This is a genomic window from Rhizobium sp. CB2179, assembly GCF_057653455.1.
In genome coordinates this window covers 1,908,976-1,966,204 of the sequence record NZ_CM172781.1, presented here as the reverse complement: position 1 = coordinate 1,966,204, position 57,229 = coordinate 1,908,976, and the positions used below count along the sequence as shown (strand labels likewise).

Below are 57,229 nucleotides of genomic sequence, written 5' to 3'. Positions count from 1 at the left end.
GGGCAGGGCGGCATCTTCCTCGATCTCGACCGTGACCTTCGTCAGCATCAGCGGATGGCAGAGCGGGATGAGATCGGCGGTGCGTTTTGCCGCCATGATGCCGGCAAGGCGCGCCGTGCCGATCACATCACCCTTCTTGGCATTTCCTTGGACGATGAGAGCAAGCGTTTCCGACGCCATCTTCACATGGCCCTCGGCAGTGGCGATGCGCACCGTCTCGGCCTTATCGGAGACATCGACCATATGTGCCTCGCCGGAGGCACCGATATGGGTCAGACCGGGCTTTGCGCCGCTCATATCATTCGGCCGCGATGGCGGCTTCGCCGAAGAGCAGTGCGCGGGTGGCGGCGGCGACGTCCTCCTTGCGCATCAGGCTCTCCCCGACAAGGAAGGTATTGATGTCGACGGCCTGCAGGCGCTGGCAATCGGCATGGGTGAAGATGCCGCTTTCGCCAACCAGGAGCCGGTCATCAGGCACCATGGGGGCAAGCGCCTCGCTGACGGTGAGGCTGACCTCGAAAGTACGCAGATTGCGGTTGTTGATGCCGATGAGCGGCGAGGAGAGTTTCAGCGCCCGCTCCATCTCCTCTGCGTCGTGGACTTCGACCAGCACGTCCATGCCGAGGGCGAAGGCCTCGTCCTGCAGGCGTTCGGCTTCATCGTCGGACAGCGAGGCCATGATCAAGAGGATGCAATCGGCGCCCCAGGCGCGGGCCTCGTGCACCTGATAGGTCTCGAACATGAAATCTTTGCGCAGCGCCGGCAGCGCGCAGGCAGCACGGGCGGCTGTCAGAAATTCCGGCGCGCCCTGGAAACTCGGACTGTCGGTCAGCACCGAAAGGCAGGCGGCACCGCCGGCCTCATAGGCGCTGGCCAGCGACGGTGGATCGAAATCCGGGCGAATGAGGCCCTTCGAGGGGCTTGCCTTCTTGATTTCGGCGATCAGGCCGAAGCGGCCGGCATCACGCTTGGCAATGAGCGCCTTGTGGAAGCCGCGCGGGGCGGACTGGCCGGTCTGCATCGCCTTCAGATCGGCAAGCGACACTGTCGCCTTGGCAACGGCGATCTCTTCGCGCTTGTAGAGTTCGATCTTCTTTAGGATATCGGTCATCGGGCAATCCTAGTCGATATCGTTGGAAACGGCGATGAGTTTGTCGAGGGCGAGCGCGGTGGAGCCACTATCCAGCGACTGCGTGGCCAGCGTCATGCCGTCGCGGATCGTCTCGACCTTGCCGGCGATGACGAGCGAGGCGGCGGCATTGGCGAGCGAGACATCGCGATAGGCATTCTTGGCGCCGCCGAGCACCTCGCGAAGGGCCGCGGCGTTGGCGACACCGTCACCGCCCTTGATATCCGCAAGCACGCAAGGGCTGACGCCGAAATCGGCGGGCGAAAGCTCGAAGGTGCGGATCTTGCCGTCTTCGAGTGCCGCCACTTGTGTGACGCCGGTGGTAGTGATCTCGTCGAGGCCGTCGCCATGGACGACCCAGACGCATTCGGAGCCGAGATCGCGCATGACTTCGGCAAGCGGCACCAGCCATTGCGGCGAGAAGACGCCGAGCAACTGGCGGCGAACGCCGGCCGGATTGGAGAGCGGCCCGAGCAGGTTGAAGATCGTCCGCGTGCCGAGCTCGACCCTTGAGGGGCCGACATGGCGCATGGCGGAATGATGCATCTGCGCGAACATGAATCCGACGCCGGCCTCGGCAATGCAGCGGGAGATGATCTCGGGGCCGACGTCGAGCTTGACGCCGAGTGCGGCCAGATTGTCGGCCGCGCCCGATTTCGAACTCAGCGCCCGATTGCCGTGTTTGGCGACGGGAACACCAGCGCCGGCGACGATTAGCGCCGCCAGCGTCGAGATATTGTAGGTGCCGCTGGCATCGCCGCCGGTGCCGACAATGTCGATCGCATCGGCCGGCGCCTCGACGGTCAGCATTTTCGAGCGCATTGCGGTGACGGCGCCGACGATCTCGTCGACGGTTTCGCCGCGCACGCGCAGCGCCATCAGGAAGCCACCGATCTGCGAGGGTGTCGCCTGGCCCGACATCAGGATGTCGAAGGCAGCGCGGGCCTCGTCACGCGTCAGCGGCTCGCGGCTTGCGGCCTTGGCCAGGAACGGCTTCAGATCGGTCATAAAGCCTCCTAGCGGGTCGTCGCCTGTTCAGCGAGCGTCTGGTTGATCTCGGCGCCGTACTGCGTCTGCAGCAGGTTGACCATCTGATCGAGAATATCATCGCCGGCGGCATTAGCCATGGCGGTGATCTGGGCATCGCGGTTGTTCAGCACGTCGCCGGTCGGCTGGGTGTTGACCTCGGTGACCTTCAGCAGGATCTGCGTCGAGGGATCGGCGCCGACAGCGCTCGCGACCGTGTCGAGCGGGCCGGAGAAGGCGGCGGTGACGCCGGCCCGGCCGAGGACCGCATCATCGGTGGAACGGGTGACGCCGCTCTTGCTTTCGACGGCAATGCCGAGCGGCGTTGCGATATCGGCAAGGGCAGTGCCCTTTTTCGCCTCGGCCTTCAATGCATCGGCCTTCTTTGCGAGCTCGGCCTTCTGCTGTTCCGCCGTCCAGTCCTCGACGGCCTTTTCGCGCACTTCGGCGACCGGGCGGTCGCGGTCCGGCGTGATTTCGCGGACGTTGAACCAGACATAGCCGTCATTGCCGATCGGCAGCGGCGGCGCATCGACGCCAACCTCGGTCTTGAAGGCTTCGCCGAGCAGCTGCTGCTTGACGGGAATATCCTTGACCTCTTGGCCGTCCTTGTCGGCGCCGGTCATATCGACGGCATCGACGGTGACGGCTTTGAGCTTCAGCTGGCCGGCGATATCCTCGAGCGTCGAACCGCCGGCGCGCAGGTCCTCGATGCGGTCATGAACGTTGATCACTTCCTGGGAGGCGTTGGAGAGCGACAGCTGCTTGCGGATATCCTCCTTCACCTCATCGAAATTCTTCGCCGTTTCCGACTTGATGTTGGTGACGCGCAGGATGACCGAGCCGAAGGAGCCATCGACGACAGGCGTCGTGCCGCCATCGCGCGAAACTGCGAAGGCCGCATCGGCAACCGCCTGGTCGGGAACCTTGTCCTTGGTGAATTCGCCGAGCAACACGTCACTTGCCGTCTTGCCCTGGTCGGAGACCAGCTGGTCGAAGCTGGTGCCGCTCTTCAGCGCCGTTTCGGCGGCGGTGGCGAGATCCTTGCTGGCGAAGGTCAGCTGTTCGATGGTGCGGCTTTCCGGCGTGCGATAGGTATCCTTGCTCTTGTCGAAGGCTTCGTGGATCTGGTCGTCGGTGACGGTCGCGGCATCGGCGATATCGGCAGGCTGCAGCTTGAGATAGGCGACCTTACGGTATTCGGGCGCCCGGTAGCGCTGCTTGACACCTTCGAACCAGGTTGCCAGCACGTCGTCGGCAGGTGCCTTGATCGGCTCGATATTGGCATTGGTGAGCAGCAGGTAATCGATGCTGCGGCTTTCATCACCATAGAGCTTAAGGGCGTCGACCAGGGTCTTCGGTGCGGTGAAACCATTCGAGATGGCATCGACCACCTGGCTGCGGACAGCGACCTTGCTGCGCTCCTTGATGTAATCGTCCTGGCGGATGTTGGCATTGCGCAGACGCGAGATGAAGAGCTCGCGGTCGAACCGGCCGTTGACGGCCTTGAAAGCCGGATCGTCAGCGATCAGCTGGGCGAGGCGATCTTCGGAAAGGCCGAGGTTCATGTCTTCGGCGAGCTGGTCGAGCGAGGCGCCGGCGACGAGCTGGGCGAGCACCTGCTGCTCGACGCCGAAGGCGCGGGCCTGCTCGGGGGTGAGGCGCGTGCCGAACTGCTGGCTGAGGTTTGCCACCTGGCGCTGATAGGCGAGGTGGAATTCGTTGACGTCCACATGCTGATCGCCAACGGTCACGACCGTGGTGCTGTTACCGCCTGTCAGCAGCTGATGCGACACGCCCCAGGCGCCGAAAGACACGACGAGCAGAAGCAGGAGCAGCTTGGCAACCCAGGTCTGAGCAGCTCTTCTCAGGATATGGAACATAGAAACGCAAACCTCGCAGTATCATTGACCCGCGCGCGGGCGGACATTCGACGTTCCTTAAAACAAACCCGACAGGAAATGAAGGGTTTGTCACGCGAAAAGCTGCACAAGTCGACCGCTCCGCCGCGGCGGCTTTGCGGAGAACAAAAGATCGGTTGCGACGGAACCTTTCGGGCCGCCATTTCGTTGAAGCGGCATCCCATGAAACAGGAGCAGACCATGGCAGAATTGAAAACCGCTTCCGCCGAATCCACCGCTGCGCGCGTCAAGGCTGATATAGCAGCAGACGATCTGTCGGCGCAGGTCGCAGCCCTTCGCAACGATCTCTCCCGGCTAACGGAAAGCGTGGTCGCGCTGGGGCAGGGGGCGAAGTCGGCGGTGACCGACGAGGCTTCGGTGATGACGGAACGGCTGCGCGACAAGGTACGCGAAGAACCGCTCGTGGCACTCGCCGTGACGGCAGGCATTGCCTACGTGTTCGGCCTGCTCAGCCGCCGCTGAACGGCAATTCAGAGTGAAGAAAAGCCGGGCGCCATGAACGCCCGGCTTTTAGTATTTGCATCCGTCCAAAAGTAGCCGGGCCAGCTGACGCGACCGGGCTCAGTTGGCGCGACCAAGTCAGCGGCGGATGACGCGCCCGATCGCGATCAAGATGCAGGCACCGACGAAACCGGTGATCAGATAACCCAGCCAACCGGCGAGCGGCTGGATGTGCAAAAGACCCAGGATCCAGTTGGCGACAATAGCGCCGATGATGCCGAGCAATATGTTCATGAGCAGGCTCATGCTGCTGCGCATTGCCTTTTCCGCCAGCCATCCGGCGACACCGCCGATAATGATGGCTGCAATCCAACCCACGCCTGCGCTTTCCATGGTTATCTCCCTCCTGGCAAAACGAGTCACAGAATGCACGAAACGAAACGAAGTTCCACTCCTAGTTACTGAGATTGCTTTGCGGGTTCAGCAACTTATGTGACTCACGGCTGCAGCAGGGTGACCGGGGAGTGCACCGCGTATGCGACGATCTGAAACAGGAGGCCAGCAATGGCCAGCAATGCGAAGCCAAAAGGCATAATCAAGCTTTTGCTAAACATCTTTCCTCTCCCGTTTGCGTAAAGCATAAGCGGAAGCGGAAGGAGCGCAAGAATATTGTTAATAGATAGTTAAGCATGGCAATTAGTTAAAATTTAATACATCCGCTGACGTCGTAATACTTTCGGATGTCAAAACGTTTATTTTTGCAGCCCTGCCGTGTCTGCTGGCGGATCATGCTACTTTCGCTCCAGACCTTCCACACTCTGCCGGCTCGTCGCCTTTGGCGCGAGATGCTTTAGATGCAGCTGGAGATGCAGTCTCTCTGGCTCGCAGACACGCGGCCGCAGAACGGGCCGGCGCTGTCGCGCGCCGTCGGGCAATCCGCGTCGCGGGCGATCAGGTCCGGTGTACGATCAGCATAAAGACGAGGAAAGACGCTGTTGCGACCGTCGCGGCGAAGGCAAGCTCATAATCCATGTCATTAACCCGGTTGGATGGCACCCCTAAACGCCGATCCGCGTCAGGGAGTTCCATACCGCCACTCGCGCTTATCGCCTGCCGATTGATTTTGTCGAGGAGTGTATCATTTTCCCTAGAACAGGATGATTTTAGGCCCAGTCGACCTAAAATCTGAATCCTGTTGCAAATTAAGAGTTAGAGCATGATGTCAAAACCGCTCACACTTTTCGCGATCATGCTCTGAATCGCCATTCAGCCAAGGGGACCACTTGATGCCAAAAGCTGCAATCGCCATCGCCTGCATCGGCTTGCTGACACTTTCCGGCTGCGGCAATACCGCATACGGGCTGAAGAAGGATGGACAGGAAGCAAGCCACGCAATGGACAATGCAACACATCGGGTGCTTTCGGCCGGCGCCAAGAAGTGATGCAGGCGATGGAATAAAAAAGCCCGCCTGGGGTGAGGCGGGCTTAGGATTAACAGGGAGAATGGGCGGATAGGCTTCCGCCTCGACTAATAAAGCATTTTCTTAAGCGCATGACTTTACGTCATTCGACGTAATGGCGATCGGCAACGACCAATGCGGCCAGGATTCGGAATCGAATCAGAGATGTCCGGATCGAATCAGAAGTTGCCCCAGTTCTGAGCGCGGGCACGAGCGCGAATAATCCGGTATTCGCGACCGCCATAGAGGGAGCCGATTGTCAGCAGAAGCGTCAGAACGTCCCAGATGATATGCATGTTATCCTCTTAGGTTGGACGGCCCCGCCGCCGATCGGTGAAGATACAATAGCAATCTTTCGAACGTGCTTATATGACAAGAAATCGGGATGAGCGGGAAAGCCGGCAGGGCGCTTCCGCAGAGGAGAGGCGGCGTTGCCGCCTTGGAGCAGCAAAGTGAACAGATTCGACGGCGGCTTATGACGATTTTCTCTGTCCGCCACATCACGTCCTATCGTTACGTCAGGGACGTCGATTTCGGCGAGCATCGCTTGATGTTCCGGCCGCGCGACAGTTTCGACCAGCGGCTGATCGAAGCGTCGTTGACGATCTATCCTGAGGAAAGCCATGTGCGCTGGATCCACGATGTTTTCGGCAATTGCGTGGCGCTCGTCGATTTTTCGAGGCCGGCGTCCGAACTTCGTTTCGAAACCTGGATCACGCTCGATCATACGCCGCAGGTCGCCCTGGATCTCAAGGTCGACGATGCGGCCCTGACCTATCCATTCTCCTACGACAAGGACGAAATTGCCGATCTGACGCCGGCGATGCAGCGCCATTATCCCGACCCGAACGACGAGGTCGGGCGCTGGGCACGCCAGTTCGTGCGCCAGGGGCGTCCAACGGAGACCGGGCATCTGCTGATGACGCTCTGTTACGCCATCCGCGAGAGCTTCGTCTACGCGCGGCGCCAGGAACATGGAACCCAGACGCCGTTGCAGACCTTGCAGCTTCGCTCCGGCACCTGCCGGGATTTTGCGCTTCTGATGATGGAGGCGGCACGGGTGCTTGGCCTCGCGGCGCGGTTCGTCACGGGCTATGTCTATGTTCCCGACCGGGACGGTTCCACCGTGCTCGGCGGCGGTTCCACGCATGCTTGGTGCCAGGTCTATCTTCCAGGCGCCGGCTGGACGGAGTTCGATCCGACCAACGGCATCGTCGGCAACCGCGATCTCATTCGTGTCGCGGTTGCCCGAGATCCGCGCCAGGCCGTCCCGTTGAGCGGCAGCTATGATGGGGACGGGAAGGATTTCGACAGCATGACGGTGCAGGTCAACGTCACCACGAGGTGATCTCGACTACGTCTGAGGTAATCTTGGATTACTCCGGCCTGGCCGCCCGCAGCCATGGGAACCGGGTCGCGCGATCAACGTTCCCTACTCACCTCCACCGATGCGGAGACGCGAGAAGGAAGCCACAATGAAGATACGCGCCGGGTTTCATCTGGGCTACGAATGCACGCAGCCGACGCCGATGCTGCTCGTCCTCAACATCCATCCCTCCCGTCGCGCTGATCTTCTCAGCGATCAGATCCTGACATTCGACCGGCCGATCGAGGCCTGGGGCTATACAGATGGGTTCGGCAATGCCTGCAGCCGGATCGTCGCTCCGCCCGGGCTGACGACGATCTCCACGGAGTTCGAGATCTATGACAGCGGCCAACCCGACATCGTTCCCGACGATGCCGTCCAGCACGGGATCAATGATCTGCCGGACGATGTGCTGGTCTTCCTGCTCGGCAGCCGTTATTGCGACACCGACAGGCTTGCGGATTTCGCCTGGGCAAGGTTCTCGTCGACGCCGCTCGGCTGGGCGCGTGTCCAGGCGATCTGCGATTTCGTCCATGACCACATCACTTTCGATTACCTGAAGGCCGACGTGCTCAGGACCGCGCATGGCGGCTTCACCGACAAGGCGGGCGTTTGCCGCGACTTTGCCCATCTCGCCATCGCGCTTTGCCGATGCATGAATATTCCCGCACGATATTGCACCGGCTATCTCGGCGATATCGGCGTTCCGATCGATCCCAATCCGATGGATTTCAGTGCCTGGTTCGAGGTCTTTCTCGGCGGTCATTGGCATACGGTCGATGCCCGCCACAACACGCCTCGCATCGGCCGGATCCTGATGGGGACCGGCCGCGACGCCACCGACGTCGCGATGTCGACAGCCTTCGGCCCGGCTACACTCTCCCGTTTCGAGGTGATCACCGAGGAAGTGCCGCAGGAGGCGATGAAAGCCGATTGATCGTCGGAGTCGGACTTACGAAGCGTCGACCGAGCATCGCAGGCGAGGCAGATCCTATGCCTTCTTCAAAAACTCGGTTTTCAGCACCAGGCCTTTGACCTGCTTGGTGCTGCACTCGATCGCGCCCGGATTGTCGGTCAGGCGAATGCCCTTGACCAGCGTTCCACGCTTCAACGTCTCCGAGGTTCCCTTGACCTTGAGGTCCTTGATCAGCGTCACGGAATCGCCGTCGTGCAGCTGGCTTCCGTTGCTGTCTTTTACAATGATGTCGGTCATAACGTCCCCGTTTGGTGATCCCGACGGGAAATCATGGCGACGCGGGATAGTCAACCACACGAACGGATCAATCGGCCCGACCTCAGATCCTACGCACTCCTTCAATCAGCGCGCGCGCAGGCGTCCCGAACGCAGCCGCGCAGCCAGCGATGCGCGGGATCGGCATCCATCCTGGGGTGCCAGAGCAATGACACCGTGATCTCGGGCGTCGGGACGGGGAGGGGGAAACTATGCATTCCCGCGCGCAAGGCTCCGGTGTGCCGTTCGGGCACGCTGGCGATCAGATCGGAGGTTCGGGCGAGCGCCAGTGCCGTGGAAAAGCCGCTGACGATGGTGGCGATCTGCCGCTCCAGCCCGAGCGCGGTCAAGGCTTCATCGATCGGTCCCTTGTCGAACCCGCGCCGCGAGACGTAGATGTGCTGGCCGGCGGCATAAAGGGAGGGCGTCAACTCGCGCTCGCAAAGCGGATGCCCCAAGCGCACGACGCCGATGAAACGATCGCGGAACAAGGCCTGCGCCCGCACCTCCGGCCCGGTCGTCCCGCCGACGACGCCGGTTTCCAGATCGACGGTCCCGTCGCGAAGCGGGGCGCTGTCCTTGTCCGGCTTCTGCACGAAGCGTAGCCGCACGCCGGGCGCTTGCCGGCCGAGGCGTGCGATAAGATCAGGTCCGAAGCTCTCGGCAAAGCCTTCGCTGGTGCGCAAGGTGAACGTCCGGACCAAGCGTTGAAGATCAAGCGCCTCGGCAGGACGCAGGACCGCCTGCGCGTCCTCGACAATCCGGCCGACCCGCTCGCGCAGTTCGAGCGCGCGCGGCGTGGGGACGAGGCCGCGGCCGGCGCGCACCAGCAGCGGATCGCCCGTCGTTTCGCGCAATCGCGCTAAGGTCCGGCTCATCGCCGACGGGCTGAGCCGCAGCCTTTGTGCCGCACGCGCAACGCTGCCCTCGGCAAGCAGCACATCGAGAGTGACCAGCAAGTTGAGATCGGGTGTCGACATGCATCAGCTATAACACGCTTTCATCGTGATGTGGCGCCAAACGCATGAATGAAGTGAAAATCATGCGCCTTCCGCCATATCAAACATAGGACTAGGTTTTCACCAGTTCCATTTGGGGAACTAAGAGAAAACGGAGTTCACGTGGTGAAATCGATCATTGCAGAGCGAAGCGAGGCCATCGCCGAACAGTCACCCTCCGTACGATGGGCGCTTGCCAGTCTTTCCCTCTCGATGTTGTTGCCGTCACTCGGCACCAGCATCGCCAATGTCGGCCTGCCGAGCTTGGCGCAAGCGTTCAATGCGTCCTTCCAGGATGTGCAGTGGATCGTTCTCGCCTATCTCCTTGCCATCACCACCCTGGTCGTCAGCGTCGGACGGCTCGGCGACATCACCGGCCGACGCCGGCTGCTGCTCATCGGCCTCCTGCTCTTCACGCTGGCCTCGATCCTCTGCGGCGTCGCGCCGACGTTATGGCTGATGATTGCCGCGCGCGCCGTGCAGGGGCTGGGTGCGGCCATCATGATGGCGCTCACCATGGCCTTTGTCGGCGAAACGGTGCCGAAGGAAAAAACCGGGAGCGTCATGGGGCTGCTCGGAACGATGTCGGCGATCGGCACCGCTCTTGGGCCTTCGCTCGGCGGCCTGCTGATCGCCGGGCTCGGCTGGCCGGCAATCTTTCTCGTCAACGTGCCGCTCGGCGTTCTGACCTTCGTTCTCGCCTATCGCCATTTGCCCGCCGATATCAGCAAGGGGAAGACGGATCGGAAGGGCTTCGACTTGGCGGGCACACTGCTGCTTGCGCTGACGCTTTCGGCCTATGCGCTGGCGATGACGATCGGGCACGGCCGCTTTGGGCCGCTGAACGTCGCTCTGCTCTCGGCCGCCGTCTTCGGCACCGGTTTGTTCGTCTTAGCCGAGGCGAGAGCGGCATCGCCGCTGATCCAGTTGACGGTATTTCGCAATCGCGTCCTCAGCGCCAGCCTGGCGATGAACGCGCTGGTTTCGACTGTGATGATGGCGACGCTGGTGGTGGCGCCATTCTACCTTTCCCATGCGCTCGGGCTCAATCAAGCTCTCGTTGGCATCGTCATGTCGATCGGGCCCGTCATCTCCATCTTGAGCGGGGTCCCGGCTGGCCGGCTGGTCGACCGTCTGGACACGTCCTTCGTGGTTGTCGCAGGGCTCGTTGCCATGGCGGCAGCCTCCGTCGCCATGGCCGTGCTGCCCGGGATATCAGGCTACATCGCCGCCATCGCCATGCTGACACCCGGTTATCAGCTGTTCCAGGCGGCCAACAACACTGCCGTCATGGCGGATGTCCGTCCCGAGCAGCGAGGCGTCATCTCCGGCATGCTCAACCTGTCGCGCAATCTCGGGCTGATTACCGGCGCATCCGTGATGGGCGCCGTCTTCGCGCTCTCTTCGGGAGCACCCGATATCACAGCGGCGCATCCCGAGGCCGTCGCCTCAGGTATGCGGGTCACCTTCGCCGTTGCGGCAGCACTGATTATCGTCGCGCTCGCCATTGCGGTCGGGACTTACCGCCGCCGCCGAGCGCTCGGGGAGAGTTGAGCCCGGCAGGCCGCGCGAGCGAAGCTCAGACCAAGGTCCGATCCATCCCGGACTTCGTGCCCATAGCAACTTTCGGTCAACGCGATAGGTCCTTGCGGCATACGTGGAGGTTTCGGAGTGTTGCTGTGACTAAAATGTTCGTTGCGGGGATGATACTGACACCGCTTATCTTCTGGGGTTCTATTGGCGTCCTGATATACGCGTACTTTTCGTGATGGCTGTCCGGCAATCATCGACTGAGGTCGGCCGCGTCCCGCTTATCTGCCGATATGAGCGACGGTCAAGATTTCGACCAGGGCATCCCGCTTCACGAGGCCGCATTGGTATCATGGAATGAGAATGTACCGTGCGTTCCGCGCACTCCATATCTTCGCGCACTTGGCCGCATCGCCGAGCCAATATTTCGAAACATTCTGCGCCTTGACGATGCCGGCTGATGGCGCCGAAGAGATTCCGAACTGCCGCCTGGCCGCCGACATCTAGGCATCAGTTCGATTGGCCACGGAAGATCGCAACGGCCGCAGTGACCAGCACGACATTGTCGTTCGCAATCGTCCCATCCGGAAGGTGCTTGCCATCTTCCAGGCCGATACGGGTGGAGTAGCGCCGCTCGCGCGCCAACCTGACGAAGGGCCAGACGGTGTCGTCGAAACCGTGCAGAAGAATGGGCCGATTGACCCCGCTATCCCTGAGCACCTTGATAATGCCGCCCGCGATATCGCATGCGCGCTGCAAATCCTGTTCGTCATCGAGCTCGATGAGCACGCGAAAGACCCGGTCATGATCATCGAGGCCGATGTAGCGCTCCGCATCGGCGACCGATGCCAGCCCGACTTCAATGCCGACACCCTTCTGCCGCAGCAGCTGCATGACGCCGGGGCCATCGTCTTCCGAGAGGTTCACCGAGGCATAATCCGGCAGGACATCCCATCGGCGGATGGCTTCCCGCGTTGTCTCCCGATCGCCTTCGATCCAGGCGCCGGTGGACACACCGATCAGCGTTCCCGGGCAGGCCCGGCGGATTGCACCAACCGTCTCGTCGACGGCGGCAAGGCTCTCCTTGCCATCGGCTCCGCGCGGATGGACGTGAAGCTCCGCAGCGCCGGCAGCAACCGAAGCCGTGGCATCACGCACCATGGCATCGATCGTCAGCGGAAGGAGGGGATGGAAATCGCTCGGCCGCGCGCCGTTGATGCAAGCTTGGACGATCATAAAAGGAGCCTCGCGCTTGTTGGGCCGCTTGAGACACCGGGTATACCAGATTGGAAACCTGAAGACCTAGGGTGCTGCTGACAAAGTCATTTCCCTTGCCGTTGCAGCCCCAACAATATCAAATCAGTCGAGTAGGCGACTGCTGCTCGTGCAGGGTCAAGGTGCGCGCACGCCGACCACAGGACGGCCACGTGATCTCGTGGCAGCGACGTGACGTCAATCTGCCGCCCGACCCCATTCTTAAGTTAATGGCGGTCGCGTCCTGTTGCTGCCTGTACATCATCTCATCGTCGACGCAAAGGAGGAGGGTGAAACTCATCTGTTGCCCTTAGGGAAGGCCAACCTTCCTGAGGTACAAAACCGCAATTTTCGGAAAACGACGGATGGCGGAAGGCTCGTGAACTCTACGACATCAAAATTCTTAGCTCAGCTCACGGCAGGCAGCGGCGAACAGTCGTTGACCCGGCCATCGAACCCATCACCGGCTGATCATGACCCGCCACATTTAGAACAGCATCAAGATACGCGAGAAACAGGGCGGCCGCTGCGGCTACTGCCTCCGGCCTATGGTTTTGCGTGACAAACCGCCTCATAAGCAGCCGCGGAATGCCGAAACCCTTGAGCACCTGCGGCGCCGCTCTAATGGCGGCCGCAACAATCGAGACAACATCGCTTTGGCGTGCAAGCGTAGCAACGAAGAGCGCGGCGCTGCCGAGCCGCATCGGCGGCGGGACCAACACCATAGGCCGGCGCGATCACCACCCGCGACCACACCAGCGGCGCGCCGGCCGGTGTTTTCTGGGATGTTCGCAGCTGTTCATCGGAGGTTAATGCTTATTAACCCAGAATCGCAGCCTGAAAGGATGCGCCGATGAAGATGCTTTTTTCCTCACTTGCAGCCATGATCTTGTCTGCATCTTTCGCCCTGCCGCTGAACGCCGCGCCGATCGTTGTGCCGAACGCAGTACATATGCATACCCCCGACGTCGAGCAGGTCAAACACCGGAGCCACGGTAATGGACATGCGTATGGCCACCGGAAGAAACACCGGTACGCTTACCGCGACTGTCGGTATTACGGCTCGTGCTATCGTCCGCGGTATTACGGCAGTCGCGACTATTACGGCTATCGCGACCGTTACCCCGATCGTCGTCGGTCAGGTGTGACCGTGTATTTCGATTTTTAGCCGGCAGTGCCACGGAAACCAACCTTGGTGCTCAACAAATGCGCCGCCGGCCTCACCTGCCGGCGGTTTTCATACCAGAAGCGGGGTTATGACAAGCGTGCAATTCTCAGGCGGAAAGTAGAAATTATACAACAAAATCAATACAATATGGCGGAAGAGGTGGGATTCGAACCCACGGTACGGTTTCCCGCACGCCGGTTTTCAAGACCGGTTCCTTAAACCACTCGGACACTCTTCCATCTGATTGAAAAGGTTGAGACATCAACATGCTGTCGATGTCTACGAACCGGCCATTGCTACCGATTTGCGACCCAATCACTCGATGGCTGGCTTTTTAGCAGCTTTGTTAGCAGCGTCAACGTGCTCTGCAGCATTTGCCAGCATCTTCGCCATGACGTGCAACTAGCTCGAGAGAGCCGCGCTTCCGCTGTTCTTCAGCCCGCGCGAGCCGGTAGCGGGTCGGGCGCAAGGACGCTGGAGGTCAACCCGACGCTGCTGAACAACTCAACCCTGTTGCGACCCTTGTTTTTGGCAATGTAGAGCGCCTGATCTGCACGCTTCTGAATGTCTTGTTCGGTCAGGCCCGCTTCCCAAAGAGCCACACCTGCACTGACGGAAGGGGTGACCTGATTTCCTTCCAAGACAAGGCTCACGGCGTTGACAGCCTCGCGTATCCGCTCAGCGAGCGCAAAAGCAGAGGCTGCCGTTTGGCCGCGAAAAAAGAGGCTGAACTCCTCGCCGCCCAGCCGGCCGAACACACAGGAAGGGGGGACACTCAGAGCAATCGTCCGAGCAACATTTATGAGAACGACATCGCCTTTGTCGTGTCCATACATATCGTTAACACGTTTGAAAAAGTCGATATCGATGAGGATGAAGGCGTCTCCGGAGCCGAGGCTTTTCGGAAGGGAATTGAAGAAATGCTGCCGGTTGGGAATGCCGGTCAGCATATCGGTATTTGCAAGCCTGATAAGCTTTTCTTCGGCTCTTTCCTGCACGAGGACGAGCACGAACAGAGCCACTGCGAAATGACAGATGATCAGCAGAAAGAAAGCGTAGCGCGGGGGAAGAGGCGCATCGTCTGGAAAGATGAAACCAACGACGACCAAAGCCGAGAGAGACGTCGCCACCCAAATTGAAGCGGAGAGGCCGAGCCGCGCGGTAAGACGCTCGTGGAAGAAGTCGCGGGCGATCACGAAACCTGACAAGGCAAGCAGGATGGTGGCGTTGCCATTGAACACGGATGCTCTCGATCCATTGTTCAAATACCATGGCGTGATCGCCGCACTCAGCATCAGGACGACGGGCAGGAGCAACGGCCACCAGTCTCGTAGAGAATTCTGACGCCGGCTGAGGCCGAAAAGACCAACCGCCATCAGCCCGTAACCATTGGCGCCCAGTGAAAAACTCCAGAACGTCCTGGCATTATCGGACATGTGAAGGCTCTCGTCCCACCCTGCCAGCGTTGAGGCGATCGCGAGCAAAGTAAAACCCACGGCAAGTACGCCGAGCCCCGGCGTCGCTCCGGAACGCCATCTCACATAGAAGAAGCAGATCGCTCCGACGATGAAGGAAGACTTGTGTAGAAGAAGGACTGTCGCAAGATCCATTGCCGGAACCCGATGTGAGATGAGAAGCGGGGTCCGAATAACTGCTAAAATCTACTTTTCGATGAACGCCGCGCGACCTTCTGACGGCGGAACTCGCTGCTCTTCTGGAGACTGCCGACCGAGACCGTTGGGAGCCCGTTCCATATATTGGAAATGACTCGCGTTCTCCCCGACTTGAGCGTTAACTGTGCTGTTCTGGCGGAGGAAACAAACCATGGCCATGTATCTCACGCGCTTCAGCTACACGCCCGAGACCTGGGCACGGATGATCGAAAACCCCGAGGATCGCCGAGAGGCGGCACGCAGTTACATTGAATCCGTGGGCGGAAAGCTCCATGGCTTCTGGTACGCGTTCGGCGAGCATGATGGTTGGAATCTGTGGGAAGCGCCTGATAACGTATCGATGGCGGCTGTCGCGCTGGCGATCGGCGCAGGAGGCGCGCTCAGTTCCATGGAGACCACTGTCCTCCTCAGCGTCGAGGATACGATCGAAGCCTTGGAAAAGGCGAAGTCGATTCGCTATCGCCCACCGGCAGCATAGGCGGCGACCACGGCTTCCCATCCACGTCGAAGATGAGCGCGTCGCGCGTATCGTTCCCGGCACAGGCTTTGTGTGATTTGCTGCGGACATAACAGACTTAGCTTCCGTCAGATCCAAGGCCCTTTGGACCGTTGAGCTGGTTCATATCCCCGCCGAGAGATCGAACCGCCTCCATCGTCACGGCGAGGGCCGACATCAGGATTGCGATGTCGTTATCTTTATCCGGCTGGGAAAGCTGGCGAGATCGGGCATGCAACTGATGGCTGATCGTGTCGAGCTGCGTCAGGGTTTCATCGTTCATGGTGATCCTCCAAAGGTCTAAACCTTCAAAGCCCGTGGCGGACAATTCGTTCCCATGCAGAACGAAGCGTCGCCGCTGCGGCGCATCAAATACGCGCAGAGCGCGTTTCAGTATGGAGCATTTGGGCCGTCCGGAACCGCCCGGATGTTCACCATATGCTCCGCATCGGCACGATGATTTCGGGCTTCATTGCGGCGGCGAAAGGGCAGGGCGGCGGGGCTTTTGTTAGTGATTTATAAACCATAATCATTAGAATTGTCGCTATCGCTGCGAAATCGTTCGTAAATTTGCCACGAAGTTAGCAAGATTAAAGCCTCGTTAGGCGGGTGGGAATAAGGCGTTGTTGGCCCAAGATGGGGCAAGGTTCTTTAACCATAACGATCTTTGAGCGGCGTGGGGCATATGAAACTGGATTACGGGGCGGCGTCTTTCGCAACGACAGCACGGTGGCTGGCGATCTCGGCGATGTGTGCGACGGTTGCAGCGTGCGGCACGACACAGGCGGTGCCGAAGAAAAAATCCCACGGCAAAGAGTACTTCTCCGAATCCGAATACGGCGTGAAGGCGAGCCCGCGGGTCGCCACCGGCAACAATATCCCGAAGGGCGGCGGCCGCTACATCGTCGGCAACCCTTACGAGGTCAAGGGCAAGTGGTATTATCCGAAGGAAGATTTCGCCTATAACAAGGTCGGCGTCGCCTCCTGGTATGGTTCGGCCTTTCATGGGCGCCTGACGGCGAATGGCGAAGTCTACGACCAGATGCATCTTTCCGCCGCACATCCGACCTTCCCGCTGCCGAGCTATGCGCGCGTCACCAATCTCGAAAGTGGTTCCTCCGTCATCGTGCGCGTCAACGATCGCGGCCCCTATCACGAAGGTCGCATCATCGACCTTTCGAACAAGACGGCCGACATGCTGGATCTGCAGCACAGCGGCACCGGCAAAGTGCGCGTGCAATATGTCGGCCGCGCCCGCATGGACGGCCACGACATGCCCTATCTGATGGCCTCCTACGCGCCGAAGGGCAGCCGCCTTCCCGGCGTCAATCCGGAAGGCCAGATCGCAACCGGCGTCATGGTCGCCTCCAACAGCCGCAAGATCACCCGCGACCAGCTGCAGAGTTCGGAAGACTACGAGACGCCGGCCAACGTGCCGGTGCCTAGGTCGGCGACTTCTTATGCCGGCTCGACGCCGAGCGCCCGCAACAATGCGGCAGCCGCCGCGGCACCGGCGGCCCATGTTCTGGTGGCGCCATCAGCGCCGTCCTTCAACAATGGCGCGCAGGTCATGGACCAGATGGTCGTGCTGCCGGAAATCGGTCCGATGCCCTATGAGCGGCCCCAGAATTCGCTGGCCCTCGGCTACCAGAACGAAGAGGTGAAGACGGTGACCGTCGATCTCGCCTTCGACGCGGTGATGGTGCGCAATGACGGGCTGACGCAAGAGTCCATCCTTGCCTCGGCCAAGCGCCAGCACGCAAAGTCCGCCGCCCGCTGAGCATGGCATTGCATCGAATACCCCCTCGCTCTAACCTCCCGACATACGCCGCTCCATAAATGGAAATTGCGATGCTGAAGCCCGCGCTTCGCCTGCTTGCATGCCTGATGCCGTTCGCCACCGGCGCCTTTGCAGCCGATGGCGGTGCCGCCGGTTTCGCCACCAAGGCGGCGCAGGCCTATATGATCGAGGCCGCCACCGGCACGGTGCTTCTCGCCAAAAACGAGGATCAGGGCTTTTCGCCGGCCTCGCTCGCCAAACTGATGACGATGGATCTCGCCTTCGAGGCGCTGACCAAGGGCCAGATCACGCTCGACACCGAATATCCCGTTTCCGAATATGCCTGGCGGACGGGCGGCGCGCCGTCGCGGACGGCAACAATGTTTGCCAGCCTCAAATCGCGCGTGCGCGTCGAGGACCTGATCAAGGGCGTCGCCATCCAGGGCGCCAACGACAGCTGCATCATCCTCGCCGAAGGCATGGCCGGAAGCGAGCAGCAATTTGCCGTGTCGATGACGCGGCGCGCCCGCGAGCTCGGCATGGAGAAGGCCGAGTTCGGAAATTCCACCGGCCTTCCCGACGGCAAGAGCAAGGTGACGGCACGCGAGATGGTGACGCTCGCCGCCGCCCTCCAGCAGACCTATCCAAACCTCTATCCCTATTTCGCGCAGCCGGATTTCGAGTGGAACAAGATCTTCCAGCGCAACCGCAATCCGCTGCTCGGGCTCGATCTCGGCGCCGATGGGCTGGCGACGGGCTTTACCGAGGGCGAGGGCTATTCGATCGTCGCTTCGGTTGAGCGTGACGGCCGGCGGCTTTTTGTGGCGCTTGCCGGCATCGCCTCCGACAAGGAGCGGACGGAGGAAGCGAAACGCGTACTCGAATGGGGGCTGACGGCCTTCGAGAACCGGCAGATCTTCGGCGAGAAGGAAGTGATTGGTGCTGCCAGCGTCTATGGCGGCACGGCGCGTACCGTCGACCTCGTCGCCAAGGCGCCGGTCAGCGTCTATATCCCGATCAGCAATCCCGACCGGCTGTCGGCGCGCATCATCTATCGCTGGCCGCTGACGGCGCCGGTCAAGCCGGATACCCAGGCAGGAACGCTGAGGATTTTCGCAGGCAGCCGGCTGCTCAGGGAAGTGCCGCTTTATACCGTGCAGGCAGTCGGCGAGGGATCGCTCAGCAGCCGGGCGGTCGATGCCATGCTGGAACTCGGCGAATCGCTGTTCTTCTCCTGGCTCTGGGACAAGCCCGCGCCCGTCTGACGAGCTGTATCCAACGCAATTAGCCGGGAAAGGTGAATATGTCGCCGCGGCGAAAGGTTTTCCTCCGTGATATCTTCGGATAGATAGAAGGAACGAGGCGCTTGCGGCGCCTGGAATGCGGGAAGTTGTCATTGTCATCCGGTACGGGATTGTTCGTTACGTTTGAAGGCGGGGAAGGCGCGGGGAAATCCACGCAGATCCGCCGCCTCGCCGAGGCGCTGAAGGGCGAAGGTCACGACGTGCTGATGACGCGCGAACCAGGCGGATCGCCGGGCGCGGAGGCCGTGCGCCACGTGCTGCTGTCGGGAGCTGCCGAAGCCTTCGGCACGCGGATGGAAGCGATCCTCTTTGCCGCGGCGCGCAACGACCATGTCGAAGAGGTGATCCGGCCGGCCCTCGCATCGGGCAAGGTCGTGCTCTGCGACCGCTTCATGGATTCCTCCCGCGTCTACCAGGGCATCACCGGCAATCTCGAGCCTGATTTCATCGAGACGCTGCAGCGCATCGCCATCAACGGCGTCATGCCGGATTGCACCGTGATCCTCGACATCCCCGCCAAAGTCGGGCTGGAGAGGGCGCAGAAGCGCGCCGCGGCCGATGCTCCCGATCGCTTCGAGAAGGAGCGGCTGGAAACGCACGAAAAACGGCGCGAGGCCTTTCTCGATATCGCCGCCCGCGAACCGGAGCGCTGCCACGTGGTCAACGCCATGCAGAGCGAGGAGGCGATCGCCGCCGAGATCCTGGCGATCGTCCAACAGCTGCTGTCGCCGTCAGGCCGTTTGCGAATGCCGGAAGCCGCCCATCATGAGTGAGGAAAGGCCCGGACTGCTCGACGGCGCCATCTGGCCGGGGGAAAATACCAGGATGTTCGGCCATGCGGAGGCAGAAGCCTTCCTTGCGCAGTCCTACCGGTCCGGCAAGGGCCACCACGCCATCCTGATCGAGGGGCCGGCGGGCATCGGCAAGGCGACGCTCGCCTTCCGCTTTGCCAATCACGTGCTCTCGCATCCCGATCCCCAGACAGCGCCGGAGACGATCGGCGATCCCGATCCTGCCTCTCCCGTCAGCCGGCAGATCGCGTCGGGCGCCTCACATAATCTGCTGCACCTTGCCCGGCCGGTGGACGAAAAGACCGGCAAGGTGAAATCGGCGATCACAGTCGACGAGGTGCGCCGCGCCGGCAAGTTCTTCTCGCAGACCTCAGGCACCGGCAACTGGCGGATCGTCATCATCGATCCGGCCGACGACATGAACCGCAATGCGGCCAACGCCATCCTGAAGATCCTGGAAGAACCACCGAAGAGGGCGCTGTTCCTGGTGCTGTCGCATGCGCCGGGACGGCTGCTGCCGACGATCCGCTCGCGTTGCCTGCCGCTGAAGCTGGCGCCGCTTGCCGACGATGAACTCGTCGCGGCCCTTACCCATCTCGGCATATCAGGCGAGGGCGGGGCGGTGCTTTCGGCCGCCAAGGGCAGCGTCGGCGAGGCGCTGAAACTCCTGAACTACGGCGGCGGCGAGATCATTGCCGCTTATGACGAGATGCTTGCCGCCGAGGGGCCGACAGCCCGCAAGGCGATGCATCGGCTGGCCGACGCGCTTTCGGGCCGGGAAAGCGACACGATTTTCGATTTCTTCGTCAGCCATGTCGGCGACGACATCATGAACCGCGCGTGCGCGGCGGCCGGCGAGGGGCAGATCGCGGCGGCGGAGCGGCTGGCGCGGCTCTATTCCGAGATCACCGAGCGGCTGACCATTTCCGATGGCTACAACCTCGACCGCAAGCAGACGATCATCAGCATTCTCGCCGATATCAAGCAGCCGGGCCTCTAAAGCGCGTCACCGCTGACACTTTTCGGCATCGCGCTTTGATCAGCCGGTCAGCAGCTTCAATGCAACGACGGCAAGCGTGGCGGCAAGGACGATGCGGATGGTGCGTTCGTGCAGTTTCGGCGCCAGAAGGCTTCCGATGATGATGCCGGGGATAGAGCCGATCAACAGGGCAAGCAGCATCGGCCAGTCGATCTCGCCGATCAGCCAATAACCGGTGCCGCCGATCAAGGTCAGCGGTACTGCATGGACGATGTCGGAACCGACGATTTCGCGCACATCGAGCCTGGGATAAAGGACCAGCAGGATCGTCACCCCCAGCGCGCCAGCGCCGACCGAGGTCAAGGTGACGAGGACGCCGAGAACGAATCCGAGAATGACGGTGAGGGCGAGGATGGTTGTCGGCTTTGGCGGTGTGCGATCGCCGACGGCGCGGCGCGCCAATTCGAGGATCGGGCCTCGGAAGACCAGCATGATCGCGGTCATGACGAGAAGCCAGCCGAGTGCCGTGGTGATCGTATTGGTCACGCCGATGCTTTTGCGATCGACGCCGGCTAGCAGCCAGAGCATCAGCAGGGCGGCCGGCAGGCTGCCGGCTGCGAGGCTGCCGACGATCTTCCAGTTTACCCGCCCATGCATGCCGTGAACAGCGGTACCGGCTGTCTTGGTGATCGCCGCATAAAGAAGATCGGTGCCGACGGCGGTGGCGGGATGGACGCCGAAGAGCAGCACCAGCAGGGGCGTCATCAGCGAACCGCCGCCAACGCCGGTAATACCGACGAGGGCGCCGACGAACAGGCCGGAAAGCGAATAGAGCGGCTCGAATGTCAAGCAAGCGCCCCTGACGGCGCGCGGGCACGACCATTCCGATAGATGAAAACTGGCACTTCGTTCTTGTCCCGCCCTCTTTCCCAAGACGGGTAGATTGGGCGAGAAGCTGAGTCAAGTTCACGCCCCCATCGTCCGGAAATCATTGGCGGCGGCGAAACTTGAGGTTTCGCTTGACGGTGACATGCGCTAAGAGCGGCTGACCATTTTTATAGAGTTAGCCGGACATTGGCCGCCATGACAGACAAGACACCCTTCTACATCACCACCGCGATTTCCTACCCTAACGGCAAGCCGCATATCGGCCATGCCTATGAGCTGATCGCGACCGATGCGATGGCGCGCTACCAGCGCCTGGATGGCAAGGATGTGTTCTTCCTGACGGGCACCGACGAACACGGCCAGAAGATGCAGCAGACGGCGCGCGCCGAGGGCATCACCGCGCAGGCGCTCGCCGACCGCAACTCCGGCGAATTCCAGGCGATGGCGACGCTGCTCAACGCTTCCAACGATGATTTCATGCGCACCACGCAGGAGCGCCATCACGAGACGTCGCGCAACATCTGGAAGCTGATGGCCGACAATGGCGACATCTACAAGGACAGCTATGCCGGCTGGTATTCGGTGCGCGACGAGGCCTACTACCAGGAAAACGAGACCGAGCTGCGCGCCGACGGCGTGCGTTACGGGCCGCAGAGCACGCCCGTCGAATGGGTGGAAGAGGCAAGCTATTTCTTCAAGCTCTCCGAATACCAGGAGAAGCTGCTTGCGCATTACGAGGCAAACCCTGATTTCATCGGTCCGGCCGAGCGTCGCAACGAGGTGATCTCCTTCGTCAAGTCGGGCCTCAAGGACCTCTCGGTCTCGCGCACGACCTTCGACTGGGGCATCAAGGTGCCGGACGATCCCGCCCACGTGATGTATGTCTGGGTCGACGCACTGACCAACTACATCACCGCGACCGGCTATATCGAGGACAAGAACGGCCCGCGGGCGAAATACTGGCCGGCCGATGTGCACATCATCGGCAAGGACATCATCCGCTTCCACGCCGTCTACTGGCCGGCCTTCCTGATGTCGGCGAAGCTGCCGCTGCCGAAGCGGGTCTTTGCCCACGGCTTCCTGCTCAACAAGGGCGAGAAGATGTCGAAGTCGCTCGGCAACGTCGTCGATCCGGTCAATCTGGTGAACCATTTCGGCCTCGACCAGGTGCGCTATTTCTTCCTGCGCGAAGTCTCCTTCGGCCAGGACGGCAGCTACAGCGAAGAGGCGATCGGCACGCGCATCAATTCCGATCTCGCCAACGGTATCGGCAATCTCGCCAGCCGCTCGCTGTCGATGATCGTCAAGAACTGCGATGGCAAGATCCCTGAATGCGGGGCGCTCAGCGATGAGGACAAGGCCATGCTGGCTGAGGTCGACGCGCTGCATGCATCGACCCGCGAGGAAATGGGTAAGCAGCAGATCCACCGGGCTCTCGCCTCGATCATTTCGGTCGTCTCCGAGACCGACCGTTATTTCGCCGGCCAGGCGCCGTGGGCGCTGAAGAAGACCGATCCGGAGCGTATGGGCACGGTGCTCTATGTGACCGCCGAAGTCGTGCGCCAGATTGCCATCCTGCTGCAACCCTTCATGCCGGATTCATCAGGCAAGCTGCTCGATCTGGTCGCGGCACCTGCAGACAAGCGCGATTTTGCTGCCCTCGGCGAAGCCGGCCGTCTCACTGCCGGAACGACCCTCGAAGCGCCGACGCCGGTCTTCCCGCGCTACGTGGCTCCGGAGGCTTGAGGCCGTGCTAATCGACACGCACTGCCATCTTGATTTCGCCGACTTCGAGGCGGAGCGGGACGAGATTGTCGCGCGCGCCTATCAGGCCGGTGTTGCGCAGATGGTGACGATCTCGACGCGGGTGCGTAAGCTCGAGACGCTGCTTGCCATCACAGAGAAATATCCTTCGGTGTTCTGCTCGGTCGGCACGCATCCGAACAATGCCGACGAAGAGCTGGATATTGAGACGGAAGACCTGGTGCGTCTCGCCAATGCCCATAAGAAGGTGGTGGCGATCGGCGAGGCCGGCCTTGACTATTTCTACGACACGCAGAAGCCCGAGGATCAGCAGACCGGCTTTCGCCGGCATATTGCGGCGGCGCGCGAGACCCAGCTGCCGCTCGTCATCCACAGCCGCAGCGCCGACGAGGACATGGCTGCCATATTGACCGCGGAAAGCGGGAAGGGGGCCTTCCCCTTCATTCTCCACTGCTTTTCCGCAGGACCGGAGCTGGCCAAGACCGGCGTCGCGCTCGGCGGCTACATCTCCTTCTCGGGCATCCTGACCTTCCCGAAGTCGGAAGAGCTGCGCGAGATCGCCAGGACGATCCCGCATGAGCGGCTGCTTGTGGAAACGGACGCGCCCTATCTGGCGCCGAAGCGCTGGCGCGGCAAGCGCAACGAGCCGTCCTATGTCGTCAACACGGCCGAGGTGCTCGCCGATACGATCGGCCTTTCCACCGAAGAGGTCGCGCGGATCACGACGGAGAACGCTTTCCGCCTGTTCTCGAAGATGCCGAGGATCTAGCGGCGTGCTCTACCGGCGGCGTTTCACCATTCTCGGCTGTTCGTCGTCACCGGGCGTGCCCCGCATCACCGGCGACTGGGGCGCCTGCAATCCCGACAATCCGAAGAACCGGCGCACGCGCGCCGCCTTCATGGTGCAGCAATTCGCACCCGATGGCGGTGTCACCACCGTCGTCATCGACACCGGGCCGGATTTTCGCGAGCAGATGATCAGGTCAGGGGCCGACCATGTCGATGCCGTGCTCTACAGCCATCCGCATGCCGATCATATTCATGGCATCGACGATCTGCGCGGCTATTTTCACAATACCCGCCGCCGGGTGCCGATCTTTGCCGACCAATTTACCATGGACAGGCTGCGGGAAGCCTTCGGCTACTGCCTGGCAACGCCGCCGGGCAGCAATTACCCGCCGATCGTGCTGCCGATCGTCATCGAAAACCTCGACGCGCCCTTGGAAATTCACGGCCCCGGAGGCACGATCGCTTTCCATCCCCATATCCAGCAGCATGGCGACATCCACTCGCTCGGCTTCCGGATCGGCGATGTGGCTTATTGCAGCGATATCAGCGATTTCCCGCCGCAGACCGTCGAGAAGCTTCAGAACCTCGACGTGCTGATCATCGACGCGCTGCAATATACCTACCATCCGAGCCATCTGTCGCTGGAACAGTCGCTCGACTGGATCGGCCGGCTGAAGCCGAAACAGGCGATCCTCACCCATATGCACACGCCGCTCGACTACGACGTAGTGATGGCCGAGACGCCGGACCATGTGGTGCCGGCGTATGACCAGATGAGCTTCGAGACCGAGGTCAGGCTTAAAGCTTGAACCCGCTCGCTTGCACGTAAGGCAGCACTTCGACGCTGCCGCGGTGGATCATGTCGAGCGAGACATAGAGGATGATCAGCAGACCGACATAGGCGATCCAACGATGGTTGGTGAGCAGGCGGGCGATCAGGTTTGCGGCGATACCCATCAGCGCGATCGACAAGGCAAGACCGATGACCAGTACGCTCGGGTGTTCGCGCGCTGCACCGGCAACGGCGAGCACGTTGTCGAGCGACATCGAGACGTCGGCGATGACGATCTGGGTCGCCGCCTGAAAGAAGGTCTTTTTCGGCGCGCCTTCAGCACCTGCCGCCTCGTGGTTCTCGCCATGGCCGGCGCGAAGCTCGCGCCACATCTTCCAGCAGACCCAGAGCAGCAGCAGGCCGCCTGCCAGCAGCAGGCCGACGATCGCCAGCAGATAGACCGCGACGCTGGCAAAGAGAATACGCAGAACGGTCGCGGCCACGATGCCGACGATGATCGCCTTGCGGCGTTGCGTGGCCTCGAGGCCGGCAGCGGCAAGACCGATAACCACGGCATTGTCGCCGGCGAGAACGAGGTCGATAGCGATGACCTGCAGCAAAGCCGTCAGACCGGCCGCGGTAAAGATGTCCATGTGAATTATCCCCAATGCATCAAAGCCGTGCTAGCGTCTCGAAGGTTTTCCGTCAACCGCTGAGGGATTTCGCGAGCGGCGCAATTTGCGACTCTGCGCGCCGAAATGGCAGGCGGCAATGAAACAGCGGGCGATACGGCGGAGCATCGCCATTCCCTTGGAACATTCAACTCAGCCACCGGTTCTTCAAGTCAGGAAGCCAGACGCCCGGCCGAATTTCGTATTGGCTGCTGGATCTGCACATCGAGAGGAGAGTCCCATGGGCAGCATTTACAACGATACCAACCCGGCCTTTTCAGGCCCGACAGGCGGCAGCAGCCTTGCCGCATTTTTCGATAACCAATCGGAGGCCGAATCCGCCGTCTCCCGTCTCGAGGATGCAGGCGTGCCGGTTGCGAGAATAAGGCTGATGCCCGGATATGAGGCGGATGGAAAAAATGCCGGCGCAATGAGCGAAGACCGCAGCGGCGTCTTCGACGCGCTGGCGGACTTCTTCTTCCCCGACGAGGATCGCGCGGTCTTTGCAGAAGGCCTGCGACGAGGCGGCTTCCTCGTCCAGGTCAATGATATCGATGACGCGCTCTACGAGACCGTCCACGATATTCTGGACGACGAGGGGAGCATCGACATGGATGAACGCGCTGATCTCTGGTCGTTGGAGGGCAGACAGCAAGGAGCATCCAATACCGGGTTTGTCGGATCGGCGCAGGGCGGCAAAGCCTCGGAAAACCTCGCCGTGTCCGAGCGCGCATTTGACGATGCGCGCCCGGTGGCAATGCGGGACACCGCGCATGGAAGCGCCAAGGTGCGTGCCTATACCTTCCCCGAGCCGGGCACCGCGTCATCGGACGAAACCAATCGCCAATCTCAAGACCAGTCCCAAACCCAATCGCAAGGTGGATCTCATCAGAGCCAGGGTTTCCGGCGCGACCATTGAAATCATGAGGCCCGGCCGCAACGCCGGGCCTCATCTCTCGCTCACCTATTCGAGGATACGTCGATGCAATCATCCATCAACCGCCACGGCCTTGCGCCTGACCCCGACGAACTGATCGCGGAAGGCGATCCACCCTTCGCCGACGCCGCTGAGCAAACTGCGCGTGAAAAGGCCGACGAGAGCCTGAACGCCCTGCAACATGAGGTCAGGCTGCTGAATGCCCGCATCGGCGCGCTGCGCGAGGATGCCGAAGCGGCGCTCAAAGCCAAAGCCACATCGGTCGATGCAAGTGCCCATGTCCAGCTCGGCGAATATCCTTGGCTGAAACTTACCGCGGCGATCGGCGCAACCTTCATTGCAGCCAGGCTGGTTCGGCGTCTTCCGCTCGGGGCCATGCTTGCGGGATTTGCCGGTCGTTTCTCCGAGGCGAGACCGCGGTGACGATCGTTGATGGTGACTGCCTGATGCGGACGAATATCGTTCCAGACACCGATGCGCTCATGCCAAAACCAAGCCGGCAACTCCGGCCAAGGTCGCGACACTACCTGCGATCGCAAAACGAACCGCATAAGCGATGCTCCCCGTACTCGCTGCAAGAACGGTTTTCGCGAGAAGATTGGCGAAAGCGGCGACCGCTATGGCTCGAGCGGCCGCGTCTGCAGGCAGCTGGACGGATGACAGTTTCGCAACAGCAAGCGTTATCGCATCGAGATCGCCCAGTCCTGTGATAAATGCAAGGGCGATCAGCGACTGAGTTCCAAAGCCGATCAAGGTCATTCGCGTCAGGACTGTCACGACGGCGAGAACGAGTGCGAAGCGCAGCACGACCATCACCTCGAGCGGGTTTCGGGGTGAAAAATCGGTGCTGTCATCCGGGCGTTGCAGCAATGCGGCAAAGCCGCCTGCTATGGCGAGGGTGGCAGCAGCCGGAGCGAGTGATGGAGCAAGCTCCCTGAAAACTGCCGGTGCTATGACGCCGCAAATCAAAAGCACGCGGGCGAGAGAAACGGCTCCCGCCAGCATTGCTCCCGCTGAGAGGAGTGGCGAGAGGCCAGGCATCTGCTTCGACTGACGGGCGAAGGAAAGCGTCAAGGCCGTCGAGGAAACGATGCCGCCGCTGGCCCCCGTCAGCAGTATTCCGGCGCGGGCGCCGCTCAGCCTGATGAGGATATAACCGGCAAAGGAAACGGCTCCCACCAGGATTGTCATCATCCAAAGCTCGAAAGGATTGATTATCTGCCAAGGATCAATCGGCCTATTGGGAAGGATAGGGAGGATGACGATGGTCATCGTCAAAAGGATCAGAGCGGCCCTGAGTTCAAGCCAGGTCAAACGGCGAAGAAATCCATGCAACGGCTCCCGCGCTGCAAGAAGGGCCGTTATGGCCACAGCGCTTGCGGCCGTTACCGTCATATCCGCCACGACCGCGCCAAAGCCCAACGCAAAAACCGCCAGGGCCGCAATGGTGCCGGTGGCGCTGTAATCCTCTTCTTGTGCCGCCTGCATGAGGCTGAAGAGGAGAACGGTGATGCAAAAGAATATAAAGATGGCTGTCGGCAGAATCGGCCCTGTCAGAGGCTGCAGAAAACCGCAGAAGCCGCCGAGGAAACTTGACAGGCCATAGGTGCGGATACCGGCTACTCTTTTGCCCGGAGCAGCCTCACGATCCTGCCAGCCGCGCTCAATACCGACAAGAATGCCGATTGCAAGCGCCAGACTGAGGCGCTGGAATGCTTCTGTCGTCACCAATGATGTCATCATCCGATGGGTCCAGGCGCGCCGGCCGTTTCATCGAAGGCAGCTGCGCCGTATATGCCATTGCTGTTCATCCGCAAGCTGCTGCCCGGCGGCGTCCGGACGGGTCTGCTCCGCGAAGTGCTGATATTCAATCGCTGATCGCACTTCATCGCTTAGCATAGATCTTTGCCGCTTCGCCCTATGAATTCCGCTTCCTTCCTCATGAGGACGTTCAATATCACGCTCGCGCTTTCGCGGTGGAACGACCTTGATCTTCATCAAAGCGCGGGAGACACCTTTACGCTATGATACCTCCAACCATTGGGAGGACTTCAGCCATGAAAGCGCAATTCCATTTACCGCTGGCCACCTATCCAGACGCAAGCTCCTTCTCGCTCCTTCAGAATGCTGTCGATGTTTCCCTTCACCAACAGGCCGGTTTAACGGCAAGTATACCGCAGATCAGGATCGAACCCGTTCAGCCGCGATTTCCATCACTCCTTGACATAGACAAAATGCGTGCGGAGGCGGAGCGCTTGAGTAAAGACAATGGAACCGTTCTCGGGCAGACGCTCCGTGATTATGCGAAAAAAGCCGAGGTCGAGGTCGAGATCCAGCCATTCGATGTCAGGCAGCCGTTTGTCGCACAAACTCTTGCCGTGCTGTCGCGCGCATACGATCTTTCCATTTTGGAAGCATCTGAACTGATGAGACCGCTGATCGAGAGCGTACTGTTTGAAAGCGGACGACCGCTCCTGCTTTTTCCCGCAGACAATTTCTGCAACCGGATCGATGCTGTTGCCGTCGCCTGGGATGGAGGAGCCACTGTCGCGCGGGCACTGGCGGGTGCCAGGTTCTTGCTTGAACGGGTTTCGCGTGTCGTCCTGATTTCCGTCACCGATGACAAGCAGATTGACGAGCGCAGTCGAGATCACCTTGCGGCTGCGCTTCGGAAGGCTGGTCTTGCCGTCGAAATCGCAGCCGTGCAAGCGAAGGGAGACTCACCGGCCAGCGTCATTCAAGGCGCAGCCCTGGAACGCAAGGCAGATTTGCTCGTCGCCGGCGCATACGGCCATTCGAGGCTGCGCGAATTCATCTTGGGAGGGATCACACGATCGCTGTTGACACGCCTCGAAATGCCCACTGTCCTTTGCCACTAACTGCGGTGCGCGCGGCGCGTTGCCGATAGTAGCAATATCGCCATCATCGAAAGTCTGATGCCACAATCAACGCTTTGGAAGGAATCAATGAACCTGCGCGACGTCTGAAGGCATCGGCTTGGCAAGCTCTTTGAGAATCGCTTCAAGCGCATCGGCCGTCGTCTGCAGACCGGATGACCGCGCAATTTTCAGTGCCGCATTGCAGTGAGCGGACAATTCGTCTTTCTCCCCGTGATCATTCGTCGGAAATACGATGCCCGCATATTGCGACGGGTTTCCGGCTTCATCCCTGAAGCAGCGGCCCAAGGCCGCGACGGCGACTATTTGCCCGCTTCGATCAAATACCCGATAATCACAGCGATACGGATTTCCGGTGATCACCGATTCTGAAATCGCCTTGGCGACAGATGGCTTGTCGTCCGGATGAATCCGGTCGAGGTATCTTATGACCGGCAGCCCCGTGAGAGTCTCTTCGGGATCAAGCCCAAAGAGGTTTGCCAGCGCCGAATCCGCATAAACCTTGTCGGTCGCCAGCTCCCAGGTGAAAATGCCCGGCTCGTCGGTAAAGGAAAATTCGGACGTTCCCAAAGCTCTGTTGACAAGACTCATTTCGTATCCCCGGTCTGCACGCCAATGCCGCCGGGTGGCTAGGTCCCCCGGTTCTTGAGAGAAACCGACGCGCTCGATCTATGACAGGGCGGTCGACCATTCATTCCCGATCTTAGCCGCGTTTCCATCGGACGCAACTGCAAGGACATTTGGAGCCCAGACCGCCAAACACGCTCGTGGCGCGCGGCCAGCAGCGTCGTTTTCTTGACGCGCACGGCGAAGGTGTGCTCCACCTCGGCTTCGACGTTCCAGCATGCGACGAAGCTGACAAGACCAGCGCGAACGGTTGACGGAAATTATGACGAAAATCGATCTCAATTCTGATCTGGGGGAGGCGTTTGGACCTTGGCGCATGGGCGATGACAAGGCGATCCTTGACGTCGTCACCAGTGCGAACATCGCATGTGGCGGGCATGCCGGGGATCCAGCGACCATGGTGGAGACGCTTGCCCTCGCAAGCGAGCGGGGTGTCGTCGCCGGAGCCCATCCGGGCTTTGCAGATCGCGAGGGTTTCGGACGACGGCTGATCCCCTTGAGCATCCGGGAAGTGGAGCAGCTTGTCGCAACGCAGACAGGGGCGCTGATGGGAGCTGCAGCCCTGGCGGGCGCCCGCGTCCGTTACATCAAACCGCACGGCGCACTCGCCAATTGGGCGGCCGACGAACGGCCGGTCGCCGACGCCATCATCCGCGCAACCCGAGCGGTCTCGCCGGAACTTGCCATACTGGCGATCTCCGGGACAGAGCTGCAGCATGCGGCCCGCGATGCCGGGATGACCGTCTTTAGCGAGATTTTTGCCGACCGCGGCTACCTATCCACGGGTCGGCTCGTTCCGCGCAACTTGCCGGGAGCGATGATCGATGATCCCGCAAAGGCGGCAGCGAGATTGATCGGATACCTGTCCAGCGGCCTCATGCCGACGGTCGACGGCGTTCCGATCCCTCTTAATGCGCACTCGATTTGCGTTCATGGGGACAGCCCAGGAGCACTTGCCATGGCTGTCCACGTACGCCGGGAATTGCAGAAGGCAGGCATCGAGGTGGCACCATTCCTCCAACCGACACAGGAAAACAGGTGATGGCCAAAGGCTATCTTATCGCCCAGGTTACCGTCACCGATCCGGACGCCTACGGGACCTGCGCGCGGGCCGCGGATGCGGATTTCATTCTGATCGAAGGCGCCGACTGAGGTGTCACAGGACCCCTCCGCATCGTCCGGCAGCGTTCCGAACTACCGCCCGGTGGGCGGGCACGCGTTGCTCGTCGAATTTGGCGCGACCATCGATAAGCGGATCCACGATCAGGTCGTCAAGTTGGATGCCGCCTTGAAGGCGGCACCCTTTGAAGGATTCGTCGAAGCTGTCCCGGCCTATGCCAGCATTCTCGTATGCTTCGATCCGCTTATGGCCGATCACCGGACGACGGAGGTGGCCATTGCCGAGCTTCTGGGGGCCGAGGTTCCAGAGACGATTGGAGCGATGCGCGAAGTCGAAGTTTGCTACGATCCTGATCTTGCGCCCGATCTTGCCTCCATCGCCGAGGCAAGCGGATTATCGCCGGAAGACGTTATATCCGCCCATCTCTCCGGCGACTACAGCGTCTTCATGTACGGCTTCGCTCCGGGATACGCTTACCTTGCAGGCGTGCCCAAAGCCATTCAGCAGCCGAGGAAGCCGGCGCCTATTCGCGGCATCGCCGCCGGAAGCGTGCTAATCGCCGGTCCGCAGTGCCTGGTCAGCACGCTCACCATGCCGACCGGCTGGTGGATCATCGGCCGCTCGCCGACGAAGATCCTCGATGCCGCGTCCAACGACCGTCCGTTCCTTTTCGACGTCGGCGACACGGTGCGTTTCCGCCGCATATCGAGGACCGAATTCGACGCGAGGTGCCTTGCATGAGCCAAGCCGTCCTTGCAATCAACTTCGCGGGTCCTCACGTCGCGGTCCAGGACGGAGGACGCCACGGATTGATGCGTTACGGCGTTCCGCCCTCTGGTCCGATGGACAGGATCTCGTTTGCCGCCGCTAACGTCGCCGTCGGCAATCCTGCCGGTCAGCCCGCAATCGAAGTCTCCATGGGCGGCCTGGTTCTCGACTGCCTGTCGGGAGACGTTACGTTTGCCGTCGCCGGAGGAGGCTTCATCGTAGAGCATGCCGGCGACAAGCGCGGCGCATGGATGGTCGCCACGCTGAGGGCCGGGGAGCGGCTGGCAATCCGCCCGGGACATTGGGGAAGCTGGACGTATCTGGCCTTCGCCGGTCATATCGAGGCGAAGACCTGGCTGGGCAGCATGTCGACTCACAGTCTTTCCGGCCTCGGCGGAGGGCGCCTTGCAGCCGGTCAGACGGTCACTCTCGCCGATCCGGACGTGCGGGATGATCGAAATGGTCCGATCACATGTCCGGTCATCGCAAGACCGCGATCCGAGCTGCGTGTGGTGGTCGGTCCACAGGATCGGTTCTTCTCGAAAGAAACCTTGTCGAATTTCCTTTCATCGCCTTTCCGCCTGAGCGACGCCTATGACCGCATGGGCGTACGCCTCCAAGGTCCGTCGCTTGCACCAAGTGCTGCGCTGGACATGCCGTCGGAAGCGATCGTGCGGGGTTCGGTGCAGGTGGCCGGAGACGGCGTCGCCACCATTCTGCTGGCCGATCACCAGACGACCGGAGGCTATCCCAAGATCGCCACGGTGGTGGATTCGGATCTGGACGCTTTCGTCCAACTGCGCCCACGCGACCACGTCGGTTTCCTGGCCGTGACGCCACAACAGGCGATCGAGCACATTCGGCTTCGTGCTGCGACGATGTCCCGTTACCTCGCGGCAGTCCGCGATGGACCATGACGCGCGAACATAGACGTGTCGATCTGAAGGGTAAAGCGGCGATAGACGCTTGGAGCTGCCGTTAGCTCGAAGTACTGTTCAGAAAAAATCCACATTCGGTTCGGGGGCACCATGGATTTTCTGAACATCGCGGCGATCGTTTTCTTCCTTCTCGTCTGGGTGGCGGTCGAGCCTTTGATGGCAGCGGGGTGGCCGAGGAAGAACGACAGCCTTTCCGTTGACATGGTGCGCATTCGCGCCGCCTGGATGCGGGAGGTTCTGACGCGCGACAACAACTTCATCGGTGATGCCGCGATCCTTGGGCACACGATCAATTCGGCGTCCTTCTTCGGCTCCGCCAATCTCATCGTCATCGTCGGGCTCAGCGGCGCGCTGTTCATGGAGCCGAACTACGGATCGGGTGGTGGCTTGATCGCGATGTTTGCGGCCCAGGACCCGGCGTGGTTTTTCCAATGCAAGGTCCTCCTGATCATAGCGACGCTGCTGCGGGGCTTATCCGATTTCATCTGGGCGGTCCGGCAGATCAACTACTGCCTGGCGGCGATCGGGGCCAGCCCATCCCGCGATGAAGAGAGGGACATCGCCGGCTGGACGAACGCCCTGACCCTGGTTTTGAACCCGGCGCTTCGATCGTTCAGTGTCGGCGTCCGGTCTTATTACTTCACCTTCGCAGCCGCCTTCTGGTTTCTCGGGCCAATCCCCTTCGCTGTTGCGACCATCCTGAGCGTCGGCATTTTGATCTGGCGTCAATCCTGGTCGGATGCCGCAAAGGGGATCATGGCCATACGCAAGCTGCTTGACTAGAACAGGATGATTTTGGGCCGGTCGACCTAAAATTTGAATCCTGTTCTAAATCTGAGAGTTAGAGCATGATGCCGTTCGAAAACGCGCACACTTTTTGGCATCATGTTCTAAAGCCTAGCCTTAGGCTGGGTTGCACATAAGCGGTATTGGCGGTGTCCGATGGATCGTCTCGAAGCGATGCGCATGTTGCTGGCCGTCGTCGACGCCGGAAGCATCTCGGCCGGCAGCAGGAAGCTCAACGCGCCTTTACCCAGCGTCAGTCGCAAGGTGGCCGAACTTGAACGCCATCTTGGGGCGAACCTCATCGTTCGCACCAGCCGTAATCTTCAGCTTACCGATGCGGGGCGCGACTATGTCGACGCCGCCCGAAAGATCATGGCGGATCTGGAGGAGGCCGAGCGAAGGGCGTCCGGGGAATACCAGACACCCAGAGGCGTGCTGACGATCACGATGCCGGTCGAATACGGGAGCCGCTACGTCCTGCCCGTTGCTCTGAGCTTCATGGACAAATATCCCGAGGTATCGCTGAACCTACTGTCGCTCGACCGCACGGTCGATCTCGTGGCCGAGCAGGTGGATATCGCGATCCGTCTCGGCAACCTCGCCGACAGCTCGCTCCATGCCGCCAAGGTCGGGGAATTCCGTCTGATGACCTGCGCGAGCCCTGCCTATCTCGAGCGGCATGGCATGCCGGAGCGTCCCGGCGATCTCATCGATCGCGACGGGATCATCTTCAACAAGCGGACATTCTTCTGGACCTTCGACGTCGACGGCACGCCGATTGAGGCGGTGCCCCGCAACCGGCTCGAGGTGAATACGGCGGCGAACTGTGTTGCGGCGGCCATCGGCGGGGCGGGGATCGCGCGGCTATTCGACTATCAGGTTCCCGACGAGCTGGCGTCCGGCACGCTTGTTCCCATCCTCCGCGATTTCGACGGTGCGCCGCAGCCTATTCATATCGTCTACGCCCGCCAGGGGATTCTCGCCTTGAAGGTACGGGCTTTCGTCGACTGGGCATTGCCGCGGCTGCGCACGTCATCACAAACATAACAAACATTATCTGAATGATGTACGGATTTCTTCAACCGTTTGTTTCGAAGCCTGAAGATGCGGAAAGTGGCCGATGCCTGGCAGGACGTCGAGTTGTGCACCGATTTTGCCAGCGAACTCGATGCCCATCTCGCTGCTGATATAGATGTCCTTCTCGCCCCAGATCACCTTCACGGGCGTCTTCAGCCGGGTGAGGTTGGCCTCGAGATAGTGCTGATCGCGGGTGAAATTCGCGTAGTAATGAGCGAAGGCATCCGCTGAAGTCATCCCGTCAAGGCTCCACGAACGGGTCATGTCCTGCTGGACGTCGATCGGCAGATCGAATTGTTCAGCGGGTGAGAGGCCGCGCCTGTGCACGTTCTCGAGGATCTCGTCGCTGGTCCTATTCATGTAGGCACGGGTCGGCGAAGCGGTCGGCTCGGCTTTGAGGTTCTGCAGGTTCTCCCACATGTATTGCGGCCGATCGAACGGCGCGAAGTCTCCGACGATGATCTGCCTGGCGATCGTCGGCTCGTCGAGAGCAAGCAGCAGGACGGGCAGGGCACCGATGTCAGTCGCGTAGATCACGAGGTTCGACCGATCGATGCCTGCCCGTTCGATATAGGCCTTCAACACCTGGGCGTACGCCCTCGGCGCATAGGAAAACCGTCCCGAAGCCGGGCGCGACGACTGCCCGTAGCCCGGCCAATCGAAGGCATGGACGTCGTAGTCGAGAGCAAGCGTTGTCGCGATGTCCTTCCACACCGTCAGTGTTTCCGGAAATCCATGCAGGAAAAGCACGGTACCTTTTGGAGAGGCGGTGCGGACAACCATCCTCCTCAGCGTCAGGATCTCATTGATCTCGATGAAGCCGACGGCGTCGCGCGCGGCTTGCGTAAAAGCGAAGGCTTCAGGCGTGTGGGAAGACGGAGTTGTCGCGACTGAGGCAGCATTTACGGTTTTGTCCCTAGACATAGGATGTCCTTTCTGAACGACGATCAGCCAAAGCCCAAAGAGCCGGCTGTCTCCACAAATAATTGGGCACGGCGTCAGCTCGCGGTAGCCGGAGAAAGCGAGAGGAACCCTCTCGACGGCGGCAGCGCTGCAACCCGCTGCCCAAGGCTGACATCTGAACGAGAGGGTGCCTCTCACTTTCCCGAGGTGCCGGCCGGCCGTCGACCCGCCCAAATATTCACCAGCCGCCGATTTGAGACAGCTCGTTGGCGTTTGCGTGCGGAAGGCAGAGCGTCGGCCGCGACAATATAAGGAAGAACTGATATGAACGACATTACCCAAAGCAGACAGCTGGCAGCCGACCCCGACAAGGTCCGCAGCCTCCCTGGCCACGCCACTGTCGGCACGAATGATCTGGATGCCGCGTCGGTATTCTACGACAGACTTCTGGCCGTGTTCGGGATCGGACGAGTCCTCGTCCAGCCTAACCGAGCCATCTACTACGGTCATCGCACGCTCGAATTCGGCATCATCAAGCCGTTCGATGGCCGCCCTGCCACCGTCGGCAACGGTGGAATGGTTGCTTTCGAAGCTCCGTCCCGTTCAAAGGTCGACGAAGCCCATGCAACGGCATTGGCAGGGGGCGGCTCGGACGAAGGGGCTCCTGGTCCGCGTGGCGAGAACGGTGCGGGTCCTTACTGCGCATATTTTCGCGATCCGGAAGGCAACAAGTTTCTGATCTTTCGTTCCGGCGCCGACGCTGCCTGACGTTTTCGGCATTGAAGCGGGGCAGGGCCATCGTTTTCCCCTCCTCGATATCACGAAAGGACACGGCATCATGGCAATGCTGAACGTTTTGAAACACCGCGACGTATCGCGCCGCTCGCTGCTGTCAGGCTTTGCCGCGGCCGGCATAACCGCTGTTCTCCTTCCGCGCGCGTCCGACGCCGCTGATGTCGTTGTCGCGTCCGAGGAGATCCGACCGTTCAAGGTTGATGTCTCCGAGGCGGCGCTTACAGACCTCAGGCGGCGTCTTGCCGCGACCCGGTGGCCCGACGGCGAAACCGTCATGGATCGCTCGCAGGGGGTGCAGCCCGACAGGCTGAAGGAACTGGTGCGCTGCTGGCAGTCGTCCTACGACTGGCGGAAGGCGGAGAGCAGATTGAACACATTTCCGCAGTTTCTCACCACTGTCGACGGACTGGACATCCATTTCATCCATGTCCGTTCCCGTCATGAAAACGCGCTGCCGCTAATCATGACCCACGGTTGGCCAGGTTCGGTCTTCGAGCTGCTTAATGTCATCGGGCCGCTCACGGATCCGACGGCGCATGGCGGCACGGCTGAGGATGCCTTCCATCTGGTGATCCCTTCGATTCCAGGATTCGGCTTCTCCGGCAAACCACCAGCAACAGGTTGGAACCCCCAGCGGATAGCGGCTGCCTGGGACGTGCTGATGAAGCGACTGAACTATGACCGCTATGTCTCGCAAGGCGGCGACTGGGGCGCGATCATCAGCGACGCCTTGGGTCGCCAGGCGCCGGATGGGCTGCTCGCAATCCACGTCAACAGGGTCGAACGCGCCACGACGTTTCCAGCGGACGCAGCGCAGGCTCTCAAAAATGGAGGGCCAGCTCCCGATAGCTTGTCTCAGGATGAGAAGGTCGTCTTCGACGAGGCTCGGGACTTCCTCAACAACGGCTTCGGCTACGCAGCGATCATGAGCACACGGCCGGAGACGATCGGTTACGGCATTTCGGATTCTCCAGTCGGCCTCGCCGCCTGGCTTTACGACAAGATCGCCGACTGGGTGTATACACGCGGCGATCCCGAACAGGCTCTTGGCGAGGATGCGATCCTCGACAACATCACGCTGTACTGGCTGACGAATACCGGCCCCTCCAGCGGTCGGATCTATTGGGAAAACGTCATGTCGGGCGCCAAGCTTACGGCCGTCAAAGTCCCGGTCGCCGTCACAGTGTTCCCCGGCGAGGTCTACAAGCCGCCAAGGCATTGGCTGTCGAAAGCCTATCCGACGCTCATCTACTACAATCGCGCTTCCAAGGGTGGTCACTTTGCCGCCTGGGAGGAGCCAGAACTCTTCAGTCAGGAGATCAGGGAGGCCTTCAGAAGCTTGCGGTCTTAAAGCCGTCCGGCCCTTGGTTCGCAGTCTGCGTCCGCCAGACGGGTTCGTCGATTGACGTTGGTCGTGCAACGCTTCACAAAGTCCGAAGTTTCGACCAACCCAGCAAAAGCGACGACACCGTCGCGGGGACCACGGCTATATGCGCATCAACGACGACCGTCATCCCCGCCGAGGAGTGTGCGCATTCCTGACGGTGGTATTTTCAACGCTTCTGCTGGCGAGTGCAAACCCCGCATCGGCGGCTGAGCCGACCAATTCCTCGGCGCCGATCCGGGTTATTATCGAATTGCCGAATGATGATTCCGGACGAGCGCTGGTTAATCGGATCGTTCCGGGCAATCAGGAACCGGCGCAGCCGGTAGCAGTCTCGCAAGAGGCGGCACCGACGTCGATTGCAACGTCACTACAGGATTTGCGCCAGAGGTTGCTCACACTCGTCGGTGCCGTTCCGACCCTTCCCGGGCAGATCCAGTCGGCGATCCGGGTCTTCCAAACGGATGATCGTATCGAACCGGTCGGCCTGATCTTGGCGGTCATACTCTTCGTCGCAGGCGGGTTCGTTGCGCAGCGCCTTGCCTGGTGGTCAGGGCGAGGGCTGCTCCATTTCGTGCTGAACGCGCCTGCCGACACAGTCCGGCAGCGGATCAGGCTCCACGCCGCCCGGCTTTCAATGGGTCTTCTGGCGTTGGTCGGTTACCTGATCGGAAGTCTCGGCGCGTTTATCCTCTTTCCATGGCCTGCCGTGTTTCGCGATATCGCCCTCATCCTGCTATCAGCGGCGCTCATGGTGCGCCTTGGCGTGCTCGTGGGCCGTATTGTCATCGCACCAGGCGCCCGCCTGCCGCATATGCGGCTTCTGACGTTGGTCACCTCACTTGCCTGGTTCTGGTACTACTGGCTCCTCGGAATCGTCGCTGTGCTGGCGGCTGGCTGGGCCGCTATTGAAGTGATCGGGACGATCGGGGCTTCACCCATCTTGGTCGACCTCTTTACCGCAGCATGGCTCGGTGTCGTTTCAATCGCTCTGATCGTTATGATCTGGCTGCGGCACTTTCGTTCCGACGGGCCGCCGGTGAGCCGGCTGGTCTGTGTCGGCTTCAGCGCGAGCATCATAGTATCGTGGCTGTTATGGGTGTCCGGGCTCCACGGGGCATTCTGGACGGTGGTCATCATTACGCTTCTGCCTCTTACCGTTGCGGTGGCTCGTGATATCATTCGGCGCATTATTCAATCCGGGGAGGGGCAGGCGGTCGAGGATCCGGCCATCGTCGGATGGTCTGTTGTCATCATGCAAACGCTGCGGAACGGCCTCATCGTGGTCGCCGCGCTGCTCATTGCCCGCGCGTGGAATGTCAATCTCAGTGATCTCGCCGCAGCCGAAACGGTGACCACGCGTTTGATCCGCGCAGGAATCCGCATCGTTATCGTGCTGCTGGTGACCGACGTTATCTGGAAGCTCGCAAGCACGTTGATCGACAGTCAGATGGCGGTGGCGTCGCGAAGCGTGCAGGCGGGGCATCAGGAGGGACCCGACGCACGCCGGCGTCAGCGGTTGAATACCCTCCTTCCCATTCTTCGCAATGTGCTGTTTCTGGCGATCGGCGCTGTCGGCTTCCTGATGATCCTGGATGCCGTTGGCATTCAGATCGGACCGCTGCTGGCGGGCGCCGGGGTCGTCGGCATAGCCGTCGGCTTCGGTGCCCAAACACTCGTCAAGGACATCATCTCCGGCGTCTTTTATCTGTTCGACGATGCCTTTCGCATCGGCGAATACATCCAGGCGGCGAAATATAAGGGGACGGTCGAAGGTTTCTCGCTGCGATCGATCCGCTTGCGCCATCACCGCGGCCCGGTCACCATCGTTCCCTTCGGCGAACTCGGCGCGGTGCAAAACCTCAGCCGTGACTGGGTCATCGACATCATTACGCTCACCCTGAACTATGACAGCGACCTCGAGGAGGTCCGCAAGACCATCAAGCGCATCGGCGTTGAGCTTCTGGAGGATGCCGAACTCGGGCCTAACATCATCGAGCCCTTGAAAATGCAAGGGATCGAGCAGATGGCCGATTATGGTGTGCAGATACGGCTGAAGTTTATGACCAAACCCGGCGAACAGTTCGGCGTTCGCCGAAAGGCCCTTGCCATGCTCAAGAAGACATTCGCGGAAAAAGGCATCCAGTTTGCAACGCCGACCGTTCATGTTTCCGGCGGTCCCGCCGATGCAGCGGCAACCGCCGCCGCCTCGGAGCTGCAAAGACCATCGAAAGTCATCTCGACACTTGAGGAATAGCCGCGGCGAGCCCCACGTGCTTGCTTTCCATCAAATCCCGTCAAAGCAACACATAGGTCTGGTCTCAAACTTCCGAGAGCGGCCTCCTGGCAGCTCGCCGCATCAGCGGTTCCGCCCATACTGCGCGCCGCCAGCGCCAGCAGGGAGCGTCCGGGAGTCCATTCCAATGTCGTTCGCCGCCCGAACATTGCTGCCAACCGGCGGCACCGGCCGCACGAATCGCTCTCCGGGAAGAGCCAACTGACCTAACATGACTACACGTCCTGCTAGACTGATTGATCGATTTACTGCATCTAAAGGTTAGCAGGGAGCGAGAATATGATCGACATGGCAGACGGCGCATCTGAGCAGAATGAAACGTCCATCTTTCAAAGTAATCTGTCCGTAGAAGCCAAGATCGAAAAGGCCAGAACCGAACTACTTGACCTTTCTGCGCGCAACCGCCTTTTGAACGTTCCCCGCTTTTCGAAAAGTGCGAAAACCATCGACGTTGTCGACGAGAAGTCGTCCGAAGTGTTTCGGATCCTTGTGACCGATGGAAGGACCATGACTTTCCTGGCGGGGGCGAAGGGGCGGGAATCCAAGGATGACGGCGACGGTGACGAACTGATCGAACTCGCGCTCCCGGACGATGATGAGCGCGACGGCGACGGTCGGCTTGTCCGTCATGGCGACACCAAGCTCCAGACCCGCATGACGCCAAATGCTCTCCAGAAGCGTCTGCTGGACCTTTACTTCGATGCCCGGACATTAGAGGAAGAGCAGGGGGTGAATATCCTGTTCCTCGGGCTGGGCACTCTGAAGTGGATCGATCCCAACAATGCGGAGAACGTCCGCTACGCACCGCTCATCCTCGTGCCGGTGTCGTTGGAGCGTGGCAGCGCAGCCGAGCGCTTCAAGCTTCGAGCGCGCCAGGAGGACCTCGCTTCAAACCTCTCCCTCGAGGCCTTTCTCGACCGTGTCCATCAGATCTCAATGCCGGCGTTCGAGGCGAGCGACGACTTCACATTCGAGGACTACGCCGCGAAGGTGGCGGCGTGCATCTCGATGAAGCCAAACTGGTCCGTCCAACCCGACGACATCGTGCTCGGTTTCTTCAGCTTCGCCAAATTCCTCATGTACAGAGACCTTGATCCCACGCTCTGGCCTAAGGATGCCAAGTTCACCGAGCTGCCACTCATCATCGGTTTGGTTTCCGATGGCTTCGAGGGCGGCGAACAGCTGCTTGGCGAGGACGTCAAGATCGACGAGCACATTTCGCCTTCCGAGATGACGCATATCGTCGATGCCGACAGTTCGCAGACGGCCGCGATCCACGAAGTCAGGCGAGGGAGGGACCTCGTCATTCAAGGCCCGCCGGGCACGGGAAAATCCCAGACAATCGCCAACATTATCGCGTCGGCGGTCGCCGACGGCAAGACGGTGCTGTTCGTAGCCGAAAAGATGGCGGCGCTCGAGGTCGTGAAACGACGCCTTGACCAGGCGAGCGTCGGTGAAGCCTGCCTCGAACTCCATAGTAACAAGGCGAACAAGCGCGCCGTCCTCGCAGAGCTGCAGCATACTTGGGAGCTCGGCACGCCCAAAGGGGAATCCGGCAGTGCGCTCGACCAGCGCCTCACGGACGCACGCGATTTACTTAACGCCCATCCGGCACGCATTCACCGCGTGTATCAACCCTACTCGCTTTCCCCGTTCCAAGTCATGGGACACCTTGCAAGGCTGCGTCGCGAGGGCATGGCTCCATCGGATATCGATCTGCCGGTTGCTGCGGACTGGACGCCGGAGGTGCGCGAGCGGGCGAAGGCGCTGCTGACGGAACTTGCTGAACGCATCAAGGACATCGGCCTGCCAAAGCACCATCCGTGGTACGGCGTCGGGCTTACCGGAGTTACCCCGCTCGATCTTGAACGTCTGACGACGAGATTGAAAACGGCGGCCACGGAACTGGCTGAATTGCGCAGCCAGATGGATGACGTATCGCAGACGCTCGAACTATCATCGCCTCACTCGCTGGCAAACTTTATGGACATCGCGTCGACCGCGGAAAGGGTCGCCTCGTGTCCTTCGGAGATATCTTCGGAGGCATTGGCAAACGACGCATGGGCGACCGAACTGGATCGGGTACGCGATCTTGTCGTTGGCGGCGCCGAATTCTCGACATACGCGGCCGAAGTCGCGGCCCGCATGACGAGGTCCGCATGGGAATCTGATCCGGAGCCGATTGCCACGCAATTCGTCCGTCTTTCTGCAGACTTCTCACAAAGCGGGTTTGCCACGATCGAACAGCTTGCGTCTGTGCTGCCGCGCTTCCTGGCGGGCGCGGGCGCGTTGCGTACCCTGCTCGGCGTCAATGCTTCTCCGACCTTGGCATCGATTGATCGGCTCATCGTCATCGGACAGCGCGTAGCCGAAGCCCCGGACGCGAGCCCCGACGCCTTCGTTGCCGCCATCTGGGAACGAGGCCTTGACCAGGCCTCCGATCTCGCTGAGGCCGTGGGAGACTTTCGGCGTATTCGTGCCGAGCTTGAAGGCAAGATCTCTGAGCAGGCCTGGGATATCGACCTTATGCAGGTGCGGGCAGCGGTCGCCGTCCATGGCAAGCGTCTCTTCAGGTTCATGAGCGGTGAGTGGCGCAAGGCAAAGGCGCTTCTGCGCAGCGTGATGCCCAACGAGACTTCGCCCGACGAAACTGTTCGAATCCTTGATCTTCTCCAGAAGGGCAAGAGCGCCCGCGCTGCGATCAAGGACGGCGACAGCCTCGGCAGATCTGCTTTCGGAGCGGACTGGCGCGGAGAAAAGTCGGACCCGAAGCCGCTTGAAAACCTCGTACTTTGGATGCGAAGCCTGCGCGGTGTCGGTGTCGAAGCACGGTTGATAGCCGGCCGTCTCTCCGACAGGACGTCGGTAGCGGGCCGTTGTGAGCAGGTGAGGGCGCTGCTGGACGAGTCGCGACGTCTTCTGCTCAGTCTATGGAAGGATCTTGGTGAGAAGGCGTCAGTTTTGTTTTCGGACGCTCCAGGCCCAGATGGCGTCTCGCTTACACAGACATCGCAATTCGCCCGCGAAATCGCCGATGCCCACAAGGTCTTCCTGACGCTGGTCCGCTCTGTTCCGGAAACCAACGCACACCGTCTTGCGCTATTGAAGCTGCTCGCATTGGCGCGCGGCCTGAAATCCACGCTGGAGCGGCTGGACTCCCTCGGCCGGGCTTCCTTCGGTCCGCTTTGGAAGGGGACGGAGTCGGACTGGTCGCTGCTGTCTCGCACGACTGAGTGGATTTCACACAACTCCGACATCCGCCTGCTAAGCTCGCGCGTATCCGACCGCCCCGCGGTGGCTGTGAAAGCTCGCGATGCATTGGCGAGAGGAGCGATCCTTCAACACGATCTCCAAGCTTTGCTCGGCTTCCTGAAGGCGGATGTGTCGATTGTGTTCGGCGCGCACGAAATCGGACAGACGGAGCTTGCGACGGTCGCGCAAAAGCTCGCGAAATGGGTCGAGACCGAGGAGCACCTATCCAAATGGGCCGCCTATCGCGGAAGAGCGGAAGACGCTGCGAACGCCGGCGTCGGTCTTGTTGTTGAACGCCTCGAAGATGGGCGGGTGAAGCCGGATGACGTCGTGCCATATGTGGAGATGGCGATCTACGAAGGGATCCTCAGACATCAGCATTCCGCCGACCCCGAATTATCTCGTTTCGACGGCGAGGTGCACGGGCGACTCGTGAACGAATTCGCGACATTGGACCGGAGCAGAATGGCGCTATCCCGTCTTGAGGTCGTCCGCGCTCACCACAAACGAATTCCTGCCGTCAGTGGGATCGGTCCTGTCGGAGTCCTTAGGGGAGAGATGGCGCGCCGTCGCGGTCACATGCCGATCCGCCAGCTCATGCAGCGCGCGTCCGTAGCGATACAGGCCCTTAAGCCAGTCTTCATGATGAGCCCGCTTTCCATAGCACAGTTCCTGCCGCCCGGTCTTCTGCAGTTCGATCTCCTCGTCATGGACGAAGCCAGTCAAATTCAGCCGGTAGACGCGTTGGGAGCGGTAGCCCGCGCTAAACAGGTGGTCGTGGTTGGGGACGAGCGTCAGTTGCCGCCGACCCGTTTCTTCTCGAAATTGACCTCCAGCACGTCGGATGACGACGACGCCCAGGACGGCGCTCAGGTGTCAGATATTGAAAGTATCCTGGGACTCTTTTCCGCCCGAGGCCTTCCGGAAAAGATGCTCCGATGGCACTACCGAAGCCGCCATCAGTCTCTGATCGCGGTCTCAAACAGCCAGTTCTATGATAACAAGCTCTTCATTGTACCGAGTCCTTATACGGCCGAGGCGGGCATGGGCCTCCGCTTTCAGCATGTGCCTGGCGGCGTCTTCGAGGATGGCGTCAACAAGGTAGAGGCTAAGGTCGTCGCCGAAGCGATCATACGGCATGCGCTTCAATCGCCGAGCCTGTCGCTCGGCGTCGCGGCATTCTCCATCAAGCAGCGTCGAGAGATCCAGGACCAGTTGGAACTGCTGCGACGCCTCAACCCAGAAACCGAGGAGTTCTTCCACTCGCATCCGAGCGAGCCTTTCTTCATCAAGAACCTTGAAAACGTTCAGGGCGACGAGCGCGACGTCATCCTCATTTCCGTCGCCTATGCCAAGGGGCCAAGTGGCGCGCCAATGAGCATGCGCTTCGGGCCGTTGGGAGCCGAGGGAGGCGAACGTCGTCTCAATGTTCTTATCAGCCGCGCGAAGCGGCGCTGCGAGGTATACGCTTCGATCACCGACGAGGACATCGATCTCGAACGTGGAAAAGGCAAAGGCGTCTTCGCATTCAAACTGTTTCTCCATTACGCTCGGACGGGCAGGCTTTCGATGACCCAGCGCACCGACCGTGGCATGGACAGCGTCTTTGAAGAACAGGTCATGGCTGCGCTTAAGGAGAGGGGCTATCAGGTCCATCCGCAGGTTGGAATCGCCGGGTTCTTCATAGATCTGGCGGTGGCCGACGAGCAGATACCGGGCAGATATATTCTGGGGATCGAATGCGACGGCGCCGCATACCATGACTCGCGTTCGGCTCGTGACCGAGACCGGCTTCGACAGGCGGTCCTCGAGGATCATGGCTGGAATATCTATCGCATCTGGAGTGCAGACTGGTTCCAAAGGCCCAAAGCGGAACTTGAACGCCTCGTTGCCGCCATCGAGCGGGCCAAGGCCGACGTCAGGTCGGGAACAGAGGAACACCTGTCGAGGCGAGCGGTACCGGTCGAGGTCGTCACTATCGAACGTGCGGACGTTACAGAGATTGGTCTGCAGCCGGTTATCGTCGACGAAATTTCGAGCGCAACCTTGTATCAGGAGGCCGTGCTGCGACCGAATATCGTAGGCGAACTTCACGAAGCGCCGATCGGCGTGGTGATCGCGCTGGTAAAGCAAACGGTCGGAGCAGAAGGACCAGTGCATCAGGACGAGGTCGTCACCCGCATCAGGTCGGCCTGGGGTCTTCAGCGGGCGGGAAACCGGATCGATGCCCATGTCGGCGCGGCGATCACGATCGCCCAGAATTCTCAGGAGATCGTGCGCGACGGAGAGTTTCTGCTTTGGCCGGACAAGGACATCACGCTCAGAGATCGTAGCGGCGTCACGTCTCTCAGCCTGCGTCGGATCGAAATGCTGCCGCCGATGGAAATTGACGAAGGGCTTATCACAGTCATCAGAACGAGCCTCGGGGCCACCGTAGATCAGGCGGTGAATGCGGTCGCGCGCGGGCTTGGGTTCAAGTCAACGAGTAGTCAGTTAAAGGAACTGGTGGAGTCCCGGATTGTGCTCTTGCAAGAGAAGGGTTCCTTGATCGATTTCGGAGGCATGCTGACTGTTCTCAATCAAACCTGATGTGTGTAATGCCGAATTGGACGCGCAGCCTCAGGCAAGACATCTCGACAGTTGTACATCGGGAAATCTCGAATTCATACTCTACCGAAATCGTAACTTCGCCAGCGAACACATTGATATCTAAATCGTAACGCCAATCGGCGATAGCCGCATCTTCAGCGGTCTGAGAGGCTATTTCATTAGGCTGCATGTTCCATAATCTATCTTATGCGATATATATGTGTAGCCGGGTGGGTTCAAGGATGAAGTGCGACTTGCAATAGATAACAACGGTTTATCCCTGCAAGGAACGAGACATGAAGCGCACCTACTCCCAGATCGATATGGATGAACGCCGCAAGATCGCTCGTTGGCGAATGGCCGGATGCTGCCCTCCTGAAACGGATTGTCTCAACGGGGCAAGATCACGACACGCATGGCCCCATCCACTGACCTAGTCCTGATTGGCAACCACTGGCAAACTGCCTTCGTTCGAAAGACGGGTTTCGGTCTGCCGGGCAGCAAAGACAAGGCGGCGCTTTGCACGGATCGCGTGCCATTGTTGGTCGATCAGGACGCCGATGAGGATGACGCCACCCATGACAGCGAAATTCAACGACGAGGGTATACCCAGTAGATTCACGAGATTCTGCAACTCCTGGAGCAGGACCGTGCCCAGCACGACGCCGACGATCGACCCCTCGCCGCCGCGGAGCGAAAAGCCGCCGAGTACGGCAGCGGCAATCGCGTAGAGTTCGTAGAACTGGCCATGGCTCGCCGGCGAGATCGAGCGCGTGTACATGGCGAAATAAATTGCCGATAGCGCCGTCAGCAGCCCGCAAATGACATAGGCCGACATGATCATGCGGCCGGTACGGATACCGGAATAGCGGGCCGCCTCCTCGTTCTTCCCGATCGCGTAAAGATAACGTCCGAAGACAGAGCGATGCAGCATGATCCACATGACCACGGCAATGATGACGAGTGCGATGAAGGTGTTGGGAACGCCGTAAAACCGTCCGGCGGTCAGGAATTCGAGGTCAGGGAAATTTTGGCCGAAAGCAAAGCCCGCCGTTCCGTCGGCCGTATAGAAGCGCGCTGCCCCACGATAGATCAGGAGGCCGCAGAGGGTGACGACGAAGGGCTGCAGGTTGAGCCGGGTGATCAGCCAGCCGTGGACGGCGCCTATGACCGCGCCGAGCGCGAGAATGAACGGCAGCGCCAGCATCCATGACATATCCTGGACCGCGATGAAATCGACGAACAGCACACCGAGAAGTGCTACGAGCGAGCCCACGGAAAGCTCGATACCGCCTGTAATGATGACAAAGGCTTGACCGATCGACAGGATGCCGAACAGGCCGATCAAGTTGGCGGTGTTGGCCAGGTTGATCGGCAGCAGGAAGCGCGGATTGATGATGGCGACGACAATGCCGACGACGACGATCAAAAGCAGCAGTCCGAGATCTTTTTTGACCATTCGCGATTCATCCCCGATACTTATTTATATGGGCCGCAGCCGCTATTTTACCCTTTTGCCGACAGCAAGCAAAAGGACGCTTTCCTGGCTGATTTCGTCCTCTTCCAATATGCCTGCGATCTGGCCCTCGTGCATGACGGCGATGCGGTCGGAAACCCCGATCACCTCTTCCATGTCGCTTGATATCATCAGGATCGCCACTCCGGCATCGGCAAGCGCTCGCATCAGGCCGTAGATCTCGTTCTTCGCGCCGATATCGATGCCGCGTGTCGGCTCGTCGAAGATCATCACCTTCGGGTTCATCGACAACCATTTGGCAAGCACCACCTTCTGCTGGTTGCCGCCGGACAGAGTGCCGGTTCGCGTCGAAACGGAGGGCGCCTTGATACCAAGGCGAACGCGCTGCTTTTCGGCGGCCGCCCTCTCCCGCTCGGCAGAAAGCATGAAGCGGCTGGAGAGCTTGGGGAGATCGGCAAGAGTTATGTTCTGGGCGATCGGGAAATCAAGAAGTATGCCGTTGCGCTTGCGATCCTCCGGTACCAGGAAAATGCCACGAGCGACGGCGTCCCGGGCAGAGCTGACCGCAATTTGCCGCCCGTCCTGCAGAATGGCTCCGCCGTAGCTCCGGTCGATGCCGAAGAGTACTTTTGCAAGCTCGGTGCGGCCCGACCCAACGAGCCCTGCAAGCCCCATGATTTCTCCATACCGGATTTCCAGATCAACGGGACGGGCGGGATAGGCCTCGGTGCGCACGCCGCTTGCCTTCAGCGCAACCGAGCCGGGCGAGCGCTGCGGTTTTGCGGTCCGGGCCGCAAGCACCCGGCCGATCATCAGCTTGACCATCTGGTCGTGGCCGATGTCTTTCTTGGCGAGCGTGCCCACAAGCGTGCCGTCGCGTAGGACTACGACCCGGTCTGCCACCCGCTCAACCTCGTGAAGGCGATGCGAGATGAAAATTACACTGATGCCATCGGCTTTCAGCGATTTGATGATGCTCAGGAGCCGCTCGGTTTCGGCCAGCGGCAGGCTGGACGTGGGTTCGTCGAAGATGACGAGCCTGGCGTTGATGGACAGCGCCTTGGCGATCTCCACCATCTGCTGCTCGGCAAGGGAAAGCGATGCCACGGGCGTGTCGGCGGAAAAATGCGCCCCTACCCGCTTCAAGAGCGGCTTCACCATGTCTCGCAGTCGATCGCGATCGACGAGCTTGAAAGGTCCCGCCTTCAGCGGTTCGCGGCCCAGGAAGATATTGGCAGCAACGTCGAGATTCTCAAAGAGATTGAGTTCTTGGTGCACGAAGGCGATGCCGGATGCGATGCTCGATTCCACGGTGAGGAAACGAAGCTCTGTGCCGTCGAGCAGGATCGTGCCTCGGTCTGGTGCGATCACGCCGCCAAGAATCTTCATCAGCGTCGATTTTCCAGCTCCGTTCTCGCCGACGAGGCCGATGACCTCTCCTGGCATGATGTCGATCGACAGGCCCTCAAGCGCAACGACGCCCGGATAGGTCTTGCCAACGCCGGAAAGCGAAAGGAACGGCGTTGTAAGCGGGTCCGGTGACGGGATGTCGGAGCTGTGGTTCATCGCCTGTCCATGGCAACTAATGCTGTGTCGGCATGACACGTCTGTCGCGGCAGCGGCAAGTGCCGCCGCCGCGAAGGAGAGTTATTTTCCAGACATAGCCTTCAGGCTGGCGGCATACTTGTCAACGTCATCCTTGCCGATGATCACCGTCGGGATGATGATCAAGCCGTTGCTGGGAACGCCTGATTTGTCGCCCTTGAGGTAGGCCGCCATCAGCTTCATACCCTGATAGGCCCATTCGAACGGCTGCTGCACGACGGTCGCTGCGATCGTGCCTTCCTTGACGCCGCCGAGCGTGATCGGATCGTCATCAAAGCCGACGACGGTGATCTGGCCCAGTTTGCCGGCGTCACGCAGCGCCTCATAGATGCGCGGCGTATTGTAGGAGTAGAAGCCGACCATGCAGGTGACGTCGGGGCTGGCCACCAGCGCGTCCTCGACATTCTTCTTTGCGCGCGTCTGGTCGATATCGTCGCCGCGGACATCTGTCAGCTCGATCTTCGTGCCCTTCAGGCCGTCCTTCATGCCCTGGATACGTTCTTTGGCATTATCGGCGCCCAGCAGGCCGACGAAGCCGATGCATTTGCCGCCGTCAGGCATCGCTTTCTTGGCGATTTCGGCCGCCTGCATGCCGGCGTCGATATTCGACGAGCCGATATAGGCGACGCGGTTGGTCTGCGGCGCGTCACTATCGGTCGTGAAGAGAGCAGTCTGCGAGCCGATCTTGTTCAAGCCGTCCGTCTGGGTCTTGGGATCGACCGCGGAGACCATGACCCCCTTGACGCCGGCACTGACCAAGTCTTCCATAAGGCGTTGCTGAACGGCGACAGATGCCTGCTCAGGGTACTTCAGCTCCATCTGGTAGTCTGGCATCTCGCCCTGCGCCTTCTTCACGCCCGCCTCTGCGGCTTTCCAGAAGTCGGATGCGCCGTTGACGACGAATGCAAGTGTCGGTTTATCGGCAGCATGCGATACGGCAATCGGCGCCGCGCTCAGCATCAACCCGGCGAAAAACAAGGCTGCATTGCGTTTCAGCTGTTTCATAATACACCTCCCGAGGGGCCGCAGTTGCACGGGCCCGTTTCCGATTTACGGCCGGCCGGATGCGCCCCCTCCCAGGGCCGTCGCAAAGCGACGAGTGGCATAGGTTCCGATCGCTCCCTGACGGTATACAAGAATTTTAATTAGTAAATAGTATTATCAATGCAGATCCAAACATTTCATCGCCCAGTGGTCAGGGCTGCAATTTCGTACTGGAAGCTGCCAATAACCGGTGGTGTTGAATCAATTCATGCAATTGCCAACGCTTTCAGATAGATGCTAATATTATTATCAGAAAACGACAATCAATCACCCTACCCCCATTATCTGAAGCAGAGACAGTTTCCACGAATGCGAAAACCCAAGACCCAAAAGAGGAATAAGCCTGTGCGCGTGACGATGATGGACATCGCCGCGGCGGCTGGCTGCTCGCAGGCGGCCGTCTCCTTCGTCCTCAACGACACGCCCGGCACCCGTATCTCCCAGCAGACGCGCGATCGCGTATGGGAGGCGGCGCGTGCGCTCGGCTACATGGAGAAGACCTATGCGACGAAGGCCTCTTATTCGGGACTGGACAACATCATCGGTTTCGCCGTCGATCAACTCGCCACCAGCCCGGAAGCGATCGTTGCGATCGAAGGCGCGCGGCAAGCCTCCTGGAACGCCGGCAATGTCCTTTTGGTAGCCCAGACGCTCAGTGATCCGGTCATGGAGCCGAAGGCCATCGAGGCTTTGACGAGCGGAGGCATATCGGCGCTCATTTATATGACAATCTATACCCGCCAGGTAGAGCTTCCCTCCTATGTCTGCGAGCTCAACATACCGACGGTCCTGCTGAACTGTTATACGGCGGACCATGCCTTTCCCGCCGTGGTGCCGAGCGAGATCGCCGGAGGCCAGAGCTCCACCCGGCATCTGATCATGCACGGGCACCATCGCATCGCGACGATCACCGGCGAAACCTGGATGCAGGCTGCGCAGGACCGGCTGACGGGATATCGCCGCGCGCTCGCGACCGCCGATATACCCTTCGATCCGGAGTTGGTTATTGAGGGCGACTGGTCGGCCGGTGCCGGCTATGCCGCCACGATGAAACTGCTTGCTCTGAAAGAGCCGCCCACCGCGATCTTCTGCCAGAACGACCGGACTGCCATCGGGTGCTACGAAGCGCTCAAGGATGCAGGGCTTCGCATTCCCCAGGACATGTCGGTGGTGGGTTATGACGACGAGGAAATTTCACGACATCTCGTACCGCCGCTGACGACTTCGGTCCTTCCGCATCTTGCCATGGGGCAATGGGCGATCGAACATCTCAACCCGGAAAGTACGCCCGGCAAGCGCTATCCCATTGCGAAGCTCGAATGCTCGCTCGTTAAGCGTCATTCCGTCGCCGCGCCGCGGCAGATCCTCGATGGCGCACATACCTCTTCATAGAACTTGGGTTCGCGCCGGGACCGACGCCAGCGGCTAGCTCGGAAACCCTGACCGGGGCGCACTGGAAGACGTGGTCGAAATCGCTTAGTGGCGATCGTACGGGCAGAGTTTGCCTTGTCGATAGGTTGCGAACGGGTTGCCCCCTGCCCTTGCCTCGTCACTGATCAACCAACCGATCCAGTATTCTCAACCACAGATACAATCTACGCAGAGACGCCGTTGACGACGTGTAGATTTGGAGCTAGCTCTATCGCCCATGAAAATCGCAATGGTTCTCGTAGTGGTGATATCGCGCATGGGCAGGACGATCTGATCGTCCGGCAATAGCCACCCATGCGCCGAAAACAGGTCCCTGACGGGGCCTTTTTTTACGCCCCGTCGCACCATCACCTCACTCACGACGGAACCCAGATATGACCGGCGAGACAGCCAACTCTTCTCTCAACAACCCTTCTGATCGTCGCATGAACGGCGGCGAGATCGTTCTGCAGGCGCTGCGCGACAACGGCGTCGAACACATTTTCGGTTACCCCGGCGCAGCGGTGCTGCCGATCTATGACGAAATCTTCCAACAGGAGGACATCAAACATTTCCTGGTGCGCCATGAGCAAGGCGCCGGACACGCAGCCGAAGGCTATGCCCGCTCGACCGGAAGAGTTGGCGTCATGCTGGTGACATCAGGACCAGGCGTTACAAATGCGGTTACGGCGCTGCAGGATGCCCTTATGGACTCCGTTCCGCTCGTCTGCCTCGCCGGCCAGGTGCCGACAAGTCTGATCGGCACGGACGCTTTTCAGGAATGCGATACGGTCGGCATCACCCGCCCCTGCACAAAGCACAATTTCCTGGTCCAACACATCGACGATCTGGCCAAAACGATCCATCTGGCTTTCCGGATCGCGGCGGCCGGTCGACCCGGTCCTGTTCTCGTCGACATGCCGAAGGACGTGCTCTTCGCCAGCGGGACCTACGTCTCACCTGACAAAATATCTCCTCTGCCGAGCTACCAGCCGGCAATGCAAGGCGATCAAAACGCGATCCGAGCGGCGATCTCATTGATGGCCGAAGCCCGGCGCCCCATCATCTATACCGGCGGCGGCATCATCAACTCCGGACCGGAGGCGTCGAGAGTGTTGCGTGAGTTCGTCGACCTCACCGGCTTTCCCGTAACGTCCACCGTCATGGGGCTTGGAGCCTATCCCGCCACCGGGCCGAACTGGCTGCGGGTTGCCGGACAGGACGGCTCGCATGAAGCCAATATGGCAATCGGCGAGTGCGATCTGATGGTCGCCATCGGCGCGCGGTTTGACGATCTTGCGATCTCGCGCGTCCATGAATTTTCGCCTCACTCGAAGAAAATCCAGATCGATATCGATACCTCGTCGATCAACAAACGCGTTCCCGTCGATATCGGCATTCAAGGTGACGCCGCGCATGTGCTGGCGGATATGATCCATGCCTGGCGGTCGCTTTCCTCCGTCCCCGACCAGAAGCGGTTGCGGGCGTGGTGGACACAGATCGATCATTGGCGAGCCCACCATTCGTTTTCCTACGAGCGGCTGGACCATGCAATCATGCCGCAACATGCCCTGGAGCGCCTGCATGCGCTGACAAAGCCGCACGACCCCATCATCGCTACGGAGATCGGTCAGCAAATGTGGGTGGCGCAGTTTTTCGGTTTCGACAAACCCAATCGCTGGATTACCTCTGGTGGATTGGGGACGATGGGTTTCGGTCTTCCTGCTGCGCTGGGCGCGCAGCTCGCAAATCCCGGCCGCCTTGTCATCGACATTGCCGGCGACGCGTCGGTGCAAACGACGATGAAGGAGCTGTCGACGGCGATACAGCATCAAGCGCCGATCAAGATCTTCGTCTTGAGCGGTGAGCATCCGGGCATGGCGCGAGAATGGGGTCAGGTACCGGATGGCAATGGTCGATCGCGCGCTTATTCGGCCTCGCTGCCCGATTTCGCCAAGCTCGCGGAAGCCTATGGCGCCGTCGGCCTTCGCTGCGAGAGCCCGAGCGAACTCGATGCCAGGATCGAGGAGATGATCGACGTGGACCGGCCGGTGCTCCTTCACTGCCGGGTTGCAAGGCTCGCCGACACCCTTCGGCAGTAACGGCCGGTGATCGAACACCCCAAAAGCAAGCCGTGCGATCCTGCGGCCCGCAGTCATCGTCTATGCCTAGCCGGGGACCTCATGATCGAGACTGACGTCTCGATCATGTATTTATGCCGAAAGTGTCAGCGGCGCTTATTGCGGCGGATAACGTCTTCAGCGGCAACGGCAACAAACTCGCTGTCTTCGGCACGCATCGCGGGCGCAAGTTCCTTTTGCAGGGCATCCCATGCCTCGTCGCGCGTTTGCAAATCGCGTCGGATCAGGGCGCGAATGTATTCGCTCGCATTCTCATAGAGGCCGTCGTCGCCGATCTGCTGTTGAATGTGATCTTGCAGCACGCCGCCGACCTTCACGTGAATGCTGCCCGATGCCATCGGCCTACCCTTTCGTTCTTCTTCTATCGTGGGATAGCGTAGCACATTAATCGTGACATGGTTTCTCGAACCTCACTCGGCGACCTGGCTGTCTTAAGATCTTCTGACCAGGATCATCATCGTCGGTCCGCCGCTTGTTTAGTGCTTGCGGGCCTGGGGCAGCAGGTTCATGCTTGTTTCCTATTCTGAGGCCTGCTGGTTGCGGCTGAAATAGCCGTACATCGGGGTTTCGTGAGATGCGTCCGATGGAGTGCAGCGGCTGCGGTTTCGATATTCAAAGCGGTTTTGCTTTCTGTCCGCGATGCGGCGCAAGGCAGCCTAAAACCTGCGACGCCTGCGGCCATCCCTGTCAGCCCGATTTTGCCTTCTGCCCCCAATGTGGCGCGTCGATATCAGGTAAAGTCCAACCCGCAACGAAGCCGAAGATCGAGGCGCTACCTCAATCAGAGGGCGATGCCGACCGGCGGCCGGTGACCGTGCTCTTTGCCGATCTCTGCGGCTTCACGACCCTGAGCGAGCAGATCGACCCTGAAGTCATGCGGGTGCTGCAGAACGAATTGTTCGAAGAGATGACCCAGGCAGTCGAAGCCTATGGCGGCTTCGTCGACAAATTCGTCGGCGATGCGCTGCTGGCGCTGTTCGGCGCGCCGGTCGCCCATGAGGATGATCCGGTCCGGGCGCTTGGTGCCGCACTCGATATGATCGGTCGGGCGACGCAGGTCGGCGAGCGCTGGCACGCCCGCGCCGGCGTGCCGCTGCGTCTGCATATCGGCATCAATAGCGGCCCTGTCGTTACCGGCGGCTTCGGTGCGGTCAGTACAAAATCCTATTCGGTGACCGGCGACACGGTGAACACCGCCCAACGCCTGCAATCCATGGCCGGCGAAAACGATATCCTTGTCGGGCCACTGACCTATCGCCTCACCCGCCATGCCTTTGCCTTCGACAGTCTCGGAGCGCAGGCATTGCGGGGCAAAAGCGGCAACGTCCTTGTCCATCGGCTGACAGGGCTGTCGGAAGCGCCGCATACGGCGCGCGGGCTCGAGAGTTTCGGCCTTCAGGCGCCGATGATCGGACGGGATACGGAAATGTCGCGGTTGCTGACATGCCTCGATCTTGCCTGCGGTGGTGCGGCGCAGCTCGTCCGCCTGATCGGCGAAGCGGGCATCGGCAAGTCGCGGCTGGTCAACGAATTCGTCGCCATAGCCAGCAATGCCGCCCGTTTCCAGGGCCTCGCCATCCGCAAGGCGACCTGCTCTCCCCTCGGCGAACAATCCTATGGCACGCTCGGCGCGGTCGTGCGCAGCGCCTACGGCATCGGCGAGCGGGACGATCTCGACAGGGCGCGGCAATCGCTGGCAACGGGCTTCCGCGCGCTCGATCTGACGCAGGAGGAGGTCGAGGGACTTCTGCCGCTTTTTCTGCATGTCCTCGGCCTCGGCGATCCCGATGGCGCGTTGCGGTACATCGAGCCGGAGCAGCTGCGGCGGCAGATCTTCTATGCCGTCCGCACCGTCTTCGAGCGGCGGCTGGCGCAAGGTCCCCTGCTGCTTGTCATCGAGGATCTGCACTGGGCGGATGCCGCCTCACTGGAAGTGCTTCGCTTCATGATGGACCGGCTGGAGCGCAGCCGGTTGATGCTGCTGGCGGTCTACCGGCCGACATCGCAGACCGACCCACTGGACTCCAATCGTGTCAGCGTCACCGTGCAGCGTCTTGCACCACTGTTTGCGGCCGACGGGCAGAAGCTGCTTGCTGCGTTTTTCGGCGAGGATCAAGGCAAGTTGCCGGTCACGATGCGCAAGCGTATCCTCGACCGCGCCGGCGGCAATCCGCTTTTCATCGAAGAAATCCTTCGGGCGCTGATCGACATGGGCACGTTGCACAATGACGGCCAGCGCTGGCATGTCGCAGCGGAAGACACGGACGTCGATATACCGGTGAACCTGCAAGCCCTGTTGCTTGCCCGCGTCGATCGTCTGCCGCAGGACATCAGACGGCTGGCGCAAGAGGCGGCGGTGGTCGGCCCGAAGTTCGATACCGCCCTGCTCCGCACCATCGCCACCGACCCAGCCGCCATCGATGCCGCATTGGATCATCTCTGCGATGCCAATATCATCGAGGAATTGCGCGGGCCCGATGCCGGCGGATCGCCGGGATATCGCTTCAGCCAGACACTGATGCACGACGTCATCTACCATAATCTCCTGCTGCAACGGCGCATGGAGCTTCATCAACGCATCGGCCGGGCTCTGGAACGTCAATATGGCGCAGCGCCCGATCGGCCCGAGCACCTGGCGCAGCTCGGCCATCACTTCAGCCTGACCACCGAAAAGGCCAAAGGGGCCACCTATCTGATGGCGGCGGGTGATCTGGCGCGCAAGGCCTACGCCAATGACGATGCAATGCGCCTCTACCGTCAGGCCCTTGCGGCCTTCGCAAACGAGGCGGAGGTGACACCGGAACAACTGGCGCTCTTGGAGCGCCTTGCCGATCTCTGCGGCCCCGCCGGCCTGCGCGACGCCGCCTTGAACCATTATCAGCGGGCGCTTGCGATCCACCGCACCAAAGACGACCCTATTGCCGCAGCGAGGATATTGCGCAAGGTCGGCCGTTTGCATCTCGATGCAGGACGCCGCGATCAAGCGGAGACATATTTGGCCGAAGCCGAAGCGATAATCGCGACAATCGATGCGCCGGTCGAACGTGCACATGTCCTGCAGGAGCGTGGCCATCTGGCCTTCCGCATGGGGGATCAGGCCGCTGCCGCCGAGTGGGCGACGCAGGCACTTCAATGCCTGCAAACGCTGCCGATCGACGGGACGACCGAGGCCGGACGGGAGACAGCGCGAGCGATGGCGGAGGCGCTGAACACCAAGGGTGCGGCCTTTGCGCGGCTAGGACGTCGCCGCGAGGCCGTGCAGGAAGTGGAGCGCAGCCTCTCGGTCGCCGAAAAAGCCGATCTGCAAAGTGCTGCCTGTCGCGCCTATTCCAATCTCGGCGTTCTCTACACGATTGTTGATCCAGCCAACGCCATCAAGATCTGCCGGCGCGGATTGGAGCTTGCGACCCGTATCGGCGATCTCGGCTTCCAGGCGCGGCTTCTCGCCAACCTCGCAGTTGCCTGCTGCACCTTCACCGATCGCTGCGCCGCTGAGGGTGTACCGGCTGCGGAAAAGGCCGTCGAAATCGACCGGGCGCTCGATCAGCGCGACCATCTCTCCGTGCCGCTGATCGTGCTGGGCCAAATTCATCAATGCCACGGGCAGCCAAAGCTAGCTCGTAAGTATTACGAAGAAGCCCTTGAGGTTGCGAAGGAAATTGATGAACCGCAACTGCTCTTTCCGTGCTATGATGGATTGGCGACACTCAGCCTTGAGCATGACGACATGGACGAGGCGGAACGGTATTTC

At 60.6% G+C, this 57,229-nt stretch carries 49 protein-coding genes, 1 tRNA gene and 1 pseudogene (2 of these 51 running past the window's edge); 31 read left to right on the top strand and 20 right to left on the bottom strand.

The genetic code is table 11. The features are described 5' to 3' along the window. The 4 genes in view from moaC to AC244Q_RS09860 are tightly spaced (at most 9 nt apart) and all read right to left on the bottom strand, a layout consistent with a single transcriptional unit that may run on beyond the window. Window positions 1-297: the 5' portion of a cyclic pyranopterin monophosphate synthase MoaC gene (moaC, locus tag AC244Q_RS09875; RefSeq protein WP_012757521.1), read on the bottom strand. Its footprint begins 201 nt before the window's first position; the window shows 297 of its 498 coding nt (coding positions 1-297); it begins with the start codon at window positions 295-297; its stop codon lies off the left edge, out of view. Between the two features lies 1 nt (window position 298). Continuing rightward, complete coding sequence (gene trpC / locus AC244Q_RS09870) at window positions 299-1,111, bottom strand: indole-3-glycerol phosphate synthase TrpC (protein ID WP_017994115.1); 813 nt, start codon at window positions 1,109-1,111, stop codon at window positions 299-301. Between the two features lie 9 nt (window positions 1,112-1,120). Beyond that, on the bottom strand, window positions 1,121-2,137 hold the full coding sequence (gene trpD / locus AC244Q_RS09865) for an anthranilate phosphoribosyltransferase (protein ID WP_017994114.1): 1,017 nt from the start codon (window positions 2,135-2,137) through the stop codon (window positions 1,121-1,123). Between the two features lie 8 nt (window positions 2,138-2,145). Then, window positions 2,146-4,038, bottom strand: coding sequence for a peptidylprolyl isomerase (locus tag AC244Q_RS09860; protein ID WP_017994113.1), 1,893 nt, complete (start codon window positions 4,036-4,038; stop codon window positions 2,146-2,148). A gap of 219 nt (window positions 4,039-4,257) precedes the next feature. Here AC244Q_RS09860 and AC244Q_RS09855 point away from each other — a divergent pair, with 219 nt between their 5' ends. Further along, the gene (locus tag AC244Q_RS09855) at window positions 4,258-4,539 is read left to right on the top strand and encodes a hypothetical protein (protein ID WP_003539806.1); all 282 of its coding nucleotides are present in this window, start codon (window positions 4,258-4,260) and stop codon (window positions 4,537-4,539) included. A gap of 117 nt (window positions 4,540-4,656) precedes the next feature. Here AC244Q_RS09855 and AC244Q_RS09850 read toward each other — a convergent pair whose 3' ends face one another. Next, on the bottom strand, window positions 4,657-4,911 hold the full coding sequence (locus tag AC244Q_RS09850; protein WP_003539804.1) for a GlsB/YeaQ/YmgE family stress response membrane protein: 255 nt from the start codon (window positions 4,909-4,911) through the stop codon (window positions 4,657-4,659). 893 nt (window positions 4,912-5,804) lie between these two features. Here AC244Q_RS09850 and AC244Q_RS09845 point away from each other — a divergent pair. The 3 genes from AC244Q_RS09845 to AC244Q_RS09835 all read left to right on the top strand — a co-directional run bounded on the left by AC244Q_RS09845 (window position 5,805) and on the right by AC244Q_RS09835 (window position 8,281). Then, window positions 5,805-5,960, top strand: coding sequence for a hypothetical protein (locus AC244Q_RS09845; RefSeq protein WP_003539802.1), 156 nt, complete (start codon window positions 5,805-5,807; stop codon window positions 5,958-5,960). A 493-nt stretch (window positions 5,961-6,453) separates the two neighbouring features. Then, window positions 6,454-7,326, top strand: a complete 873-nt coding sequence (locus AC244Q_RS09840; RefSeq protein WP_012757515.1) for a transglutaminase family protein — start codon at window positions 6,454-6,456, stop codon at window positions 7,324-7,326. Window positions 7,327-7,453: 127 nt separating this feature from the next. Then, window positions 7,454-8,281 carry a transglutaminase-like domain-containing protein gene (locus tag AC244Q_RS09835; RefSeq protein ID WP_012757514.1) on the top strand — a complete coding sequence of 276 codons (828 nt, stop codon included), beginning with the start codon at window positions 7,454-7,456 and terminating at the stop codon, window positions 8,279-8,281. 54 nt (window positions 8,282-8,335) lie between these two features. On the opposite strand, the gene AC244Q_RS09830 is transcribed toward AC244Q_RS09835, so the two are convergent. Further along, window positions 8,336-8,557, bottom strand: a complete 222-nt coding sequence (locus AC244Q_RS09830; RefSeq protein ID WP_012757513.1) for an alkylphosphonate utilization protein — start codon at window positions 8,555-8,557, stop codon at window positions 8,336-8,338. A gap of 101 nt (window positions 8,558-8,658) precedes the next feature. Then, a complete protein-coding gene (locus AC244Q_RS09825) occupies window positions 8,659-9,555 on the bottom strand; it encodes a LysR family transcriptional regulator (RefSeq protein ID WP_128406940.1) in 897 nt (298 codons plus the stop codon). A gap of 144 nt (window positions 9,556-9,699) precedes the next feature. Between AC244Q_RS09825 and AC244Q_RS09820 the strand changes: the two genes are divergently transcribed. Then, window positions 9,700-11,127: an MFS transporter gene (locus tag AC244Q_RS09820; RefSeq protein ID WP_128406941.1), complete on the top strand. Its 1,428-nt coding sequence runs from the start codon at window positions 9,700-9,702 to the stop codon at window positions 11,125-11,127. Window positions 11,128-11,613: 486 nt separating this feature from the next. On the opposite strand, the gene AC244Q_RS09815 is transcribed toward AC244Q_RS09820, so the two are convergent. Next, window positions 11,614-12,339 carry a 3-keto-5-aminohexanoate cleavage protein gene (locus AC244Q_RS09815; protein WP_128406942.1) on the bottom strand — a complete coding sequence of 242 codons (726 nt, stop codon included), beginning with the start codon at window positions 12,337-12,339 and terminating at the stop codon, window positions 11,614-11,616. 566 nt (window positions 12,340-12,905) lie between these two features. On the opposite strand from AC244Q_RS09815, the gene AC244Q_RS09810 reads away from it, so the two are divergent. Both AC244Q_RS09810 and AC244Q_RS09805 read left to right on the top strand, forming a co-directional pair. Next, window positions 12,906-13,214 carry a hypothetical protein gene (locus AC244Q_RS09810; RefSeq protein WP_128406944.1) on the top strand — a complete coding sequence of 103 codons (309 nt, stop codon included), beginning with the start codon at window positions 12,906-12,908 and terminating at the stop codon, window positions 13,212-13,214. After that, a complete protein-coding gene (locus AC244Q_RS09805) occupies window positions 13,211-13,525 on the top strand; it encodes a hypothetical protein (protein WP_012757507.1) in 315 nt (104 codons plus the stop codon). Before AC244Q_RS09810 ends, AC244Q_RS09805 begins: the two co-directional genes overlap by 4 nt. A gap of 148 nt (window positions 13,526-13,673) precedes the next feature. Here the strand turns inward: AC244Q_RS09805 and AC244Q_RS09800 are convergent. Continuing rightward, window positions 13,674-13,763: transfer RNA gene (locus tag AC244Q_RS09800), tRNA-Ser, on the bottom strand. 196 nt (window positions 13,764-13,959) lie between these two features. Further along, complete coding sequence (locus tag AC244Q_RS09795; protein ID WP_128406945.1) at window positions 13,960-15,135, bottom strand: GGDEF domain-containing protein; 1,176 nt, start codon at window positions 15,133-15,135, stop codon at window positions 13,960-13,962. A gap of 214 nt (window positions 15,136-15,349) precedes the next feature. Here AC244Q_RS09795 and AC244Q_RS09790 point away from each other — a divergent pair, with 214 nt between their 5' ends. Continuing rightward, the gene (locus AC244Q_RS09790) at window positions 15,350-15,676 is read left to right on the top strand and encodes a GYD domain-containing protein (protein WP_011652042.1); all 327 of its coding nucleotides are present in this window, start codon (window positions 15,350-15,352) and stop codon (window positions 15,674-15,676) included. 97 nt (window positions 15,677-15,773) lie between these two features. Here the strand turns inward: AC244Q_RS09790 and AC244Q_RS09785 are convergent, their stop codons facing one another. Beyond that, window positions 15,774-15,977 carry a hypothetical protein gene (locus AC244Q_RS09785; RefSeq protein WP_012757504.1) on the bottom strand — a complete coding sequence of 68 codons (204 nt, stop codon included), beginning with the start codon at window positions 15,975-15,977 and terminating at the stop codon, window positions 15,774-15,776. A 402-nt stretch (window positions 15,978-16,379) separates the two neighbouring features. Between AC244Q_RS09785 and AC244Q_RS09780 the strand changes: the two genes are divergently transcribed. The 4 genes from AC244Q_RS09780 (at window position 16,380) to AC244Q_RS09765 (ending at window position 20,569) form a co-directional block, all read left to right on the top strand. Further along, window positions 16,380-17,474 carry a septal ring lytic transglycosylase RlpA family protein gene (locus tag AC244Q_RS09780; protein ID WP_128406946.1) on the top strand — a complete coding sequence of 365 codons (1,095 nt, stop codon included), beginning with the start codon at window positions 16,380-16,382 and terminating at the stop codon, window positions 17,472-17,474. Between the two features lie 71 nt (window positions 17,475-17,545). Next, window positions 17,546-18,739: a D-alanyl-D-alanine carboxypeptidase family protein gene (locus tag AC244Q_RS09775; RefSeq protein ID WP_012757502.1), complete on the top strand. Its 1,194-nt coding sequence runs from the start codon at window positions 17,546-17,548 to the stop codon at window positions 18,737-18,739. A 131-nt stretch (window positions 18,740-18,870) separates the two neighbouring features. Then, entirely contained in the window at window positions 18,871-19,551 is a 681-nt protein-coding gene (gene tmk, locus AC244Q_RS09770) for a dTMP kinase (protein WP_017994106.1), read from the top strand. Beyond that, window positions 19,544-20,569 carry a DNA polymerase III subunit delta' gene (locus tag AC244Q_RS09765; RefSeq protein ID WP_128406947.1) on the top strand — a complete coding sequence of 342 codons (1,026 nt, stop codon included), beginning with the start codon at window positions 19,544-19,546 and terminating at the stop codon, window positions 20,567-20,569. The genes tmk and AC244Q_RS09765 overlap by 8 nt, the downstream gene beginning before the upstream one ends. Window positions 20,570-20,608: 39 nt before the next feature. Here AC244Q_RS09765 and AC244Q_RS09760 read toward each other — a convergent pair whose 3' ends face one another. Further along, window positions 20,609-21,397, bottom strand: coding sequence for a sulfite exporter TauE/SafE family protein (locus AC244Q_RS09760; protein WP_128406948.1), 789 nt, complete (start codon window positions 21,395-21,397; stop codon window positions 20,609-20,611). Window positions 21,398-21,631: 234 nt separating this feature from the next. Between AC244Q_RS09760 and metG the strand changes: the two genes are divergently transcribed. Genes metG through AC244Q_RS09745 form a run of 3 tightly spaced genes read left to right on the top strand, consistent with a single transcriptional unit; the run spans window position 21,632 to window position 24,798 of the window. Then, window positions 21,632-23,182 carry a methionine--tRNA ligase gene (metG, locus tag AC244Q_RS09755; RefSeq protein ID WP_128406949.1) on the top strand — a complete coding sequence of 517 codons (1,551 nt, stop codon included), beginning with the start codon at window positions 21,632-21,634 and terminating at the stop codon, window positions 23,180-23,182. Between the two features lie 4 nt (window positions 23,183-23,186). Continuing rightward, the gene (locus AC244Q_RS09750) at window positions 23,187-23,969 is read left to right on the top strand and encodes a TatD family hydrolase (RefSeq protein ID WP_128406950.1); all 783 of its coding nucleotides are present in this window, start codon (window positions 23,187-23,189) and stop codon (window positions 23,967-23,969) included. A 4-nt stretch (window positions 23,970-23,973) separates the two neighbouring features. Then, on the top strand, window positions 23,974-24,798 hold the full coding sequence (locus AC244Q_RS09745) for an MBL fold metallo-hydrolase (protein ID WP_012757496.1): 825 nt from the start codon (window positions 23,974-23,976) through the stop codon (window positions 24,796-24,798). Here AC244Q_RS09745 and AC244Q_RS09740 read toward each other — a convergent pair. Next, window positions 24,788-25,414 carry a TerC family protein gene (locus tag AC244Q_RS09740; protein WP_012757495.1) on the bottom strand — a complete coding sequence of 209 codons (627 nt, stop codon included), beginning with the start codon at window positions 25,412-25,414 and terminating at the stop codon, window positions 24,788-24,790. The genes AC244Q_RS09745 and AC244Q_RS09740 overlap by 11 nt on opposite strands. 259 nt (window positions 25,415-25,673) lie before the next feature. On the opposite strand from AC244Q_RS09740, the gene AC244Q_RS09735 reads away from it, so the two are divergent. Together AC244Q_RS09735 and AC244Q_RS09730 are read left to right on the top strand one after the other, a co-directional pair. After that, window positions 25,674-26,351: a hypothetical protein gene (locus tag AC244Q_RS09735; protein WP_128406951.1), complete on the top strand. Its 678-nt coding sequence runs from the start codon at window positions 25,674-25,676 to the stop codon at window positions 26,349-26,351. A gap of 63 nt (window positions 26,352-26,414) precedes the next feature. Next, entirely contained in the window at window positions 26,415-26,792 is a 378-nt protein-coding gene (locus tag AC244Q_RS09730) for a hypothetical protein (protein ID WP_128406952.1), read from the top strand. A 57-nt stretch (window positions 26,793-26,849) separates the two neighbouring features. On the opposite strand, the gene AC244Q_RS09725 is transcribed toward AC244Q_RS09730, so the two are convergent. Then, entirely contained in the window at window positions 26,850-28,112 is a 1,263-nt protein-coding gene (locus AC244Q_RS09725; protein ID WP_128406953.1) for an MgtC/SapB family protein, read from the bottom strand. A 314-nt stretch (window positions 28,113-28,426) separates the two neighbouring features. Between AC244Q_RS09725 and AC244Q_RS09720 the strand changes: the two genes are divergently transcribed. Further along, the gene (locus tag AC244Q_RS09720; RefSeq protein WP_128406954.1) at window positions 28,427-29,248 is read left to right on the top strand and encodes a universal stress protein; all 822 of its coding nucleotides are present in this window, start codon (window positions 28,427-28,429) and stop codon (window positions 29,246-29,248) included. Window positions 29,249-29,332: 84 nt separating this feature from the next. Here AC244Q_RS09720 and AC244Q_RS09715 read toward each other — a convergent pair whose 3' ends face one another. After that, window positions 29,333-29,857: a PAS domain-containing protein gene (locus tag AC244Q_RS09715; protein WP_017994098.1), complete on the bottom strand. Its 525-nt coding sequence runs from the start codon at window positions 29,855-29,857 to the stop codon at window positions 29,333-29,335. Window positions 29,858-30,155: 298 nt separating this feature from the next. Here AC244Q_RS09715 and AC244Q_RS09710 point away from each other — a divergent pair, with 298 nt between their 5' ends. The 5 genes from AC244Q_RS09710 (at window position 30,156) to AC244Q_RS09690 (ending at window position 34,552) form a co-directional block, all read left to right on the top strand. Further along, window positions 30,156-30,935, top strand: a complete 780-nt coding sequence (locus AC244Q_RS09710) for a LamB/YcsF family protein (protein WP_012757488.1) — start codon at window positions 30,156-30,158, stop codon at window positions 30,933-30,935. 111 nt (window positions 30,936-31,046) lie between these two features. Further along, window positions 31,047-31,754 (top strand): 5-oxoprolinase subunit B family protein, encoded by a 708-nt coding sequence (locus tag AC244Q_RS09705; protein WP_012757486.1) that lies wholly within the window; start codon window positions 31,047-31,049, stop codon window positions 31,752-31,754. Further along, complete coding sequence (locus AC244Q_RS09700) at window positions 31,742-32,698, top strand: 5-oxoprolinase subunit C family protein (RefSeq protein WP_113545071.1); 957 nt, start codon at window positions 31,742-31,744, stop codon at window positions 32,696-32,698. Before AC244Q_RS09705 ends, AC244Q_RS09700 begins: the two co-directional genes overlap by 13 nt. Before the next feature lie 111 nt (window positions 32,699-32,809). After that, on the top strand, window positions 32,810-33,502 hold the full coding sequence (locus AC244Q_RS09695; RefSeq protein WP_017994095.1) for a DUF599 domain-containing protein: 693 nt from the start codon (window positions 32,810-32,812) through the stop codon (window positions 33,500-33,502). A 159-nt stretch (window positions 33,503-33,661) separates the two neighbouring features. Continuing rightward, window positions 33,662-34,552 carry a LysR family transcriptional regulator gene (locus AC244Q_RS09690; protein WP_113545072.1) on the top strand — a complete coding sequence of 297 codons (891 nt, stop codon included), beginning with the start codon at window positions 33,662-33,664 and terminating at the stop codon, window positions 34,550-34,552. Window positions 34,553-34,558: 6 nt separating this feature from the next. On the opposite strand, the gene AC244Q_RS09685 is transcribed toward AC244Q_RS09690, so the two are convergent. Beyond that, window positions 34,559-35,506 (bottom strand): alpha/beta fold hydrolase, encoded by a 948-nt coding sequence (locus AC244Q_RS09685; RefSeq protein ID WP_128406955.1) that lies wholly within the window; start codon window positions 35,504-35,506, stop codon window positions 34,559-34,561. A 303-nt stretch (window positions 35,507-35,809) separates the two neighbouring features. Here AC244Q_RS09685 and AC244Q_RS09680 point away from each other — a divergent pair, with 303 nt between their 5' ends. The 5 genes and pseudogenes from AC244Q_RS09680 to AC244Q_RS09660 all read left to right on the top strand — a co-directional run. Further along, window positions 35,810-36,253: a VOC family protein gene (locus AC244Q_RS09680; protein ID WP_012757481.1), complete on the top strand. Its 444-nt coding sequence runs from the start codon at window positions 35,810-35,812 to the stop codon at window positions 36,251-36,253. 70 nt (window positions 36,254-36,323) lie between these two features. After that, window positions 36,324-37,631 (top strand): epoxide hydrolase family protein, encoded by a 1,308-nt coding sequence (locus tag AC244Q_RS09675; protein WP_113545074.1) that lies wholly within the window; start codon window positions 36,324-36,326, stop codon window positions 37,629-37,631. 139 nt (window positions 37,632-37,770) lie between these two features. Beyond that, entirely contained in the window at window positions 37,771-39,921 is a 2,151-nt protein-coding gene (locus AC244Q_RS09670) for a mechanosensitive ion channel family protein (protein ID WP_012757480.1), read from the top strand. A 318-nt stretch (window positions 39,922-40,239) separates the two neighbouring features. Beyond that, entirely contained in the window at window positions 40,240-45,801 is a 5,562-nt protein-coding gene (locus tag AC244Q_RS09665) for a DUF3320 domain-containing protein (protein ID WP_128406956.1), read from the top strand. Window positions 45,802-46,097: 296 nt separating this feature from the next. Next, window positions 46,098-46,166 (top strand): annotated as a pseudogene (locus AC244Q_RS09660) (integrase catalytic region); the annotation flags it as partial. Between the two features lie 68 nt (window positions 46,167-46,234). On the opposite strand, the gene AC244Q_RS09655 reads toward AC244Q_RS09660, so the two are convergent. The 3 genes from AC244Q_RS09655 to AC244Q_RS09645 form a co-directional block, all read right to left on the bottom strand. Further along, window positions 46,235-47,260, bottom strand: coding sequence for an ABC transporter permease (locus AC244Q_RS09655; RefSeq protein ID WP_012760104.1), 1,026 nt, complete (start codon window positions 47,258-47,260; stop codon window positions 46,235-46,237). A 42-nt stretch (window positions 47,261-47,302) separates the two neighbouring features. Next, on the bottom strand, window positions 47,303-48,844 hold the full coding sequence (locus AC244Q_RS09650) for a sugar ABC transporter ATP-binding protein (RefSeq protein ID WP_128406957.1): 1,542 nt from the start codon (window positions 48,842-48,844) through the stop codon (window positions 47,303-47,305). 81 nt (window positions 48,845-48,925) lie between these two features. Continuing rightward, complete coding sequence (locus AC244Q_RS09645; protein ID WP_012757474.1) at window positions 48,926-49,888, bottom strand: sugar-binding protein; 963 nt, start codon at window positions 49,886-49,888, stop codon at window positions 48,926-48,928. A 348-nt stretch (window positions 49,889-50,236) separates the two neighbouring features. On the opposite strand from AC244Q_RS09645, the gene AC244Q_RS09640 reads away from it, so the two are divergent. Both AC244Q_RS09640 and ilvB read left to right on the top strand, forming a co-directional pair. Continuing rightward, the gene (locus AC244Q_RS09640; protein ID WP_128406958.1) at window positions 50,237-51,319 is read left to right on the top strand and encodes a LacI family DNA-binding transcriptional regulator; all 1,083 of its coding nucleotides are present in this window, start codon (window positions 50,237-50,239) and stop codon (window positions 51,317-51,319) included. A gap of 413 nt (window positions 51,320-51,732) precedes the next feature. After that, the gene (gene ilvB / locus AC244Q_RS09635; protein WP_128406959.1) at window positions 51,733-53,439 is read left to right on the top strand and encodes a biosynthetic-type acetolactate synthase large subunit; all 1,707 of its coding nucleotides are present in this window, start codon (window positions 51,733-51,735) and stop codon (window positions 53,437-53,439) included. 125 nt (window positions 53,440-53,564) lie between these two features. Here the strand turns inward: ilvB and AC244Q_RS09630 are convergent, their stop codons facing one another. Further along, a complete protein-coding gene (locus tag AC244Q_RS09630) occupies window positions 53,565-53,816 on the bottom strand; it encodes a ribbon-helix-helix domain-containing protein (RefSeq protein ID WP_128406960.1) in 252 nt (83 codons plus the stop codon). A 245-nt stretch (window positions 53,817-54,061) separates the two neighbouring features. Here AC244Q_RS09630 and AC244Q_RS09625 point away from each other — a divergent pair, with 245 nt between their 5' ends. After that, window positions 54,062-57,229, top strand: the 5' portion of a protein-coding gene (locus tag AC244Q_RS09625) for an adenylate/guanylate cyclase domain-containing protein (protein WP_128406961.1). Its footprint extends 75 nt past the window's final position; only the first 3,168 of its 3,243 coding nucleotides appear in the window; its start codon is at window positions 54,062-54,064; its stop codon lies beyond the right edge, outside the window.

What these genes read in the sequence shown, in the direction of transcription:
- trpC (WP_017994115.1), bottom strand. Translation starts at nt 1,111, where the DNA reads ATGACCGATATCCTAAAGAAGATCGAACTCTACAAGCGCGAAGAGATC.
- AC244Q_RS09785 (WP_012757504.1), bottom strand. Translation starts at nt 15,977, where the DNA reads ATGAACGATGAAACCCTGACGCAGCTCGACACGATCAGCCATCAGTTG.
- AC244Q_RS09740 (WP_012757495.1), bottom strand. Translation starts at nt 25,414, where the DNA reads ATGGACATCTTTACCGCGGCCGGTCTGACGGCTTTGCTGCAGGTCATC.
- AC244Q_RS09735 (WP_128406951.1), top strand. Translation starts at nt 25,674, where the DNA reads ATGGGCAGCATTTACAACGATACCAACCCGGCCTTTTCAGGCCCGACA.
- AC244Q_RS09860 (WP_017994113.1), bottom strand. Translation starts at nt 4,038, where the DNA reads ATGTTCCATATCCTGAGAAGAGCTGCTCAGACCTGGGTTGCCAAGCTG.
- AC244Q_RS09810 (WP_128406944.1), top strand. Translation starts at nt 12,906, where the DNA reads ATGGTTTTGCGTGACAAACCGCCTCATAAGCAGCCGCGGAATGCCGAA.
- AC244Q_RS09630 (WP_128406960.1), bottom strand. Translation starts at nt 53,816, where the DNA reads ATGGCATCGGGCAGCATTCACGTGAAGGTCGGCGGCGTGCTGCAAGAT.
- AC244Q_RS09680 (WP_012757481.1), top strand. Translation starts at nt 35,810, where the DNA reads ATGAACGACATTACCCAAAGCAGACAGCTGGCAGCCGACCCCGACAAG.
- AC244Q_RS09670 (WP_012757480.1), top strand. Translation starts at nt 37,771, where the DNA reads ATGCGCATCAACGACGACCGTCATCCCCGCCGAGGAGTGTGCGCATTC.
- AC244Q_RS09815 (WP_128406942.1), bottom strand. Translation starts at nt 12,339, where the DNA reads ATGATCGTCCAAGCTTGCATCAACGGCGCGCGGCCGAGCGATTTCCAT.
- AC244Q_RS09780 (WP_128406946.1), top strand. Translation starts at nt 16,380, where the DNA reads ATGAAACTGGATTACGGGGCGGCGTCTTTCGCAACGACAGCACGGTGG.
- AC244Q_RS09645 (WP_012757474.1), bottom strand. Translation starts at nt 49,888, where the DNA reads ATGAAACAGCTGAAACGCAATGCAGCCTTGTTTTTCGCCGGGTTGATG.
- AC244Q_RS09840 (WP_012757515.1), top strand. Translation starts at nt 6,454, where the DNA reads ATGACGATTTTCTCTGTCCGCCACATCACGTCCTATCGTTACGTCAGG.
- AC244Q_RS09855 (WP_003539806.1), top strand. Translation starts at nt 4,258, where the DNA reads ATGGCAGAATTGAAAACCGCTTCCGCCGAATCCACCGCTGCGCGCGTC.
- AC244Q_RS09765 (WP_128406947.1), top strand. Translation starts at nt 19,544, where the DNA reads ATGAGTGAGGAAAGGCCCGGACTGCTCGACGGCGCCATCTGGCCGGGG.
- AC244Q_RS09725 (WP_128406953.1), bottom strand. Translation starts at nt 28,112, where the DNA reads ATGATGACATCATTGGTGACGACAGAAGCATTCCAGCGCCTCAGTCTG.
- AC244Q_RS09850 (WP_003539804.1), bottom strand. Translation starts at nt 4,911, where the DNA reads ATGGAAAGCGCAGGCGTGGGTTGGATTGCAGCCATCATTATCGGCGGT.
- AC244Q_RS09640 (WP_128406958.1), top strand. Translation starts at nt 50,237, where the DNA reads ATGCGAAAACCCAAGACCCAAAAGAGGAATAAGCCTGTGCGCGTGACG.
- AC244Q_RS09845 (WP_003539802.1), top strand. Translation starts at nt 5,805, where the DNA reads ATGCCAAAAGCTGCAATCGCCATCGCCTGCATCGGCTTGCTGACACTT.
- AC244Q_RS09650 (WP_128406957.1), bottom strand. Translation starts at nt 48,844, where the DNA reads ATGAACCACAGCTCCGACATCCCGTCACCGGACCCGCTTACAACGCCG.
- AC244Q_RS09775 (WP_012757502.1), top strand. Translation starts at nt 17,546, where the DNA reads ATGCTGAAGCCCGCGCTTCGCCTGCTTGCATGCCTGATGCCGTTCGCC.
- AC244Q_RS09695 (WP_017994095.1), top strand. Translation starts at nt 32,810, where the DNA reads ATGGATTTTCTGAACATCGCGGCGATCGTTTTCTTCCTTCTCGTCTGG.
- AC244Q_RS09830 (WP_012757513.1), bottom strand. Translation starts at nt 8,557, where the DNA reads ATGACCGACATCATTGTAAAAGACAGCAACGGAAGCCAGCTGCACGAC.
- AC244Q_RS09655 (WP_012760104.1), bottom strand. Translation starts at nt 47,260, where the DNA reads ATGGTCAAAAAAGATCTCGGACTGCTGCTTTTGATCGTCGTCGTCGGC.
- AC244Q_RS09790 (WP_011652042.1), top strand. Translation starts at nt 15,350, where the DNA reads ATGGCCATGTATCTCACGCGCTTCAGCTACACGCCCGAGACCTGGGCA.
- ilvB (WP_128406959.1), top strand. Translation starts at nt 51,733, where the DNA reads ATGACCGGCGAGACAGCCAACTCTTCTCTCAACAACCCTTCTGATCGT.
- metG (WP_128406949.1), top strand. Translation starts at nt 21,632, where the DNA reads ATGACAGACAAGACACCCTTCTACATCACCACCGCGATTTCCTACCCT.
- AC244Q_RS09665 (WP_128406956.1), top strand. Translation starts at nt 40,240, where the DNA reads ATGATCGACATGGCAGACGGCGCATCTGAGCAGAATGAAACGTCCATC.
- AC244Q_RS09715 (WP_017994098.1), bottom strand. Translation starts at nt 29,857, where the DNA reads ATGAGTCTTGTCAACAGAGCTTTGGGAACGTCCGAATTTTCCTTTACC.
- AC244Q_RS09710 (WP_012757488.1), top strand. Translation starts at nt 30,156, where the DNA reads ATGACGAAAATCGATCTCAATTCTGATCTGGGGGAGGCGTTTGGACCT.
- AC244Q_RS09685 (WP_128406955.1), bottom strand. Translation starts at nt 35,506, where the DNA reads ATGTCTAGGGACAAAACCGTAAATGCTGCCTCAGTCGCGACAACTCCG.
- AC244Q_RS09720 (WP_128406954.1), top strand. Translation starts at nt 28,427, where the DNA reads ATGAAAGCGCAATTCCATTTACCGCTGGCCACCTATCCAGACGCAAGC.
- AC244Q_RS09690 (WP_113545072.1), top strand. Translation starts at nt 33,662, where the DNA reads ATGGATCGTCTCGAAGCGATGCGCATGTTGCTGGCCGTCGTCGACGCC.
- AC244Q_RS09730 (WP_128406952.1), top strand. Translation starts at nt 26,415, where the DNA reads ATGCAATCATCCATCAACCGCCACGGCCTTGCGCCTGACCCCGACGAA.
- AC244Q_RS09675 (WP_113545074.1), top strand. Translation starts at nt 36,324, where the DNA reads ATGGCAATGCTGAACGTTTTGAAACACCGCGACGTATCGCGCCGCTCG.
- AC244Q_RS09805 (WP_012757507.1), top strand. Translation starts at nt 13,211, where the DNA reads ATGAAGATGCTTTTTTCCTCACTTGCAGCCATGATCTTGTCTGCATCT.
- AC244Q_RS09825 (WP_128406940.1), bottom strand. Translation starts at nt 9,555, where the DNA reads ATGTCGACACCCGATCTCAACTTGCTGGTCACTCTCGATGTGCTGCTT.
- AC244Q_RS09795 (WP_128406945.1), bottom strand. Translation starts at nt 15,135, where the DNA reads ATGGATCTTGCGACAGTCCTTCTTCTACACAAGTCTTCCTTCATCGTC.
- AC244Q_RS09835 (WP_012757514.1), top strand. Translation starts at nt 7,454, where the DNA reads ATGAAGATACGCGCCGGGTTTCATCTGGGCTACGAATGCACGCAGCCG.
- trpD (WP_017994114.1), bottom strand. Translation starts at nt 2,137, where the DNA reads ATGACCGATCTGAAGCCGTTCCTGGCCAAGGCCGCAAGCCGCGAGCCG.